General features: G+C 31.2%; 65 protein-coding genes (2 of these 65 running past the window's edge). 33 read left to right on the top strand and 32 right to left on the bottom strand.

The annotated features are described in order from the left end of the window. Window positions 1–621: the end of a RelA/SpoT family protein gene (locus tag EU91_RS06705; protein ID WP_032523963.1), read on the top strand. 1689 nt of this gene lie to the left of the window's left edge; 621 of the gene's 2310 nt are visible here — the last part of the coding sequence; its start codon lies off the left edge, out of view; its stop codon occupies window positions 619–621. A gap of 18 nt (window positions 622–639) precedes the next feature. Here EU91_RS06705 and EU91_RS06710 read toward each other — a convergent pair whose 3' ends face one another. Then, window positions 640–1083: a DUF2062 domain-containing protein gene (locus tag EU91_RS06710; RefSeq protein ID WP_032523962.1), complete on the bottom strand. Its 444-nt coding sequence runs from the start codon at window positions 1081–1083 to the stop codon at window positions 640–642. A gap of 66 nt (window positions 1084–1149) precedes the next feature. Between EU91_RS06710 and mnmE the strand changes: the two genes are divergently transcribed. The 4 genes from mnmE (at window position 1150) to EU91_RS06730 (ending at window position 6433) form a co-directional block, all read left to right on the top strand. Further along, complete coding sequence (gene mnmE, locus EU91_RS06715) at window positions 1150–2532, top strand: tRNA uridine-5-carboxymethylaminomethyl(34) synthesis GTPase MnmE (protein WP_032523961.1); 1383 nt, start codon at window positions 1150–1152, stop codon at window positions 2530–2532. 83 nt (window positions 2533–2615) lie between these two features. Next, the gene (nadC, locus tag EU91_RS06720; protein ID WP_032523960.1) at window positions 2616–3494 is read left to right on the top strand and encodes a carboxylating nicotinate-nucleotide diphosphorylase; all 879 of its coding nucleotides are present in this window, start codon (window positions 2616–2618) and stop codon (window positions 3492–3494) included. A 15-nt stretch (window positions 3495–3509) separates the two neighbouring features. Beyond that, on the top strand, window positions 3510–5324 hold the full coding sequence (gene argS / locus EU91_RS06725) for an arginine--tRNA ligase (protein WP_032523959.1): 1815 nt from the start codon (window positions 3510–3512) through the stop codon (window positions 5322–5324). Further along, window positions 5324–6433 (top strand): pyridoxal phosphate-dependent aminotransferase, encoded by a 1110-nt coding sequence (locus EU91_RS06730; RefSeq protein ID WP_032523958.1) that lies wholly within the window; start codon window positions 5324–5326, stop codon window positions 6431–6433. Before argS ends, EU91_RS06730 begins: the two co-directional genes overlap by 1 nt. Here EU91_RS06730 and EU91_RS06735 read toward each other — a convergent pair. The 6 genes from EU91_RS06735 to prfB form a co-directional block, all read right to left on the bottom strand. Next, window positions 6430–7155 carry an MBL fold metallo-hydrolase gene (locus EU91_RS06735; RefSeq protein WP_032523957.1) on the bottom strand — a complete coding sequence of 242 codons (726 nt, stop codon included), beginning with the start codon at window positions 7153–7155 and terminating at the stop codon, window positions 6430–6432. The two genes, EU91_RS06730 and EU91_RS06735, sit on opposite strands and share 4 nt — an antisense overlap. 20 nt (window positions 7156–7175) lie before the next feature. Next, a complete protein-coding gene (locus EU91_RS06740) occupies window positions 7176–7772 on the bottom strand; it encodes an anthranilate synthase component II (protein ID WP_032523956.1) in 597 nt (198 codons plus the stop codon). 2 nt (window positions 7773–7774) lie between these two features. Beyond that, window positions 7775–8194 carry a diacylglycerol kinase family protein gene (locus tag EU91_RS06745; protein WP_032523955.1) on the bottom strand — a complete coding sequence of 140 codons (420 nt, stop codon included), beginning with the start codon at window positions 8192–8194 and terminating at the stop codon, window positions 7775–7777. Window positions 8195–8200: 6 nt separating this feature from the next. Further along, a complete protein-coding gene (gene ybeY, locus EU91_RS06750) occupies window positions 8201–8740 on the bottom strand; it encodes an rRNA maturation RNase YbeY (RefSeq protein WP_032523954.1) in 540 nt (179 codons plus the stop codon). A 6-nt stretch (window positions 8741–8746) separates the two neighbouring features. Beyond that, complete coding sequence (locus tag EU91_RS06755) at window positions 8747–8929, bottom strand: DUF3285 domain-containing protein (protein WP_032523953.1); 183 nt, start codon at window positions 8927–8929, stop codon at window positions 8747–8749. Between the two features lie 3 nt (window positions 8930–8932). Beyond that, window positions 8933–10055, bottom strand: a protein-coding gene (gene prfB, locus EU91_RS06760) for a peptide chain release factor 2 (protein WP_152556165.1) whose coding sequence is annotated in 2 segments (ribosomal slippage) — window positions 8933–9979 and window positions 9981–10055 — 1122 coding nt in all. Because the reading frame shifts where the segments join, the coding sequence is not laid out codon by codon here. 76 nt (window positions 10056–10131) lie between these two features. On the opposite strand from prfB, the gene grxC reads away from it, so the two are divergent. Beyond that, window positions 10132–10386, top strand: a complete 255-nt coding sequence (grxC, locus tag EU91_RS0108415) for a glutaredoxin 3 (RefSeq protein ID WP_032523951.1) — start codon at window positions 10132–10134, stop codon at window positions 10384–10386. A gap of 5 nt (window positions 10387–10391) precedes the next feature. Next, window positions 10392–11315, top strand: coding sequence for a glutathione synthase (gene gshB / locus EU91_RS06765; protein WP_032523950.1), 924 nt, complete (start codon window positions 10392–10394; stop codon window positions 11313–11315). Here gshB and EU91_RS06770 read toward each other — a convergent pair. Continuing rightward, a complete protein-coding gene (locus tag EU91_RS06770; protein ID WP_032523949.1) occupies window positions 11308–12720 on the bottom strand; it encodes a chorismate-binding protein in 1413 nt (470 codons plus the stop codon). The two genes, gshB and EU91_RS06770, sit on opposite strands and share 8 nt — an antisense overlap. A 101-nt stretch (window positions 12721–12821) precedes the next feature. Between EU91_RS06770 and menA the strand changes: the two genes are divergently transcribed. The 3 genes from menA to EU91_RS06785 are packed head-to-tail and all read left to right on the top strand — an operon-like array spanning window position 12822 to window position 15900. Then, window positions 12822–13739: a 2-carboxy-1,4-naphthoquinone phytyltransferase gene (menA, locus tag EU91_RS06775; protein WP_032523948.1), complete on the top strand. Its 918-nt coding sequence runs from the start codon at window positions 12822–12824 to the stop codon at window positions 13737–13739. Next, window positions 13736–14701 (top strand): o-succinylbenzoate synthase, encoded by a 966-nt coding sequence (locus EU91_RS06780; RefSeq protein ID WP_032523947.1) that lies wholly within the window; start codon window positions 13736–13738, stop codon window positions 14699–14701. Before menA ends, EU91_RS06780 begins: the two co-directional genes overlap by 4 nt. Further along, complete coding sequence (locus EU91_RS06785) at window positions 14698–15900, top strand: AMP-binding protein (RefSeq protein ID WP_032524191.1); 1203 nt, start codon at window positions 14698–14700, stop codon at window positions 15898–15900. Before EU91_RS06780 ends, EU91_RS06785 begins: the two co-directional genes overlap by 4 nt. A gap of 3 nt (window positions 15901–15903) precedes the next feature. On the opposite strand, the gene EU91_RS06790 is transcribed toward EU91_RS06785, so the two are convergent. Then, entirely contained in the window at window positions 15904–16356 is a 453-nt protein-coding gene (locus EU91_RS06790; RefSeq protein ID WP_032523946.1) for an acyl-CoA thioesterase, read from the bottom strand. A 9-nt stretch (window positions 16357–16365) separates the two neighbouring features. Further along, window positions 16366–17553 carry an NAD(P)H-quinone oxidoreductase subunit H gene (locus tag EU91_RS06795; RefSeq protein WP_032523945.1) on the bottom strand — a complete coding sequence of 396 codons (1188 nt, stop codon included), beginning with the start codon at window positions 17551–17553 and terminating at the stop codon, window positions 16366–16368. Between the two features lie 38 nt (window positions 17554–17591). Here EU91_RS06795 and rsmH point away from each other — a divergent pair, with 38 nt between their 5' ends. After that, window positions 17592–18500 (top strand): 16S rRNA (cytosine(1402)-N(4))-methyltransferase RsmH, encoded by a 909-nt coding sequence (gene rsmH, locus EU91_RS06800; protein WP_032523944.1) that lies wholly within the window; start codon window positions 17592–17594, stop codon window positions 18498–18500. A 3-nt stretch (window positions 18501–18503) separates the two neighbouring features. Here rsmH and EU91_RS06805 read toward each other — a convergent pair whose 3' ends face one another. After that, a complete protein-coding gene (locus tag EU91_RS06805) occupies window positions 18504–19649 on the bottom strand; it encodes a cysteine desulfurase family protein (RefSeq protein ID WP_032523943.1) in 1146 nt (381 codons plus the stop codon). A gap of 59 nt (window positions 19650–19708) precedes the next feature. Here EU91_RS06805 and EU91_RS06810 point away from each other — a divergent pair, with 59 nt between their 5' ends. Further along, window positions 19709–20437, top strand: coding sequence for a response regulator transcription factor (locus tag EU91_RS06810; RefSeq protein ID WP_032523942.1), 729 nt, complete (start codon window positions 19709–19711; stop codon window positions 20435–20437). A 1-nt stretch (window position 20438) separates the two neighbouring features. Here the strand turns inward: EU91_RS06810 and bchM are convergent, their stop codons facing one another. After that, window positions 20439–21140, bottom strand: coding sequence for a magnesium protoporphyrin IX methyltransferase (gene bchM, locus EU91_RS06815; protein ID WP_032523941.1), 702 nt, complete (start codon window positions 21138–21140; stop codon window positions 20439–20441). Window positions 21141–21228: 88 nt separating this feature from the next. On the opposite strand from bchM, the gene purE reads away from it, so the two are divergent. Beyond that, window positions 21229–21765: a 5-(carboxyamino)imidazole ribonucleotide mutase gene (gene purE / locus EU91_RS06820; RefSeq protein WP_032523940.1), complete on the top strand. Its 537-nt coding sequence runs from the start codon at window positions 21229–21231 to the stop codon at window positions 21763–21765. A gap of 17 nt (window positions 21766–21782) precedes the next feature. Here purE and cysC read toward each other — a convergent pair whose 3' ends face one another. Together cysC and EU91_RS06830 are read right to left on the bottom strand one after the other, a co-directional pair. Next, window positions 21783–22406: an adenylyl-sulfate kinase gene (gene cysC, locus EU91_RS06825; RefSeq protein WP_032523939.1), complete on the bottom strand. Its 624-nt coding sequence runs from the start codon at window positions 22404–22406 to the stop codon at window positions 21783–21785. 42 nt (window positions 22407–22448) lie between these two features. After that, window positions 22449–22760: a translation initiation factor SUI1 gene (locus EU91_RS06830; protein ID WP_032523938.1), complete on the bottom strand. Its 312-nt coding sequence runs from the start codon at window positions 22758–22760 to the stop codon at window positions 22449–22451. A 48-nt stretch (window positions 22761–22808) separates the two neighbouring features. Here EU91_RS06830 and trpB point away from each other — a divergent pair, with 48 nt between their 5' ends. Continuing rightward, window positions 22809–24053: a tryptophan synthase subunit beta gene (gene trpB, locus EU91_RS06835; RefSeq protein ID WP_032523937.1), complete on the top strand. Its 1245-nt coding sequence runs from the start codon at window positions 22809–22811 to the stop codon at window positions 24051–24053. On the opposite strand, the gene EU91_RS06840 is transcribed toward trpB, so the two are convergent. Further along, window positions 24054–24404 (bottom strand): rhodanese-like domain-containing protein, encoded by a 351-nt coding sequence (locus tag EU91_RS06840; protein ID WP_032523936.1) that lies wholly within the window; start codon window positions 24402–24404, stop codon window positions 24054–24056. 89 nt (window positions 24405–24493) lie between these two features. On the opposite strand from EU91_RS06840, the gene EU91_RS06845 reads away from it, so the two are divergent. The 9 genes from EU91_RS06845 to EU91_RS08985 all read left to right on the top strand — a co-directional run bounded on the left by EU91_RS06845 (window position 24494) and on the right by EU91_RS08985 (window position 31729). After that, window positions 24494–25945 carry a hypothetical protein gene (locus EU91_RS06845; RefSeq protein WP_032523935.1) on the top strand — a complete coding sequence of 484 codons (1452 nt, stop codon included), beginning with the start codon at window positions 24494–24496 and terminating at the stop codon, window positions 25943–25945. A gap of 126 nt (window positions 25946–26071) precedes the next feature. Next, on the top strand, window positions 26072–27217 hold the full coding sequence (locus EU91_RS06850) for a citrate synthase (RefSeq protein WP_025922078.1): 1146 nt from the start codon (window positions 26072–26074) through the stop codon (window positions 27215–27217). Window positions 27218–27292: 75 nt separating this feature from the next. Further along, on the top strand, window positions 27293–28411 hold the full coding sequence (gene nuoH / locus EU91_RS06855; protein WP_032523934.1) for an NADH-quinone oxidoreductase subunit NuoH: 1119 nt from the start codon (window positions 27293–27295) through the stop codon (window positions 28409–28411). Window positions 28412–28479: 68 nt separating this feature from the next. After that, window positions 28480–29106 carry an NAD(P)H-quinone oxidoreductase subunit I gene (gene ndhI / locus EU91_RS06860; protein WP_032523933.1) on the top strand — a complete coding sequence of 209 codons (627 nt, stop codon included), beginning with the start codon at window positions 28480–28482 and terminating at the stop codon, window positions 29104–29106. 13 nt (window positions 29107–29119) lie between these two features. Then, window positions 29120–29719 (top strand): NADH-quinone oxidoreductase subunit J, encoded by a 600-nt coding sequence (locus EU91_RS06865; RefSeq protein WP_032523932.1) that lies wholly within the window; start codon window positions 29120–29122, stop codon window positions 29717–29719. An 18-nt stretch (window positions 29720–29737) separates the two neighbouring features. Continuing rightward, on the top strand, window positions 29738–30058 hold the full coding sequence (gene nuoK, locus EU91_RS06870) for an NADH-quinone oxidoreductase subunit NuoK (protein WP_032523931.1): 321 nt from the start codon (window positions 29738–29740) through the stop codon (window positions 30056–30058). 9 nt (window positions 30059–30067) lie between these two features. After that, complete coding sequence (locus EU91_RS06875; RefSeq protein WP_032523930.1) at window positions 30068–30979, top strand: NAD(+) kinase; 912 nt, start codon at window positions 30068–30070, stop codon at window positions 30977–30979. Next, entirely contained in the window at window positions 30980–31447 is a 468-nt protein-coding gene (locus EU91_RS06880; protein WP_032523929.1) for a CYTH domain-containing protein, read from the top strand. It abuts the gene before it with no gap. Window positions 31448–31543: 96 nt separating this feature from the next. After that, window positions 31544–31729: a hypothetical protein gene (locus EU91_RS08985; protein WP_072012884.1), complete on the top strand. Its 186-nt coding sequence runs from the start codon at window positions 31544–31546 to the stop codon at window positions 31727–31729. Here the strand turns inward: EU91_RS08985 and EU91_RS06885 are convergent. Further along, a complete protein-coding gene (locus EU91_RS06885; protein WP_032523928.1) occupies window positions 31692–31970 on the bottom strand; it encodes a helix-turn-helix domain-containing protein in 279 nt (92 codons plus the stop codon). The two genes, EU91_RS08985 and EU91_RS06885, sit on opposite strands and share 38 nt — an antisense overlap. A 77-nt stretch (window positions 31971–32047) precedes the next feature. On the opposite strand from EU91_RS06885, the gene EU91_RS06890 reads away from it, so the two are divergent. Further along, window positions 32048–32938, top strand: a complete 891-nt coding sequence (locus EU91_RS06890) for a methylenetetrahydrofolate reductase (protein ID WP_032523927.1) — start codon at window positions 32048–32050, stop codon at window positions 32936–32938. On the opposite strand, the gene EU91_RS06895 is transcribed toward EU91_RS06890, so the two are convergent. The 5 genes from EU91_RS06895 to EU91_RS06910 all read right to left on the bottom strand — a co-directional run bounded on the left by EU91_RS06895 (window position 32922) and on the right by EU91_RS06910 (window position 39602). Beyond that, window positions 32922–34100: a nucleotidyltransferase family protein gene (locus tag EU91_RS06895; protein WP_032523926.1), complete on the bottom strand. Its 1179-nt coding sequence runs from the start codon at window positions 34098–34100 to the stop codon at window positions 32922–32924. The two genes, EU91_RS06890 and EU91_RS06895, sit on opposite strands and share 17 nt — an antisense overlap. A gap of 48 nt (window positions 34101–34148) precedes the next feature. Continuing rightward, window positions 34149–34997, bottom strand: a complete 849-nt coding sequence (locus tag EU91_RS0108410; RefSeq protein ID WP_032523925.1) for a segregation/condensation protein A — start codon at window positions 34995–34997, stop codon at window positions 34149–34151. Between the two features lie 95 nt (window positions 34998–35092). Then, window positions 35093–36697 carry an NAD(P)H-quinone oxidoreductase subunit 4 gene (locus EU91_RS06900; protein WP_052041265.1) on the bottom strand — a complete coding sequence of 535 codons (1605 nt, stop codon included), beginning with the start codon at window positions 36695–36697 and terminating at the stop codon, window positions 35093–35095. 121 nt (window positions 36698–36818) lie between these two features. Next, window positions 36819–38840 carry an NAD(P)H-quinone oxidoreductase subunit 5 gene (locus EU91_RS06905; RefSeq protein WP_032523923.1) on the bottom strand — a complete coding sequence of 674 codons (2022 nt, stop codon included), beginning with the start codon at window positions 38838–38840 and terminating at the stop codon, window positions 36819–36821. 33 nt (window positions 38841–38873) lie between these two features. Then, entirely contained in the window at window positions 38874–39602 is a 729-nt protein-coding gene (locus EU91_RS06910) for an NnrU family protein (protein WP_032523922.1), read from the bottom strand. A gap of 82 nt (window positions 39603–39684) precedes the next feature. Between EU91_RS06910 and EU91_RS06915 the strand changes: the two genes are divergently transcribed. Next, a complete protein-coding gene (locus EU91_RS06915; protein WP_032523921.1) occupies window positions 39685–40629 on the top strand; it encodes a LysR family transcriptional regulator in 945 nt (314 codons plus the stop codon). Between the two features lie 7 nt (window positions 40630–40636). Here EU91_RS06915 and EU91_RS06920 read toward each other — a convergent pair whose 3' ends face one another. Beyond that, the gene (locus tag EU91_RS06920; RefSeq protein ID WP_032523920.1) at window positions 40637–41263 is read right to left on the bottom strand and encodes a DUF3172 domain-containing protein; all 627 of its coding nucleotides are present in this window, start codon (window positions 41261–41263) and stop codon (window positions 40637–40639) included. Further along, window positions 41260–41607 carry an NAD(P)H-quinone oxidoreductase subunit M gene (ndhM, locus tag EU91_RS06925; RefSeq protein ID WP_032523919.1) on the bottom strand — a complete coding sequence of 116 codons (348 nt, stop codon included), beginning with the start codon at window positions 41605–41607 and terminating at the stop codon, window positions 41260–41262. Before ndhM ends, EU91_RS06920 begins: the two co-directional genes overlap by 4 nt. Window positions 41608–41697: 90 nt before the next feature. Between ndhM and pds the strand changes: the two genes are divergently transcribed. After that, window positions 41698–43083, top strand: a complete 1386-nt coding sequence (gene pds / locus EU91_RS0108405) for a 15-cis-phytoene desaturase (protein ID WP_032523918.1) — start codon at window positions 41698–41700, stop codon at window positions 43081–43083. A 48-nt stretch (window positions 43084–43131) separates the two neighbouring features. After that, entirely contained in the window at window positions 43132–44040 is a 909-nt protein-coding gene (locus tag EU91_RS06930; RefSeq protein ID WP_032523917.1) for a phytoene synthase, read from the top strand. Here EU91_RS06930 and EU91_RS06935 read toward each other — a convergent pair whose 3' ends face one another. Continuing rightward, window positions 44041–44460, bottom strand: coding sequence for an RNA recognition motif domain-containing protein (locus EU91_RS06935; RefSeq protein ID WP_032523916.1), 420 nt, complete (start codon window positions 44458–44460; stop codon window positions 44041–44043). A 58-nt stretch (window positions 44461–44518) separates the two neighbouring features. Further along, window positions 44519–45736 carry a CCA tRNA nucleotidyltransferase gene (locus EU91_RS06940; RefSeq protein ID WP_193741584.1) on the bottom strand — a complete coding sequence of 406 codons (1218 nt, stop codon included), beginning with the start codon at window positions 45734–45736 and terminating at the stop codon, window positions 44519–44521. 14 nt (window positions 45737–45750) lie between these two features. Here EU91_RS06940 and EU91_RS06945 point away from each other — a divergent pair, with 14 nt between their 5' ends. Further along, window positions 45751–46002 (top strand): Ycf34 family protein, encoded by a 252-nt coding sequence (locus EU91_RS06945; RefSeq protein WP_032523915.1) that lies wholly within the window; start codon window positions 45751–45753, stop codon window positions 46000–46002. Between the two features lie 9 nt (window positions 46003–46011). Next, entirely contained in the window at window positions 46012–46665 is a 654-nt protein-coding gene (locus tag EU91_RS09260; protein WP_032523914.1) for a molecular chaperone, read from the top strand. A 4-nt stretch (window positions 46666–46669) separates the two neighbouring features. Here the strand turns inward: EU91_RS09260 and EU91_RS06955 are convergent, their stop codons facing one another. Genes EU91_RS06955 through rpaB form a run of 5 tightly spaced genes read right to left on the bottom strand, consistent with a single transcriptional unit; the run spans window position 46670 to window position 51437 of the window. After that, window positions 46670–47290 carry a lysophospholipid acyltransferase family protein gene (locus tag EU91_RS06955; RefSeq protein ID WP_032523913.1) on the bottom strand — a complete coding sequence of 207 codons (621 nt, stop codon included), beginning with the start codon at window positions 47288–47290 and terminating at the stop codon, window positions 46670–46672. A gap of 5 nt (window positions 47291–47295) precedes the next feature. After that, window positions 47296–48192 (bottom strand): ACP S-malonyltransferase, encoded by an 897-nt coding sequence (gene fabD, locus EU91_RS06960; protein ID WP_032523912.1) that lies wholly within the window; start codon window positions 48190–48192, stop codon window positions 47296–47298. 18 nt (window positions 48193–48210) lie between these two features. Beyond that, entirely contained in the window at window positions 48211–49218 is a 1008-nt protein-coding gene (locus EU91_RS06965) for a beta-ketoacyl-ACP synthase III (protein ID WP_032524189.1), read from the bottom strand. A gap of 53 nt (window positions 49219–49271) precedes the next feature. Continuing rightward, window positions 49272–50690, bottom strand: coding sequence for a phosphate acyltransferase PlsX (gene plsX / locus EU91_RS06970; RefSeq protein ID WP_032523911.1), 1419 nt, complete (start codon window positions 50688–50690; stop codon window positions 49272–49274). After that, window positions 50691–51437, bottom strand: coding sequence for a response regulator transcription factor RpaB (gene rpaB, locus EU91_RS06975; protein WP_032523910.1), 747 nt, complete (start codon window positions 51435–51437; stop codon window positions 50691–50693). It abuts the gene before it with no gap. Window positions 51438–51544: 107 nt separating this feature from the next. Between rpaB and radA the strand changes: the two genes are divergently transcribed. Further along, complete coding sequence (radA, locus tag EU91_RS06980; RefSeq protein WP_032523909.1) at window positions 51545–52897, top strand: DNA repair protein RadA; 1353 nt, start codon at window positions 51545–51547, stop codon at window positions 52895–52897. Window positions 52898–52904: 7 nt separating this feature from the next. Here the strand turns inward: radA and EU91_RS06985 are convergent, their stop codons facing one another. Beyond that, window positions 52905–53426 carry a photosystem I assembly protein Ycf3 gene (locus tag EU91_RS06985; RefSeq protein WP_032523908.1) on the bottom strand — a complete coding sequence of 174 codons (522 nt, stop codon included), beginning with the start codon at window positions 53424–53426 and terminating at the stop codon, window positions 52905–52907. 120 nt (window positions 53427–53546) lie between these two features. Between EU91_RS06985 and EU91_RS06990 the strand changes: the two genes are divergently transcribed. From EU91_RS06990 to EU91_RS07000, 3 genes are read left to right on the top strand one after another with little or no spacing between them, the layout of a single operon-like run. After that, the gene (locus EU91_RS06990; protein WP_032523907.1) at window positions 53547–55844 is read left to right on the top strand and encodes a heavy metal translocating P-type ATPase; all 2298 of its coding nucleotides are present in this window, start codon (window positions 53547–53549) and stop codon (window positions 55842–55844) included. After that, the gene (gene tmk / locus EU91_RS06995) at window positions 55845–56483 is read left to right on the top strand and encodes a dTMP kinase (protein ID WP_032523906.1); all 639 of its coding nucleotides are present in this window, start codon (window positions 55845–55847) and stop codon (window positions 56481–56483) included. It abuts the gene before it with no gap. Next, window positions 56480–57439 carry a DNA polymerase III subunit delta' gene (locus tag EU91_RS07000; RefSeq protein WP_032523905.1) on the top strand — a complete coding sequence of 320 codons (960 nt, stop codon included), beginning with the start codon at window positions 56480–56482 and terminating at the stop codon, window positions 57437–57439. Before tmk ends, EU91_RS07000 begins: the two co-directional genes overlap by 4 nt. Window positions 57440–57441: 2 nt before the next feature. Here the strand turns inward: EU91_RS07000 and EU91_RS07005 are convergent, their stop codons facing one another. Then, window positions 57442–57671, bottom strand: the 3' portion of a protein-coding gene (locus EU91_RS07005) for a response regulator transcription factor (RefSeq protein ID WP_032523904.1). The gene runs 553 nt beyond the window's last position; the window shows 230 of its 783 coding nt (coding positions 554–783); its start codon lies off the right edge, out of view — the gene reads right to left on this strand; its stop codon occupies window positions 57442–57444.

The raw sequence follows: 57671 nt of genomic DNA, 5'->3' as shown, positions 1-57671 counted from the left end.
CTTCTTGCATCTCTTGGTTTTGGTGGTTTAACTTTGCATCAAGTATTAAATAGACTAAGAGAAGAAATAAAATTACAAACAGAAGATGTAAAAAATGTTTCTGACTCTGAAATAGCAAAATCTATTAAAAGTAATAGTAATTTATCCACTAATAAATCTAATGCGGCAGCTAAATCACCAATTTCCGGGATAGAAGGTCTTGATTACAGAATAGGTAAATGTTGTACACCACTTCCAGGCGAGGATATTATCGGAACTGTATCGCTTGGCAACCATGGGATAACCATACATAGGGAAGATTGTGAAAATGTAATACCAATTCCAATAGAGAGGAGATTACCTGTTGGTTGGAATCAAGATAATAAAACTGGCGATAATAAGTTTCCAATTCAGCTACGAATAGAAGTAATAGATAGAGTTGGAGTCCTTAAAGATATTCTTATGCGGTTATCTGATAAAGGTATAAACGTTAGCGATGCAAATGTTAAAACTGCTTATGGTAAACCAGCTATTATAAATCTTTGTGTAGGTCTTGAAAGTTATAATCAACTTCACAAAACAATTGAACAAATTAAATCAATGGCAGATGTTTTAGACATTGCCAGAGTTGGACAAAGTTAATTACAAACTCAGATCAATCTATCTTTTACTTTTTATCTTGTAGATAAAGAAAGCAATACTTCCGCAAATCAAAGCTAATAAAATACCTACAAATGAAGAACCTAAAAGTAATTTTAGGGAAAAAATTCTTCCTTGGTTCCATAAGTCATCAATAACTAAATTCTTTTCAAGAATTTTATTAGAAGAATTATTAAAAAAAATCGAACCAACTTTATAGTTAAAATAATAAAGTGGAATATAAGTAAAAGGATTGCTGATCCAAGTACCAATTGCAGCTAGAACAATATTTCCCTTTGCTATTTTCGCTAAAAATACCCCTATTAAAGTCTGAAACCCAAAAAAAGGAAAGCAGCCACTAAATACCCCTATAGCTAAACCTGTAGCATTAAAGAAAGGACTTCCATTCTGATTCCTAAATAATGATAGAATTTTCTTATAGGTAATATCTCTTTTAAATCTCATTCAGAAAGAAAATTTCAAAATTAAATTCTTGATAATTTTACTTAATTATCCATAACAAAGCGAGAGATGGATTCGATAGTTACTACAGAAGATACCATAGCCGCAATTGCTTCAGCTATAAGTATAGGGAAAGGAGGAGTTGCGATAATAAGAGTATCAGGGAAAGACTCAATAAATTCTTGCAAAAAGATTGTTCAAACTAAATCCAAATATGCATGGGAATCACATAGAGTTTTTTATGGTTTTATTAAGGAAAATAAACAAAATAAATTTATAGATGAGGTTTTAATTTTAGTAATGAAATCACCAAATAGCTTCACAGGAGAGGATGTAGTGGAACTTCATTGCCATGGAGGAATTATCATAGTAAATAAAGTTCTAAAAAGATTATTATCTTGTAATTCTAGAGTTAGACTCGCAAATCCAGGAGAATTTAGTCAAAGAGCTTTTCTTAATGGAAAAATAGACCTTACTCAAGCCGAGTCGATTAATCAATTAATTAATGCAAGTAATACAAGATCAGCAGAGTTGGCTTTTAGTGGGATTCAAGGAGAAATAAAGAAAAAAATTAATGATATTAAAAATGACCTTATAAATCAACTTTGCGAAATAGAAGCGAGAGTTGATTTTGAAGAAGACTTCACAGATTTTGATTACACAAAATATCTAAAAAAAATTAAAAAAGTAAAAGAAAAAATAGAATTACTAATAGAAAATGCAAAAAGAAATTCATATATTCACAATGGAATATCCATTGCGCTTATAGGTAAAACAAATGTTGGTAAAAGCTCTTTACTAAATTTGCTTGCAAAAAAAGAAAAAGCAATCGTAACTAATATTCCTGGAACAACTAGAGATGTTATTGAAGTTAATTTAACTATTAATGATATTCCAATGAAAATAATTGATACTGCTGGCATAAGAGAAACTCATGAACAAATTGAAAGTATTGGAATTAAAAAAAGTTTTGGGAAAATTAAAGAGTCAGATTTTATAATTTATATTTATAGTCTTGAGGAAGGATTTAATGAAGAAGACAAAAAAATAATAGAAGAAATCCCCAAAGACAAATTAATTACTATTTTGGGCAATAAAAAAGATTTAATTGATCGCAAAAATATTAATTCAAATGAGTTAAAAAACACAATTCTGATGAGCATTAAGCATAATGATGGTGAAAGATTATTAATCGACACAATCATAAAAAAATGTGGATTAAAACAAGTAGAAAATATCAATATATTTTTAAACGAAAGACATCTAACAAATTTGTCTGCTTGCCTATCTAATTTAAATGATACTGATGAAATCATTAAAAATAAATTGCCATTTGATTTGTTATCGATAGAACTGAGAGATGGAATTCAAAACTTATCTAAAATAACTGGTCAAGAATTAACGGAGGAACTTCTAGATAATATTTTTTCTAAGTTTTGTATTGGTAAATAAATTTGAGTTAAATTAGATAGTGATATATAGTTGATTCTCTAACTTTAGATGAATTTTCATTAATTAATTATTTTTTTAGTTTAGTGGATTTAAATACTCCAATAATTAGTAAGATCATTGATAATTGGATCGATGAAGATATAGGGAGGGGAGATCTTACAAGTCCTTCTATTACAGAAGAGAATGGTAATGCATATTGGATTGCAAAAGAAGGTGGTATATTTTGTGGTGTAGAGATAATAAAAGAAATTTTTAAAAAAATTGATTTAAAAATCAGTTCAAAATTTAATATCTCTGATGGAGATCAATTTGTTAAAGATCAAAAACTCTTAGAAATATATGGACCTTCAAAAAGTTTGCTAGCTAGTGAAAGAATAGGCTTAAATATAGCAATGCATTTATCTGGAATATCAACATACACAAAGAATCTTGTAAATAAGTTAGAAGGTACAAATATAAAATTAGCAGATACTAGGAAAACTACTCCTGGCTTAAGAATATTTGAAAAATATGCATTCAAATGCGGAGGTGGAGTGAATCATAGAATGGGATTATACGACTCAGCTATGATAAAAGAAAATCACATTGCATGGACAGATAATCTTAATAATGCAGTAAAAAAAATTCGACTAAATTCACCTTTTACAACTCATATCATAATTGAAGCTGAGAATATCGAACAGGCAAAAGAAGCAGTATTAGCAGGAGCAGATAGTGTCTTATTAGATGAACTGAGTCCTGAAACAATCAAAAAAAACGTTCAAGAATTAAGAGATTTATCAATGAATAGCTTAAAAAAAGAAGTTAATAAAAATTTGATAATAGAAGTTTCTGGAATTAACCCTGAAGAAATTAGTAAATATCTAATAAAAGGTATTGATTTGATTTCAACAAGTTCTTCAATCACCAAAAGTAATTGGATTGATTTGAGTATGCGTTATATTAAAAAATCATATAGATAAATAATTGAATAATTAATGCTAATCATTTTTAAAGAATTAACAAAACAATTTGAAAAATCTCTTTTAGATAGTCTTGAAAAAAATGATAAAAAAGGAGAATTTGAAATTCTTCGAAAAAATTTAATTACACAATCATCAAAAGAGGAATTTGGTGATTATCAATGTAATGTTTGTTTAAGTTTATCTAAAATATATAAGAAGAATCCAAGAGATATTTCTACTGATTTAATTAACCTTTTAAATAAAAATAAAAGCATAACAAAATTATGTAAGAGTCTAGAAATAGCTGGACCTGGATTTATCAATATAAAATTAAAAGATGAAGTTCTCATAAATGAAATTAAATCAAATATTCAATGCCAAAGGGCTGGCGTACCTCAAATTAAAAAAGATTTAGATAGTGGTTTATCAAATAAAGTCATCGTAGATTTTTCTAGTCCTAATATTGCTAAAGAAATGCATGTAGGGCATTTAAGATCAACAATAATAGGCGATTCAATATCAAGAATTTTCGAGTTAAGAGGTTATCAAGTATTAAGGCTGAATCATGTTGGCGATTGGGGAACGCAATTTGGAATGCTTATTACTCAGCTCAAAGATTTATATTCAAATAATTTAGAAGAGATAGGGAATATTAAAATAAGTGATTTAGTTGAATTTTATAAAGAATCAAAAAAAAGATTTGATAATGAATCTGAATTCCAAAAAAGATCTAGAGAAGAAGTAGTTAAGTTACAAAGTGGAGATATTAAATCGATTAAAGCTTGGAAATTATTATGTGATCAATCTAGAAAAGAATTTGATGAAATCTATAGAAATTTAAAAATAAAAATAGAAGAAAGAGGTGAATCTTTTTATAATCCCTTCTTAAAATCAGTTATTGAGGATTTGAATTTTAAAAAAATATTAATAGAAGATCAAGGGGCAAAATGTGTATTTTTAGATGGGATGACTAATAAAGAAGGCAAACCTTTACCGCTAATTATTCAAAAAAAAGATGGAGGTTTTAACTACGCTACTACCGATCTTGCTGCTATAAGATACAGATTCAATAAACCACCTGATGGAGATGATGCTTCTAGAATTATTTATGTAACTGATCATGGACAAGCAAATCATTTTGCTGGAGTTTTTCAAGTTGCAAAAAAAGCAAAATGGATCCCAGACAATTGTCAAGTAGACCATGTCCCTTTTGGTTTAGTTCAAGGAATTGATGGCAAAAAACTAAAGACAAGGGAAGGTGAAACAATACGTTTAAAAGATTTATTAAAAGAAGCAGTTAGAAGAGCAAAAGAAGATTTATTGAAAAGATTAGAAGATGAAAATCGTTATGAGACAGAAGATTTTATTACAAATACTTCAAGAATCATTGGATTAGGTGCTGTTAAGTATGCAGATTTAAGCCAAAATAGAATTACTAATTATCAATTTAGTTTTGATAAAATGCTTTCCCTGAATGGTAATACGGCTCCCTATTTGTTATATACACTGGTAAGAATTGCAGGAATTAATAGAAAAAATGATTTTTTTTATGACTCTAAAGATTGTCAATATATAAATTATGAACATAAATCTGAATGGAAACTTATTCGAAAATTACTTAAGTTCGATGAAGTCATAATATCTATTGAAAAAGACTTAATGCCAAATAGATTATGCAATTATCTTTTTGAGCTATGTCAGACTTTTAATAGATTCTATGATCAAGTTCCAATACTCAAAGAAGAAAAATATAAAAAAATTTCTAGACTGAATTTATGTGATCTAACTGCAAAAACACTAAAATTAAGCTTAGAGCTTCTAGGAATTGAAACTTTAGAAAGAATGTAATGAATGATTTTAATCCAGTAGATAATCTTTTCCCAAATCCAAGAGAAGAAATAATAAATATGCAGTCTTACTCTGCACCTTTAGAAAATAGAAGAAATTTACTCCGCTTAGATTTTAATGAAAATACTTTAGGTCCAAGTCCTAAGGTAATAGAGGCATTACAAGCGATAAAATTAGATGAGATTTCAATTTATCCAGAATATAATTTTTTAAAAAAATTTTTATGTGAAAAATATCTTGATTCAAGGAAATTTGATAATGATGAAATCGGAATTTTCAATGGAGCAGATGCAGCAATAAATGCAATTTTCCATTGCTTTGGAGAAAAAGATCAAATATTTCTAACCACAAATCCAACTTTTGGTTATTATTCTCCTTGCGCAGAAATGCGAGGAATGAAGAAAATCAGTTGTTCATACATTGGAGAAAATTTTATATTCCCCATGGAAGAATTTGGTGAAAAAATAATAAAGCATAATCCCAAGTTAATATTTATTTGCAACCCTAATAATCCAACAGGAACGGTTTTAAGCTCTCAAGAAATAATTAACTTAGCTAATCTCAAAAAAGATTCATTGATAATTGTTGATGAACTATATGAAAAATTTGACGGAGATAGTCTTCTTAGATCAATAGATTTTGAAAAGAATAAAAACATACTAATAATACAATCTCTCTCAAAAACTGCAGGTTTAGCTGGTTTAAGAATAGGCTTTACTTTTGGCAATAAAATTTTAATTAAATACATCAATAAAGTTACAGGACCATATGATGTTAATAGCTTTGCTATAACAGCAGCATTAGCAGCACTTAATGACAAATCATATGTAGAAAATTATGTTTTAGAAGTAAAAAAGGCAAGAGAATGGATTTTAAATAAATTTAAATCAACAAAAATCAGAACTCACTTCAGTGGAGGTAATTATTTCTTAATTTGGCCTAAAAAAGATCCTAAAATATTAATAGAACAGATGAGAGAAAAAGGTATTCTTATTAGAAGTATGGAAAACAAAAAAGATATTGGTCAGTCAATAAGGGTTAGTATTGGAACAAAAGAACAGATGAGTTTTTTCTGGGATAATTACAAGGATTTAGATTTAATAAATTAATCACTGAAAATATAAATTGTATTTTCATCTATTCTTTTAGGTTTTATTTTAAAATTTTTTCCTACATATTTTACTTTGAAATCTTTCATATTTTCGATAAACAAATCAGCATTTGAGAAATCACATTCTTTATTAATTTTTTTCCCGCGAACAAAATGAACAGGAATAACTACATTAGGTTTTAAAATATTAATGATTCTTGAGGCTTCTTTCCCATCATAAGATTTTTTTCCCCCTCCAATTGAAATAAATAAGATATCTGGGCGAGACAAAATAATTTGACTATTGATATCAATATCACCAGCAGCACCTCCCATATGAACAATTTTAAGATCATTCTGCTCCCAACTCCAAACAGTTGCCATCCCAAATCTTCTTCCATCTACTCTGTCATGTGGGACGGAAATTCCATTTAATAAAATATCCTCAAATTGGTAGATTCCTGGCTCTACAAACATTAATTGATTATTAGGATTATATCCTTCATCTGGAAGCCTAGAACTAGCCAATATAAAATCCACGTTGACTTCTTTTGGCTCTTTTAAATTGCTTGCACAACCTATTGCTTTAAAGGGATTTATAAGAATCGATTTTTCAGCACTATTAATTAAGAAACTACTATGTCCTAGACTTTTTATTACTAAATTTCTTGCCAATAATGAGGTCGGCAAAAAAGAGCTGAATAGTATAAAAAAGAAAATGTTTTTAATTTGAGAAATCATATTATAAATTTTTTTATATTTTACTTTTGTTCAGCCATTTTTAGAAAATTACTAATTAATTTATGACCAAATTGTGTCAATACACTTTCAGGATGAAACTGTACTCCATGTAAATGCTTATATTCTTTGTGAGAAATAGCCATAATAGTTGAGTCTTCTAAAGTCGCAGTTATATCGAAACAAGTTGGTAATGAACTTGAATCAACTATAAGACTATGATATCTAGTTGCCACAAATGGAGTCTCGATATCTTTAAACAAACCTTTTTGATTATGAAATATTTTGGATGTCTTACCATGCATAAGTTCTCTCCCAACTATAACCTTACCTCCAAAAGCTTGGGCCAAAGCTTGATGCCCTAAACAAACTCCTAATGTCGGAATATTTTTAGATAATTTTTTTAGTATTGGCAGACAAATTCCAGATTGATCTGGATTACCAGGACCTGGAGATAATAGGATTCCACTAGGATTTAGTTTGATAATTTCATCTAGAGTAATTTCATCATTTCTTTTAACTATTAATTCTTTAGTAATTTCATGATCAACAGAAAGTTCTCCTAAATATTGAACAAGGTTATATGTAAAACTATCGTAATTATCAATAACAAGAAACATATTTATATAAATTCAAATAACACCTTAATTTTAGGAACAAAAATATATACCGCAATAATAACAGAATTAATGGAAGCTAATAACACTGCTCCTGCAGAAGTATCTTTTGAAATTTTAGCCAAACTACTAAATTCTTTTTTCACTACTAAATCAACTATTGATTCAAGAGATGTGTTTAATACTTCTAATATTAAAACAGACATAATTGCGGCAATCAAAATTACATAATTAATTTGACTAATTTTCAGTAAAAAACCAATCATTAAACTTGTAACTGCAAAAATTAATTGAATTTTAAAATTTCTTGAAGTTTTTAATACGTAACTAATTCCACTAAAAGCATACTTAAAACTTATTAATACATTACTGGAAGTTTTATATGATTCTCTTCTATTTTTTAGAGAGTTTATTTTTTTGTCCATAGATTTTTAATCTAATTTTTTAATTAAATATTCCTGAAAATTTAACATATTTTCTAAATCAAGATCATTATTATGTTCCCATCCCAAAAGATGTAAAAATCCATGACTAGCCAACCAGAGCATTTCTTTATAGATTGAATGTTTATATTCATAAGATTGCTCAAGTGCGATCTCTAATGATATAAATATATCTCCCAACTCTATATGATCTAAATTATTTAGAGATTCATCTGAAATGATTGGGAAAGATAAAACATCAGTTGGTCCATTTTTTTGCATCCACTTCTGGTTCATAAAAGAAATTTCTTGATTAGATATTATCTGTAAACCTAATGAAAAAGACTTTTTTTCAAAAATGCAATTTGGCAATTTATAATCGTCTTTTTTTAATATTATTTTTATCCAAGATAAAAAAACTTTCTCCCAAAAACTAGATTCAAAAATAAGCTTATTTTTAGAATCTTTTAACTTATTTGAAAATTGGGGAAATTCATTACATTTAAAAACCAAATCTAAATTTATTTCAGAAATAATTTTTTCTTCCATACATTCTTATAGAGGAATATTAGGCTTACCTATTGTGGCTATAAGTATTAATATCCCTATTAAAACTAGAAAGGTTATTGAAAAATGAGAAATACTTTTTGAACCCTTCCTTACCATATTTCGCATAGCAAGCTTTATAAAGCTTGGGGGAGCAACTTTTTTTTCTATATTTTCGTCTTTATTTTTCATTAGTTATTCAATAGATTCGTTAGAAGAAATATTCATGCGTAATAATTCATAAATAAATGGTTCAAGTTCACCATCTAAAACACTATCTAAGTCGTTAGTCTCCTGCATAGTTCTTAGATCTTTTACCATTTGATAGGGATGGAAAACATAATTTCTTATTTGATTGCCCCATGCAGCTTCCACAATTTCACCTTTAATATCAGCGACTTCTGCAGCTCGTTGTTCTTTAGCAATCACGAGTAGTTTAGACTTAAGAAGTAACATAGCTTTTTCTTTATTTTGTAATTGAGATCTTTCTTGGGTACATCTTACTGAAATCCCTGAAGGCAAATGAACAATTCTCACCGCTGTTTCTACTTTGTTAACATTTTGTCCTCCAGCCCCACCAGATCTACTTGTTGTAATTTCCAAATCTTTTTCAGGTATATGAAGTGAAATATTTTCATCTAATTTTGGCATGACCTCCACCCCAGCAAAGCTGGTTTGTCTTTTACCATTAGCATTGAAAGGTGAAATTCTTACTAATCTATGAGTTCCTTTTTCATGTTGTAAATATCCGTAAGCATATTTCCCATCAATTTCAAAAGTTACACTTTTGATACCTGCTTCTTCTCCTTGAGATAATTCATTAATAATTAAACTCATTTGATTATTATCGGCCCATCTTGTATACATTCTCAATAAGATCTCTACCCAATCCTGAGCATCTGTTCCACCAGCACCTGCGTTAATAGAAACTACTGCGCCTTCCTTATCATATTCACCACATAACAATCTTTCAAATTCCCATTTATCTAAATTCTCTCTTAATTTATTTAAACCCTGCTGGGATTCCAAAATCATTTCCTCTTCTGGTTCTAAAGAATAAAGCTCTAGAGAGGCATTAGCATCAGAAATAAAAGTTTTCCATTTATCCAACAATTCAAGTTGAGCCTTAACATCGTCAAGGATTAACATTTGTTTTTTCGCTTCTTCTTGATTCTCCCAAAATTCAGGTTGAGCAGAAATTTGCTCTAACTCTCTACTTTTCGCTTTTAATCTTGGAACGTCAAAGACAATCCTGAGCATTAGCCAGGCGCTCTGTTAGTTCCGAAAGATCTTTTTTGAAATCTGTAATATCTATCAAAATAGAATTTAATCGTTATTTATAATCTAACAAGGAGTTTTATTTAATAGTATAAACTAAGTATTATTTTAAAAAAATGTCCAAAGTTGAAATTTATACTTGGCAATATTGCCCATTCTGTATTCGAGCGAAATCACTACTCAAGAAAAAAAATATAAATTTTACAGAATATAAAATAGATGGCGACGAAGATGCCAGAGCATTGATGATTGAAAGAGCTGATGGTAGAAGAACATTGCCACAAATATTTATAGATAATGAGGGTATCGGGGGCTGCGATGATCTCTACACATTAGAAAAAGAAAGTAAATTAGACGCATTATTAAATTAGATCTTATGAAATTTCTATTCGTGATAGATCCAATAAAAAATATTAATCCCTTAAAAGATTCAACTGCTGCTTTAATGCAAGCATCATCAAAAAAAAATATTGAAATCTGGAGTTGTACTCCTCAGGACCTTGAAGCTAGAGGTGATGAAGTATGGGCATCTTCCCTAAAAGTTGAAGTAAATCCGTGGATTTCTTTCAAAGATAATGATTGCATACCTCTCGCCGAATTTAATTGCATTTGGATGAGAAAAGATCCTCCTGTAAATGAGGCTTATTTATATGCAACTCATCTTTTAGAAGTTGCCGAAAGAAAAGGCGTAAAAGTAATCAACAAACCCTCATCGTTAAGAGCATGGAATGAAAAGCTAGGCGCTTTGAGATACAGCCACTTAATGGCTCCTACAATAGTTGCGAGTAAGGTAAAAGATCTTATTAATTTTGCAAACATAAATAATGAAGTAGTCATAAAACCTCTTGGAGGAAAAGGTGGTCAAGGTGTTATAAGGATAAATAAAAATTCTCCAGGTATAAAATCAATAATTGAATTAATCACTTCTCAAGAAGAATTACCCGTTATGATGCAAAAATTTATTCCTGAAGTCATAGAGGGTGATAAAAGAATAATTATCGTAAACGGTGAAGCAATTGGATCAATAAATAGGATTCCTCAAGGAGGCGATTTTAGGAGTAATTTAGCGATGGGAGGAAAAGCTGAACCAACATTATTAACAGAAAAAGAAAAAAGTATCTGCGCAGAATTATCTCAACACTTCAAAGATGAAGGTTTATTTTTTGTAGGTATCGATGTAATAAATGGAATGCTTAGCGAGATTAATGTAACCAGTCCAACAGGTTTAAGAGAAATAGAAAATTTATCCAACAAGAGTGTTTCAGAGGAAGTTATTGAAAAATTAATGGAAATTATTTAGGTTTTTTAGCGAAAAATATTTGTTTTACTATAGATTCAAATTTTAATTTAATCTCATCTATTTCTTTCTCTAAAACGGAACCTGAAACTATACCTGAACCGGCAGTAAATTCAATATTTTCTTCAAGATACCTAGCTCCTCTTATTGCTAAAAGAAATGAAGCATTTCCTGATGAATCAACCCAACCCATTGGAGAAGCATAATTTCCTCTAGGAAAAGACTCAAGAGTGTTTATCCAATCCAATGCTGCATTTTTTGGGTAACCACAAACAGCCGGAGATGGATGTAAGTTTTTAAGCAATTCAAAAGGACATATATTTTCAACTTTAGAGAAAATGAGTGTTTGCAAATGAGAAATATCTCCAAATGAATTTACCTTAATATCACTTTTTTCAAAGTTTTTTATTTTTGAAACTTCTAAACATTTAATCAAATATTGTGTTACGTAATTATGTTCCTTTACGTCTTTAGTACTTTTTAGAAGTTTTTTGTAATTTGAATTAGTAGAGATAGTTCCAGCAAGAGCCTCCAAAGTTAAATTAGGTTTAGTAAAAGAAAATAATTTTTCTGGAGATGCTCCAAACAAAATATCCTTACTATTTCTTTTCCAAACATATCTGCATGTATTTGGATGATTCTTTTTTAATCTTTTTAAAATTTCTACTAAATCGAATTTATTTCTAAATTTTATTTTAATCCTGTTCGCTAAAACTATCTTTTCGAGAATACCTTTTTCTACTAATTGAATTCCTCTGTTTAATACTTTTTTCAAACTTGCATTAGAAGTTTCTAAGGAGTGCAAGAAATCATCAATAATAGGTAAATCAAAACTAGTATTTAAACCAGATGATTTTATTAATTTTGAGCCAGAGGTAATAACTTGATTTCTAATTGTCCATATTTCTTCAATTAATGTTCTTAATGATGATTTACCTTCAACATAACCATTGATTCTTAACCAGCAATTCTTATTACTTTTAATAATTAATATTTTTGGTAAGATAGCTTCCAAACTAGGGACATCAGAAGATAAATTCTTATTATTCAAGTTTTCAGAAAAAGAAAATAAATAAATTATTTTTGAAAGTGCCCAATTATTTGATTCATTAGTCAAGTTAATTAAATTTTTAAAATTCTCAGAATTAAACTCTTTTGCCACCTCAAATCTTTTTGGACCATCCAAAGTAACATATTTACATTTCTCAAAAGCAATATATGAAATACCATTAGATTCCTCCCAAAATGAAGAAAATGGATATTTATTTATAAACAATTTATATACTTGTAATAAATCAATACGAGGAATCTCAATACAAATACTTACTAATCCAGAATTCTCCACTTTCTTATCGAAAGAGGAAAATACATCTTTTAAAAAATCTGTTAAGTTTAAATCATTTTTCATTACTTATTGAAAATAACTAAAAATCATGCAATAAAGTAAAAAATGTAACTCAATTTATAAACTACATTTAATAATGATCGAATTTTGTGAGTTAAATAAAAATGGACGAAGATAAAAAAAAATTATGGAAACAAGCGATAAAATGGCCTCTTTATTCTGTTGCCATACTTCCGGTTTTAATAACAGGTGCTTATATACTCAATCAATATGAAAAGGTAAAAATTTATAATTTGATTGCATTTACTTTAGCTGCAATTTTTATATTACTTTGGGAAAACCTAACTAATGATTTATTCGATGCAGAAACAGGAATCGATGAATTTAAATTCCATTCAATTGTAAATCTTATAAAAAATAAAAAAATAATTTCATTTATTGCTTATACATCTTTAGTTATTGGTTTATTAATAATTTCAATTATTTCACTATCAACAAGTATTAACATTTTGATTTTGGTTGCATGTTGCTGCTTCTTAGGATATTTATATCAAGGACCTCCTTTTAGATTTGGCTATCAAGGCTTAGGAGAACCATTATGCTGGCTTGCATTTGGACCTTTTGCCTACTCTGCAGTCTTAATTGCGTTAAATCCTTCTAATATTTACTTCGAAGTTATTCCCTGGAAAGTTTCTTTATTGCTTGGTTCAGGACCTTCGTTAGCAACAACTCTTGTATTATTTTGTTCACATTTTCATCAAATTTCTGAAGATAAAAAGCATGGGAAAAATTCACCTTTGGTTCGACTAGGAGCAAAAAAAGGTTCTCAATTTGTGCCTTGGATAATTTTTACAATATATATTTTTCAACTTTTAACTATAGTTACTGGATTTATTCCAGTGTTTTGTATCCTTTATTTGATTAGTTCTCCTCAAGCAATAAGACTTATAAATTTATTAAAATATTCTTATAACAAACCTTCTGCAATAAAAAATTCTAAATTCATCGCAATAAAATTTCAAACTCTTAATGGAGTTGGCTTAATTACAGGATTAATATTTAATTACTTGGTTAATAAATGAACTTAATTTTTAAAAAAAAATCTTATAGATTTAAGTTATCCACAAAAGTAGAAAATTCTAAAACCACTTATGTTACAAAACTGGGTTGGATAATTAAATTAACAAGTAATGAAAAAAAAATTGGATTTGGAGAAGTTTCACCACTTCTAGAAGAAGACTTAAAAAAATGTGCAAAACAACTAAATATGATCCCTGAGTATGTAGAACTATTTAATTTATCTGAGCACATAAATATTTTTCACCCATGCATTCAATCTGCAATAAATTCTGCATTAGCTGAGATAAATGGAAAAATAATTTTTAAAGAAAACTACGCCTTTGATGAAATTGATAAAACAGCCATACTGTTGAATTCTGAAAATGTAATTTCAGAGCTAAATGAAATTAAAAAAAGACAATCTAATATCGGAAAATCATTAACCATAAAATGGAAAGTAGCATTAAAAGAAAACCATGAGGAAGAAAAAAATTTAGAAGAAATTTTAAGCCGAATAGGAAATAATATTAAGTTAAGAATAGATGCTAATGGTTCTTGGGGTAGAAAGATAGCTAAAAGATGGGTTGATATTTTGAAAGATAACAAAAATATAGATTGGTTAGAGCAACCTCTCTGTGTTGATGATATTGAAGGAATGAAAGAACTCAACAAAAAAATCCCTATAGCCTTAGACGAATCACTTTTAAAATTTCCAACTTTGATTGATGAGTGGAAGGGTTGGCAAATTCGAAGGCCTTCTCAAGAAAATAATCCAGTTAAACTATTAAGAGAATTAGAAAATAAAAAAGCTTTAATATCTATAAGTACTTCATTTGAAACTGGAATAGGGAAGAGATGGCTTTATCATTTATCGTCTCTACAATTACAAGGACCAACTCCAAAAGTTCCTGGTTTAGCAATGAATAAATTCCCTAATTCGTTTCTATTTTTAAATGAAGCAAAAAAGATATGGGATCAACTATGAAAAATAAAATTCATACTATTGAAGTTGAAAATAATGAAACTCAATCTGTAGAGAAAATTGTTGAAAAAATTAGAGAGAATAAAATTATTTATGTAAAAAACAAATTTTATGAAGATGAAGATGTATTAGATTCAATTACTGAAAATGGGCCAGCAATTATCTTAAACAGTAGTGGTAGTTCTGGAAATCCAAGAAAATGTTTTCACCATCTAGATAATCTTAAATTATCTGCCTTTACATCAGGACAATGGCTAATAGAACAAGGATTTGAATTGCAAAACTGCTTAATTTTAAATACTTTACCCCTGAACCATATAAGTGGCTTAATGCCAATTTTTAGAAGTCAAACTTGGGGATGTGATTGTATTAATATTTCTCCAAATTTAATAAAAAAAACTCGAGAACTTTTAATTTTTACAAAAAAATCTAAAAAAAATAAAAAACATCTGATTACATCATTAGTACCGACCCAATTACAAAGACTTTTAGCTCAAAAAGATGGTATTAGTTGGCTTAAAATTTTTGATCTAATTTGGGTAGGTGGAGCTTCTATTTCAGGCGAAACTGCAGAACAATGTATAGAAGAAAAAATAAAATTAGCACCTTGTTACGGATCAACTGAAACAGCAGCAATGGTTACGAGTTTAAAACCAAAAGAATTCTTAATGGGTTTTAAAAATGTTGGAGAAATACTACCTGATACGCAAATAAGAATTAACACACAAGGGTTAATCGAGATTAAATCAGCCAGAATTGGAAACGAAATAATAGACTCTTCAAAAACTAAAAATTTCAAAAATAAAAATGGGTGGTGGCAAACCGGTGATTTAGGTGAAATTAATCAAATCAATAATTCTTTATATTTAAACTTTCTTGGAAGAAGTGATAAAGCTTTTAATTCAGGAGGAGAAATCGTTTTTCCAAAAGTAATTGAAACTCGATTAAATGATTTCATTATCAAAGAAAATATCCCAATTAATAAATTCAATATTTCAAAAGTATCAGACAAATTATGGGGAAATAAAATTAAAATAATTGTTGAATTTAGAGAACTTACAAACCATAAAAAGATTGAAAATTCTTTAAATTTATTAAAAAATTTTTCTCAAAATTGGCCTAAACATGAAAAACCTGAAAAGTGGATTGTTAAAAATAAAAATGCCAGTAAAGAAAAAATAAACTATAAATTTAAAAAATAATAATTAGCACTCTTTTAAATTTGCACTTACATTTGAAGCCTCTATCCATCTTACTAACTGATCGGGAAGTTCTATTTTATTTCTTGAATCAATATCTAAAGAACAATGTATTATTTTTCCTTCTGCTACTTTATTTTCATTTTTTATAAAAAAGCTATTTACTTGGAACAAATGTGTATTAATTTTATGAGGGGAAATTTTTATTTTTAAGAAATCTCCAATTTTTATAGGCGCAAGAAAGTTAGCTTCGCAATTTACTATGGGAAAAATAATTTGAGATTTACGTATAGAAAAATCCGGAAAAATATCTTGATAAGGAATCCCATAAATTTCAATACTCTCTTCCCAGGCTTCGTGAGACCATTTTAATAAGTTATGAAAATGAATTACACCTGCAGAATCACAATCACCAAATCTTACTTTCTTCTGCAATATTAACCAATCAGCGGGTTTCATTTAAAGAACTTATCTATCAACAGATCCCATAATGACATCTATTGAGCCAAGGATTGCCATAATATCGGCGATTTTGGCACCTTTTAGTATATGTGGCAATATTTGTAGATTATTTAAATCAGCCGCTCTAATTTTAAATCTCCATGGGGTAACTTCATTATTTCCTTGAATAAATACACCTATTTCTCCTTTACCTGACTCTAATCTTGTATACAATTCTCCATTAGGTATTTTAAAAGTTGGAGCAACCTTCTTAGCTACATATTGATAGTCAATACCAAATATTTCACTCTTCTTATCCTCAGTAGCCATTCTTTTAGCTTCCAAATTTTCTGTTGGACCACCTGGAATCATTTTGCAAGCTTGACGAATAATACTAAGTGATTGTCTCATCTCTTCAACTCTGACTCGATATCTCGCATAACAATCTCCTTCTTTTTCTGAAGCAATCTGCCAATCAAAATCGTCATAACATTCATAACTATCAACTTTCCTTAAATCCCAAGAAACTCCAGAAGCTCTTAGCATTGGGCCAGACAAAGACCAATTAATTGCCTGATCTCTTTGGATTGTTCCAAGACCTTCAATTCTTTTTCTAAAAATAGGATTATTTGTAATTAATTTTTCGTATTCATCTATCTTTGGACCGAACCAATCGCAAAAGTCTATACATTTTTCTAACCATCCGTATGGAAGATCACATGCGACACCACCTATCCTAAAGAAATTATTATTTATTAGTCTTTGTCCTGTAGCAGCTTCCCAAAGATCATAAATCATTTCTCTTTCTCTAAAAATATAGAAAAATGGAGTTTGAGCTCCAACATCTGCCAAAAAGGGGCCAAGCCATAAAAGATGATTAGCAATACGATTAAGTTCCAGCATTAAAACTCTGATGTAACTAGCTCTTCTAGGAACTGGAATATTAGCTAATCTTTCAGGAGCATTTACTACAATAGCTTCATAAAACATTCCTGCTGCATAATCCATTCTGCTTACATAAGGGACATACATTACATTTGTCCTATTTTCAGCTATCTTTTCCATTCCTCTATGTAAATATCCAATTACAGGCTCACAATCAATGACATTCTCACCATCAAGCGTTACAACTAACCTTAAAACCCCATGCATTGAGGGGTGGTGAGGGCCAAAATTGACCACCATTGGTTCTGTTCTAGTCTCTAGCTGAGCCATTCAAAATTTAACTTCTAAACAAATCTTAGTCGAAAGTTATGCAAACTGACCTATCTGATTCATCTTTTTTCAATCATAAATCAGTTATGACAGATGAGATTATGGCCTCATTAGAGCATTTCCCATTAATACATAACAACCAACTCAAGGGAATAGACGCAACTTTAGGCGGAGGAGGGCACTCTTATCATTTATTGAAAAAATATTCGGATTTAAATATAATTGGAATTGATCAAGATCCATTCGCGAGAATATCAGCATCCAAAAAACTTGATGAATTTAAAAATAGAATTGATATAAAGGCTTCTAATTTTGCTGATTTTATACCAAAAGAAAAAGTTTCTTTTGTAATTGCAGATCTTGGCATAAATAGTAACCAAATTGATGACCCTAAAAGAGGATTTAGTTTCCAAAAAGACGGTCCACTTGATATGCGCATGAATCCTCTTCTTGAGGATGATGCAGAGAAATTAATTGAGGCTTTAAATGAAAAGGATCTAGCTAACTTAATTTATAAATATGGAGATGAGAGATTATCAAGAAAGATTGCTAGGAAAATAAAAATGGATTTGAAGGAAAATGGGAAATATTCTGGGACCAAAGAGTTAGCTTATTCTATTGCAGGCTGCTTCCCACCAAAACAAAGATATAAAAAAATTCACCCCGCAACAAAAACATTTCAAGCACTAAGAATTGCTGTTAATAAAGAGATTGAAGTATTAGAAAGATTTTTAGAAGTTGTTCCTGAATGGCTTTTACCAGGGGGTATTATTTCTATTATTAGTTTTCATTCCCTTGAAGATAGGTTAGTTAAAAGTTGTTTTAAGAATGATCAAAGACTAAAAAACCTGACAAAAAAACCAATTACTCCTTCAGAACAAGAAGTCAAACTAAATAGAAGAGCTAGAAGTGGAAAATTAAGAATTGCTCAATTAAGAAGCCAATAATTTCTAACGTAATGATTTGATCGTATTTGTAAGAATATTAATTGCTTCTTTTATCTCTTTTGAATTAGTGCTTAGTCCAATACTTAACCTTATTGAAGATTCTGCTTCTTTAAAAGATCTACCTAAGGCTAATAAAACATGAGATGGTTCACCATTACTGCATGCAGATCCACTAGAACAAATTATCTTGGATTTTAAAACTTTATGAAACTTTGCTCCGTTTAAATCCAATACAGTCAAATTTAAATTTTGAGGCAATCTTTTTTCTATGGAGCCATTAATTAATAAACCAGAATTATTTTCTAATAAACCCTTCAAAAGATTATTTCTATAAATAAGTAATTTCTCAGAATTACTTTTTTGATTAAAAACTGCTATCTCTATTGCTTTAGCAAAGCCAACTACTAAAGGAAGAGGTAATGTTCCAGACCTAAGACCATATTCCTGCCCTCCTCCAACAATTAAAGGCTCGAGATTAATTTCTTCATCAATAACCAGGAGTCCTATCCCTTTAGGACCATATATTTTGTGAGAACTCATCGTTATCATATTTACATCTGATAAAAGATTGTCTAACTCGATATAACCTAAACATTGTGCAAAATCAGAGTGAAAAGTAATTCCTCTCGATTTACATATCATTGAAATATTTTCTACAGGCTGAATAACTCCTATTTCGTTATTTGCCAACATAACACTAACCATAAATGTATCTTCTCTTATATTCTTTATGAATTTTTCTTCTGAAATTAATCCATCTTTCTCTGGATTAATTTCTGTAACTTTAAATCCTTCTTTTTTTAATTGGTTTAGTGGTTCAAGTACTGCTTTGTGCTCTGTTTTTAAGGTAATAATATGTCCATAATTTCCTGTTTTTTTAAAATAATTTCTCGCAAAACCTAATAAGGCTAAGTTATTAGATTCTGTTGCGCCACTTGTAAAAATAACTTTTTTATTTTTGAGAGATAAATTTTGTTCTATTTTTTCTCTTGAAGCCTCCAATATAGCGCTTGCGTTAATACCTGCCAAATTAGATTTGCTTGCAGGGTTAAAAAATATCTCACTCCAAAAAGGTTTCATAGAATCAACAACATCTTTAGAGCAAGGAGTCGAGGATTGATAGTCTAGTAGTATGGGAGTTGATAGCATTGTATTTATTATATAAAATTCTCTTTATTACTAGAAAATCAAATTAAAGAATTTAAAAAATGAATGAAATTAATCAAATAAATAGTGAACCGGTTAGAAAATCAAGAATTTTATTAGTTGATGATGAGCCTGGTTTAAGAACAGCTGTTAAAACATTTCTAGAAGATGAGGGCTTTGAAATATTTATTGCAGTTGACGGAGAGGATGGCTGGGAAAAAGCTCAAACAGTTTTTCCCGATTTGATAATAAGCGATATTATGATGCCCCGAGCTAACGGTTATGCTTTATTAGAAAAAATTAGAGAAGATGAAAAATTAGGAGGAACTCCAGTTATTTTTCTAACTGCAAAAGGAATGACCCTAGACAGAACAGAAGGTTATCTTGCAGGCGTTGATGATTATATTTCCAAACCTTTCGACCCTGATGAATTAGCTGCTCGAGTTAAAAATGTAATCAAAAGACAAGAACGTTTACTGAAAGAAGCAGCACGATTCGCAGATATTGATGTCAGTAAAATGGCGAAGCAAATTACTGAAATAAAATCTATGCTCACAGATCAAAATCCGACTAATTTAGAAAATAAAAAAAATCTTCCTAGTTTTACTCCAAGAGAAGCGAGTGTACTTCAACTAGTAGCAGAGGGGCTGATGAACAAGGAAATTGCAAGACAGCTTGAAACATCTATTAGAAATGTTGAAAAATATGTAAGTAGACTTTTTATCAAAACAGGTACATCTAGCCGAACCGAATTGGTCCGTTATGCACTTGAAAATCATTTAGTGAAATAAATTATTTAATTTTTTCGAATTCAATTAGTTTTGAAAAATAAAAAGGAGCTTGATTTAATTTCTTTTTAACTACCTTAAATCCTCTTTCTTTAGCAGCATTAATAATACCCTTTTCTTTCAATGTATAGGCTCTTGTAGTTTTACTTGGCCCAGGAAATAATTTCCCAATATTTTTTAAAACAGCAAGAACTGGAGTATATGGTGCAAAGCTTACGATAAGTTTTTCTTTGCTTAAATCACAAAGATGTTGGACCATTTCTTCTGCAACTGGTTGAGGATAATGAATAAACACATCCAAACAAACTACAACATCAAATAATCCTTTTAATTTTTCCAAATCACAGACTTCATATTTGATTTTATCTTGTTTAAAACCTAATTCATTAATACGTTTCTTTGTTTCTTTAATCATTTCAGAAGAGATATCGCTCACCTGTAAATCTTTTATACCTAGCTTTAGTAATGGTATGGATAGACTTCCTACACCGCATCCTGCATCACAAAAACTTTTTTTTGCTACTTCAGGATAATTTTTGATGTATGAGACTACATCATCTACAGTTTTTTGATGCCCTTTCCTAATATTTTTCTGAACTGTATTAATTTCATCAGATTTGCTATAAATTTTATTCCATCTTTCAAAGCCAGTCCCATTAAAATACTCCCTAACTTCACTTTTTTCGATAATCTTATTAGACGTCATAGTTTTCTATGAAATTTATTCTTTTTATATTAACTAACTGGCGCCAAATTAATTGCACGCCATTATAGGAAAGAATTGATTTGTTATTTTGTCAGAATTAAATTCAAAAGATATATATAAAATCGCTGTCGTAATGGGTAGTGATTCAGATCTAAAAATACTGAAACCTGCTATTGATATTTTGAGAGAATTTAAAATAAAAACTGAAGTTTGTATACTTTCTGCTCATCGAACACCTATTGAAATGATGGAATATGCAAAAAATGCAGAATCAGAAAACATAAAAGTAATAATTGCCGGTGCTGGTGGTGCTGCTCATCTTCCAGGAATGCTGGCATCCATAACTTGTATTCCTATAATTGGAGTACCAGTAGAGATTAAGACACTTAAGGGGATTGATTCTCTTTTATCAATCGTTCAAATGCCCGCTGGGATTCCAGTTGCAACAGTTGCAATTAATGGAGCTCAGAATGCTGGATTATTGGCAATAGAGATGATCAGTTTATTTGATGAATCCATAAAGAAAACTTTAAAAGAATTCAGAGAAAATCTACATACACAGGTAAGAACTAAAAATAGTAAGTTATCAACTATTGGACCTGACAATTATCTTCAAAATCTATGAAACTATATTTTTTTCTATTAGTCCTTTTTAAGAAAGTTTTCTTTTTTAAGATAGGTAATAACCTTTTCAACGGAATCATTTAAATCTAACGAACCTGTATCAACAACAATTTCGGGGTTATGAGGAGCTTCATATGGACTAGAAATCCCTGTAAATTCCTTAATTTCACCCAAACGCGCTTTCTTATAAAGACCTTTAGTATCCCTATTTTCGCAAACTGTGATATCAGCAGCACAATAAACTTCAATAAAATCCTTAGATCCAATAATTTTTCTTACCTTATCTCTATCGCTAATAAATGGTGAAACGAATGCTGTAATAGTTATTATCCCAGCATTCATAAATAAATTCGCAACTTCTCCAATTCTTCTTATATTTTCTTCTCTATCTTCATCCGAAAAACCAAGATCTTTACATAAACCGTGTCTAATATTATCTCCATCCAACACATAAGTCGAAAAACCATCTAAGTGTAAAAATTCATTTAAAGCGTTAGCTAAAGTACTTTTACCAGAGCCAGATAAACCTGTAAACCAGATAACCATTCCTTTATGACCTCTCATTTTCTCTAACTTTTCTCTATCAATTGTTAAATTGTGCCACTTTATATTGGTTGACTTTGTTTGATCTTGTTCTTTCATTGTTTGGATCACCAAAATTAAAAACCTATCCTAACCCTTGCTTTATAAATTACGAAATCCCTCTTTACGAAGAAACTCAATTGATTTCGATACCATATCACCCTGTAACTGGATATTATTATCAATTAATGTTCCTCCAGTACCACAAAAAACTTTAATTTTTTTTAGTAATTCTTTTAATAATATTTCATCCTCAGTTCCTAACCCTCTAATTAAAGTTACTGTCTTACCCTTTTTACCTTTTTTTTGTTTTGAAATATTTATTTTTGATCTTTTATTAAAACTATCTACCTTAGCGACTGCTCCATATTTTTTTTCTTGATTATCAAATTCGATCCAATTCTTTTTTCCCATTATTTTAAATATAATCTATAGTTAGTTAATACTTATTCTATAGAAAAAGTGGTAAGCACATTTTCTCGCCAAGATCAAAATTATAAAAAAGACGATTTAAATCAACCCTCCAAAGAGGGAAGATTTGGAAAATATGGCGGTCAATATGTTCCTGAAACGCTAATGCCAGCTCTTTTTGAGCTTGAAACAGCTGCGTCTGATGCATGGAAAGATAAACTTTTTGTAAAAGAATTAAATCATCTTCTAAAGACTTATGTAGGCAGAGAAACACCACTTTATGAAGCCAAAAGACTTACTGAACATTACAAAACTAAACAAGCAACTCCAACAATATGGCTTAAAAGAGAAGATTTAAATCATACTGGTGCTCACAAAATTAATAATGCCCTTGGACAAGCTTTATTAGCAATAAGGATGGGCAAAAAAAGAATAATTGCAGAAACTGGAGCAGGTCAGCATGGAGTTGCTACGGCTACTGTTTGTGCGAGATTTGGCTTGAAATGTATTATTTATATGGGTGCTGAAGACATAAAAAGACAATCCCTTAACGTCTTCAGAATGAAACTTCTAGGAGCTGAAGTTAAAGTTGTAAATTCAGGAACTGCAACACTTAAGGATGCTACTAGTGAAGCCATTAGAGATTGGGTTTCTAATGTCGAAACCACGCACTACATTTTAGGATCTGTTGCAGGTCCACACCCTTTCCCAAAGATTGTGCGGGATTTTCATGCAGTTATAGGAGAAGAAACTAAAAAACAATGTCTGGAATCGTTTGGATCTTTACCCGATATTTTACTTGCTTGTGTAGGTGGGGGATCAAATGCAATGGGTCTTTTCCATCCTTTCGTTAAAGAAACTTCTGTACGACTTATTGGCGTTGAAGCCGCAGGAAGCGGAGTTGACACTGACAAACATGCTGCAACTATCACTAAAGGGTCGGTTGGAATTTTGCATGGATCAATGAGTCTTCTATTACAAGACGATAATGGTCAAGTACAAGAAGCTCACTCAATAAGTGCGGGTTTAGATTACCCTGGAGTTGGGCCGGAACATAGCCATTTAAAAGATATAGGTAGAGCAGAATATGGATCAGTAACAGATCAAGAAGCTTTAGATGCTTTGAAACTTGTCAGTGAACTTGAAGGAATTATACCAGCGCTCGAAACTTCCCATGCCTTTGCTTGGTTAGATAAATTATGCCCTACTCTTGAAAAAGATACTCATATAGTTATTAATTGCTCTGGTAGAGGTGACAAAGATGTTAATACTGTTGCATCTTCATTCGACATTTAATCAATACCTTGGAATTGATGGGTCAATATATCTACTCCATCCATCAATACCCTCCTCCAAATTCCATATTTCGCTAACAATATTATTATCTAAACACCATTGTGAAAAGTTATAACTTCTTATTCCTGCATGACAGGTAACTACAATTTTTCTGTCTAATAACCCAGAAAATATTTCTTCAACATATTCAAATGTGACTTTACTAATTGGTATATGTAGGAATTCTTTTGAGAAACGAGCAAGTTCAAGCTCTGACTGTTCTCTTACATCAATCAAGACTGGATCATCTTTCTCAGAATTAAACCAATCATTGAGACTAGAAGCATTTATAGATTTTGGATAAATTCCCAATTGATAGGATAAATTACTTGTTATTTACAATTTAATAAATTAAGTTGCAGTAGGAAGTTTATTGTTAAAAATAAAAATAAACATCCATAATGAAACTTAGGGTAGTAGCAATAATACTATTATTATCTTTATTACTTTTTTTTGGTTTTAAAAAAGTTCCTGCTAATAAAAATAAGGAGCAAAGTACAAATATTGAACAACTAAATATCTTAAAATATATACCTGAAAACAATAAATTATTATTTATTTCAAATTTAGATAGTTTTAATATTGTCAATAATAATTTAAAAGATAAAACTCAAGACAACTTTTTTTTAATAGAAGAATCTATATTAGATTACTTAGGTATAGATCTAGGAAACAATAAAATAGAAGATATCTATGATAACGAACTTATAATCTCAACTTTTGAAAATAATAAAAAGCTTAAGGATGATATTTTGATAGTTTTTAAAATTAAGCCAGAAAAAACAATAGAAGATTTATTGAATTTGCCTAATAAAATTGATCAGAATGATGAAATAATTTTAATTAATAGAGAAAACAAAATAAATTTCCTTAACTTTATATACCGAACCGAGGATAATTATATAATTGCCTCATCAGATAAAAAATTAATCAAAAATAGTATTAACTCCAGCATTAATTTTAAAGAAAAAAAATTTCAATATGAGGGAGAACTTTTTGGATTAAAAAACGAAAAAAATGTATTGTTCACAAAGAAATTTTTGGGAAGTATATTTTTTGATAAAGAAAATTTTACTAATCAAAATAAGGATATCATAGCTACAACATTTGACTTTAAAAATAAACATTTAATTTTAAAATCTTATTTACTAAATAATAAAAAAAATATTGATATTCTTACTTACGATCAGTTAAAAAATCAAGAGAATACTAATGAAGATAATCCTGAAATTTCAATTTTTAGTGATATAAAAAATTTTGACAAATATCTAAAACCTTTAATAAATGATTTTGAACTCAATTTTTTTGAAGAGTTTAATCAAAATGATAATCAAAACATTTTAATTATCAATGCAAATAAAGATTGGATTATTACATTTGAAAAAAATAATGAAGATCAATTTGATTTAAGTGCTTTGAAAAAACTAAAGGATTTCAACAAATATACTTTGAAACAAAATAAAGATATTTATTCGATATATTCCAAAGATATTCTTGAAGAAAAAGACGATGTTATAAAACAATTAACTTATGAAAATATCTATTCAATAGAATCGGAAGATTTACAAATCATAAGTAATCATTTAATTGATGGTAAAAAACTAGATAAAATATCAAAAAAATTTTTTAACCTAAAAAGTAATAAAGATAAATCTGCTTTTCTTTATTCAAAAGTTAATATCAAAAATGGTAATTCTAATAAAATTGAATATTTTACTAATTTCCAGGATCTTAATTTTCTCATTAGAAATATCCTAAAAATATCAAATGAAGAATCGCTAGAAATCATAAGTCAATCTATTCCTGAAAAAAATCCAATTCTTTATAAAGAAACAATATTAAAAATTCTTTAAATTAAATTTATTAAAACAAGCTTCAAACACAATCATTTTAATTTTTTGTGAAGTTAATATCTTGTGGTTAATTAAAAATTATTTGACTATCTTTAATCTATAAGTATTTGAAATTGAATTAAGCAATTGGATAGCAACAAACTAATTTTAAAACCAGGATTAGAGGGTGTTCCAGTTACTAATTCATCAATCTGTGATATTGACGGCAACAAAGGGAAATTATTGTACAGAGGCTATTCAATTGAGGAACTATCCCAAAAAAGCAGTTTCTTAGAAACTGCTTACCTATTGATTTGGGGTGAATTGCCCACAGCTATTCAACTAAGAGATTTCGAACAAGAAGTTCAGATGCATAGAAGGTTAAGTTTTAGAGTCAGAGATATGATGAAATGTTTCCCCGCAACCGGTCATCCTATGGATGCTCTTCAATCTAGTGCAGCTTCTTTGGGACTCTTCTATTCACGTAGAGCAATAGATGATCCTAATTACATCTACAACGCAGTTATAAGACTAATAGCAAAGATACCCACAATGATTGCTGCGTTTCAACTAATTAGAAAAGGACAAGACCCAATTCAACCTAGAGATGATTTAACTTACTCATCAAATTTTCTTTACATGCTGACTGAAAAAGAACAAGATCCTATAGCTGCAAAAGTTTTTGATAGGTGTTTAATTCTACATGCCGAACATAGTTTAAACGCAAGTACATTTAGCGCTAGAGTTACAGCAAGTACTCTTACAGACCCATATGCTGTCATTGCCTCTGCAGTAGGAACCCTTGCTGGCCCGCTGCATGGAGGAGCAAATGAAGATGTAATTGCAATGTTAGAAGAGATTAAAACTCCAGAAAATGCTGGGTCTTTTTTAGATAATGCAATTAAAAATAAAAGTAAGATAATGGGGTTCGGCCACAGAGAATATAAAGTTAAAGATCCAAGAGCAATAATTCTTCAAAAACTGGCAGAAGAGCTTTTTATTAGATTTGGAGCAGATGAAATGTATGAAGTTGCTAAATCACTTGAGGCAGAAGCAATACCAAGACTTGGACCTAAGGGTATATTCCCTAACGTGGATTTTTATTCTGGTCTTGTTTATAGAAAACTTGGTATTCCTCGTGATTTATTTACTCCAATTTTTGCCATATCTAGAGTGGCTGGTTGGTTAGCTCATTGGAGAGAGCAACTTGGAGCAAATAGAATTTTCAGACCATCCCAAATCTATACAGGTTCAGCACCAAGAGATTGGATCAGCCTAGAAAGTAGAGAATAATATTTGCAGCTTTTCATAAAAAACACACATATTGTTTGTGAAGAGTTAATCTATTAAGTAAATAACATAAAAATTTTGGAATACGGATTAGATCTCGAATATAGTTTTAATGAATTCTTAAAGGGTTTTGGCCTTTCCAGCGAAATCGCTCACATAATTTGGCTCCCTCTCCCTATGCTTTTGGTTTTGGTAGCGGCAGTTGTTGGCGTTTTAGTAACAGTTTGGCTTGAAAGAAAAATATCTGCTGCTGCTCAACAAAGAATAGGCCCCGAATATGCAGGAGCGCTTGGTGTTCTCCAACCAATTGCAGATGGTCTTAAGTTACTTGTCAAAGAAGATATTATTCCTGCTAAAGCGGATGGAATTCTCTTCACTGCAGGACCTATTTTAGTTCTTGTCCCTGTGATTCTGTCATGGTTAATTGTCCCTTTTGGACAAAACCTTTTGATAAGTAACGTTGGAATTGGAATTTTCCTATGGATCGCTTTAAGCAGTATCCAGCCAATTGGACTTCTCATGAGCGGGTATGCATCCAATAATAAATATTCATTGTTAGGAGGTTTAAGAGCAGCAGCTCAATCAATAAGTTATGAAATCCCTTTGGCTTTATCTGTACTGGCTATCGTATTAATGACTAATTCTCTAAGTACTGTTGACATTGTCAACCAACAAAGTGGGGCTGGAATCCTAAGTTGGAATATATGGAGACAACCAGTAGGTTTTATAGTCTTTTGGATCTGTGCTCTTGCAGAATGTGAGAGACTTCCATTTGACTTACCCGAAGCGGAAGAAGAATTAGTTGCAGGATATCAAACTGAATATGCAGGAATGAAATTCGCATTGTTCTACCTTGGTAGTTACATTAATTTAATCCTTTCAGCTTTATTGGTATCAATACTTTATTTAGGAGGATGGGGTTTTCCTATTCCAGTTGAATTAATAGCTAAGTTTCTAAATTTGCCAATTAATTCACCCTTCATACAAGTTTTCACTGCATCAATAGGAATTGTAATGACTGTATTAAAAGCATATCTTTTAGTTTTCATTGCAATATTATTGCGTTGGACAACTCCTAGAGTAAGAATAGATCAACTATTAGATCTTGGATGGAAGTTTCTTCTTCCAATTTCTCTTGCTAATCTTTTGATAACTGCAGGATTAAAACTTGCTTTTCCGCAATTCTTTGGTGGTTAAATTTAAGTAAAAATACTTAAATTAAAAATTAATCCACTAAAATAAAATAACTAAGTAAATTCTTCAAAATGAAAAATTTCCTTCAACAAATAAATAGCTATATCAAAGAAGCATTTAATGCTGGGAAATACTTATACAATGGTATAACAGTAACTTTTGACCATCTTCGAAGAAGACCTGTTACTGTCCAATATCCATATGAAAAATTAATACCCTCTGAAAGATATAGAGGAAGAATACATTATGAATTCGATAAATGTATTGCCTGCGAAGTTTGTGTGAGAGTATGTCCCATTAATCTCCCAGTAGTTGATTGGGTAATGAATAAAGAAACCAAAAAAAAGGAACTTCGAAATTATTCAATAGATTTCGGAGTTTGTATATTTTGTGGAAATTGTGTTGAATATTGTCCAACTAATTGTCTATCAATGACCGAAGAATATGAATTAGCTACTTTTGACAGACACAATCTAAATTTCGATAATGTAGCACTTGGTAGACTACCTACAAACGTCACAACAGATCCCTCAGTTAAACCTCTAAGAGAACTTGCCTATCTTCCTAAAGGTGTTATGGACCCTCATGAAATCCCAGCTTCAGATACTAGAGTTGGTAAATTACCTGAAGAAGTCTATGATTGGATGAAGCCTGAATCAAATGAAAATAAAGATAAAGTTTCTAGTCCAACTAATTAATTTCTATTAATTTATGTCCATCGCAATAACAACACAATTTATTTCTTTTATAGTTCTATCTTTAGTTGTCATTATTGGAGCCCTTGGGGTTGTATTGCTAGAAAGTATTGTTTATTCAGCTTTTCTTCTGGGGGGAGTTTTTATGAGTGTGGCAGGATTATATCTTCTTTTAAATGCAAGTTTTGTTGCTGCGGCACAAGTTTTAGTGTATGTGGGTGCAGTGAATGTATTAATTATTTTTGCTATTATGCTCGTCAATAAAAAAGAAGATTTAAAGCCTATCAATGACATTAAATCGAGAAGAATAATATCAACATCGATATGTTTAACCCTACTAAGTCTCTTAATAAGAGTTGACTTGACTAATATATGGAGCCTCTCAAGTCCTCAAAACTCTATTAGAGAAGAATCAACTATCAGAATTGGTGAACATCTATTCAGTGATTATTTACTCCCATTTGAAGTAGCTTCAGTTTTGCTTTTAATGGCAATGATTGGGGCTATTATTTTAGCTAGAAGAGATGTAATGACCAAAGATATTTCGACAGGACTACCTGTAGATCAAGAATTAATTGAAAAATCATCAGAACCATTACTTACAAATAAAAATTAACCTTTCGTCTTACCTATTATGAATTTAGAATCAATTCCTATTCAAGCTTTTTTGATAGTATCTTCAGCACTATTTTGCATTGGTATTTGGGGATTATTAAATAGCAGAAATGCAGTCAGAGTTCTTATGAGCATCGAATTAATGCTGAATGCAGTAAATATAAACTTGATGACGTTTTCTTCCTATATCGATAATAATTTAATTCAAGGACAAGTTTTTACAATTTTTGTGATTACTGTTGCAGCTGCAGAAGCTGCCGTTGGATTAGCTATTCTGTTATCTCTTTACAGAAATAGGGTAACTGTAGATATGGAAAGTTTTAATTTATTAAAATGGTAAAAGCATTAAATGAAACTTTCATTAGTGCTAATCATATATCGTTCAAACAGTACTTCAGCATTAGAAGCTTCTAAGTTCTGCGAAGAAGTCCTTAAAACCAAAAATATTAAATCAATAAGAATTGAAAGCGATTTTCATAAAGATCAAATTGAACAATATCTATGTAATTTAAAATTTCTACCAAATATTGGAATCGTTCTTGGGGGTGATGGAACCTTCCTAAAATGTGCAAATGCATTAACTGCTTATGATATACCTTTACTGAGCATTAATATTGGTGGCAATTTGGGTTTTCTTACTCAAGAAAAAGATTTTTTATTTGACAAATCTTTTATTGAAATTCTTGAAAACGAAGAATATATTATTGATTTTCGGAATAGATTAAATTGTGATATTTGTATTAGTGGAACCATTACAGGGGAAAAAACTATAAAAAGCTATGACGCATTAAATGATTTTTATTTTAAATCGGTTGAAGAGAGTATTTCTCCCACCAACCAAATACAAATTGAAATCGATAATGAGAAGGTAAATGAATATAAAGGTGATGGATTGATTATATCCACATCTACTGGTTCGACTGCATACTCAATGGCTGCTGGTGGACCTATAGTACATCCTAGTTTAGATGCAATGATAATTAACCCTATATGCCCAATGAGCTTAGCAAGTAGACCTATAGTTATACCCAATACAAGCAAGGTAATTATTAAACCAGTCAAAAAAAGTAAAGGAGAAATAAAATTATGGAGAGACGGTTCAAAATGTATGACTATTAAGGAAAGCTATTATTGTGAGATCAAAAAAGGGAGATCACCTTGCAAAATAATTAGGTTTAAAGAGAGCACTAGCTATTACAATACTTTAATAAAAAAACTAGATTGGAAAGGAGATTTATCTCTAAAAAATCCAAAAATTTAAATGGCCCTTGAAATAGAAAGACGTTTTCTCATAAAAAATGATAATTGGAAAGAATATATCAATAAGTCAATTTTTATTGAACAGGGATATCTATCAAAAAGTTTAGATGATTGGATTATTAGGATAAGATTTACTGGTGAGGACTTTAAAATTGCACTAAAAAAACATATCGAAAACTTTACCAACTTTGAATTTGAATATTCCATTCCACAAAAAGATGGTGAAAAAATAATGTCCACTCTTACAAATACAATAAAAAAAGAAAGATTCTTTTTAGAAGTTGAAAAAAAATCTTGGATTATAGATTGCTTTAAAGAAAATAATTTTCCACTTGAAATTGCAGAAATTGAACTTTCTAATGAAGAGGAAGATTTAAGTCTTCCATCTTTCTTATCAAAAGAAATTACTGGGCTGAAAAATTACTCGAATTTCAGTCTTGCAAACATACCTTTTTCAGAATGGAAGTAGAAGTATTTGACAACTCTCAAAAATAACTAGTCAAAGGAACCACCTATCCTTTATATTTTCTTTATATTTTGGAAATAACTTTTATTCTCTTTAAAAATGTATGGTCTTTATGACAAAGAAGGAATATTGAGGTTTGTTGACACAGACAAAGAAGCCTGTATAGCATATGCAGAACTCTTCGAATTAGGTTCTACAAATTATTGTTTAATGGATTTAGCTAACGATACAAAAAAAGTAAAAGGCACTACTCTTGATCAGAGTCTGGAAGCGAACAACAATTAAATCCGTCTCTGCAAATCTTTCCATTATCCATTGCCCAATTCAAAAGTGCTACTCTATTTTTTGAACCTGTTTTTGTAAACATATTACTTACATGATTATCAACAGTTCTTTTACTAATTGTTAGTTTTACTGCAATTTCTTGATTTGTAAGCCCATCAGCTACGAGATCAATGATTTCCATCTCTCTTGTTGAGAGACCCATCATGTCAATGTTGTTTACTTCTTCGTCAACCATTTGCATTTAAACAGTTCCTTTTTTATATTAATTAAGTTTAGCAATCTCACTACACTTGTTAACCAATTAGGAAACAAAAGCAATTGAAATCAAAACTTCAGCAGACTTTAGAGAAAAAATCCAAGGTGATAACAGCAGAGTTAATGCCGCCTAGAGGTGGAGACCCCATAAGATCTCTTAAGATAGCACAACTTTTGAAAGATAAGGTACATGCTGTTAACATAACCGACGGAAGTAGGGCTGTAATGAGAATGTGTAGCCTGGCAATGTCCAAACTATTACTGGAAAATGGGATAGAACCAATAATGCAAATATCTTGTAGAGATCGTAATAAAATTGCTTTACAATCAGACATTCTTGGAGCAAATGCTTTAGGAATTAAAAACATCTTATGCATTACCGGTGATCCCGTAAAAGCCGGGGATCAACAAGATGCTAAAGCAGTACATCAGTTTGAGTCAGTAAAATTACTAAAGCAAATACAGGACTTCAATAAAGGAATTGATCCTACTTTCGAGGAGCTTCCAGATAAAAAAACATTTATATATGCAGGAGCTGCAGCAGATCCAAGTTGCAGAAATCAAAAAAGTTTAGAAAATAGAATAAGAAAGAAAAAAGAAGCTGGAGCTCAATTCATTCAAACTCAAATGGTTATGAAAAAAGAAGATTTAATAGAATTTTGCGAAAAAATAGCCAAACCCCTTGATATTCCTGTAATTGCAGGTGTATTCCTTTTGAAATCTTACAAAAATGCTCTCTTTATAAACAAATACGTCCCCGGTGCAAACATCCCTGAAAATATATTAAATCGTCTTAAAGAAGCCAAAAACCCCTTAGAAGAAGGTATTCTAATTGCAGCTGAACAAGCTCAAGACTTTTTTTGTATTGCGAGTGGAATACATCTAATGGCAGTTAAATCGGAACATTTAATTCCTGAGATTCTTAAAAAAGCTGATCTTAGTCTGGAATATTAATCAAATCAGTACCTAACAATTCTGCCATTGCCTTCTGTTGAGGGGATGGCTCAATCATGTCAGATCTTCTAGAATCTGTTATCAACCAATCCAAAGATGCATCTTGCAAATCAAAGTGATCTCCATTTTTGCCCACACAGTATCGGCCAAATACTAATTTATCTACTAGTCGAACACCCTTACCGATTTTTGAATAATCAAAAATAATTGAATTATCAATTGTGGCACCTTCGCAAATACAACAACTCGGGCCAATCATTGCAGGTCCAATAATTGTTGCGCCATCCTCTATTCTCGTCATTCCACCTATATATACAGGCCCAGTAATATCAACTGTGTCCCAATTAGCAGCAACATTTAAACCGGTAAAAACTCCAGGTTTAATTTCTTTGCCAGGTATCTCAACTTGTCTTACTTTTCCTTGTAACACATTACGAATAGCACTCCAATAATCAGGAACTTTTCCAATATCTACCCATTCGAAATCCATTGGAAGTGCAAAAAATGGTAAATCCATTTCAACGAGTTTAGGGAAAAGATCAGCACCAATATCAAATTTTTCACCTGATGGTATGTAATTAAAAATTTCAGGTTCAAAAAGGTAAATACCTGTATTTATAGAATCGCTTAAAGCATCATCTACAGTTGGCTTTTCTTGAAAAGCTTTTATTCGACCATTACTATCTGAAACTACTACGCCATAACTTGATACTTGATCTCTAGTAACTTTTTTAGTAATTAAACTTGCAATTGCTCCTTTTTCCTTATGTTTCTTAACTGCTTCAGTCAAATCTAAGTCCACTAAAGCATCCCCGCATAGAACAACAAAAGTTTCATCAAAAAATTTTTGAAAATCTTGAATTTTTTTTAGTCCTCCTGCTGAACCTAAAGCATCTCCGATTAGTTCCCCATCTTCAATTCTCCCTTCGAAACTATATGCAATCTCCACACCGAATCTTTGACCATCCCGAAAGTAATTTTCAATTTCTTCAGCGAGGTGAGAAACGTTAACCATTATTTCTTTAAAGCCATGTTCTTTGAGGAGTTCTAAAAGAAACTCCATTACAGGTTTTTGTAGAATCGGTATCATTGGTTTTGGAATGATATGAGTTATGGGTTGAACACGTGTGCCTTTACCTGCTGCAAGTATCATTGCCTTCATGAATTGAAAACCTCTTTTTAAAGATTATACGTTATTACTATTAAGCTTCTAAACAGCAGAAGGATAGGTATTGGTTACCTCAAGATTTTCTATTGGCAATTGAGCTAAGCCTCCATCAGGAATTATTCTTTTAATTTGTAATGGACCATATAAAGAATTAATTTGTTTAATTTCAATTTTGTTTTCAGAGGATAAAAATAACAAGGCCCAAAAGACCCCAAGACGATCTTTATCTAAATCATTTTTTACAACTGATTGCCATTTCTCAACTAAATATTCAAAATCTGTCCACTGTAATGCTTTTTCCCACCCATCAATAAATTCGCCTAATGCCTTTGTGGTTTCTGGCAGTTTCTCGCGGTGCGCTAATGATTTAACTTGAGAAATTAAAGCCTTATCAGAATATTTTTTATTTCTTTTTCTCTTCATTAAAAGAAGATCTTGGGTTTCCATAACTTCAGCGATAGATTCTAACTGACTTACCAGTTCTCCTAGGGTTGTCGTTCGTTGGAGAATTGGTTGTGCTATTGATCTTCTCCTTAAATATTTTTCAGGGTATTTTGGTATATCAAATTCTTGATCAATCCAATCTTGATCATCCAGATCAAAATCATCCTCAAAATCTGAAGAATTTTCTTTGAAAACTTCAGATTCCAAAACTTGAGCTTTTAAATTAACTAATACGGAAGCAGCAAAAAAAGCCTCACTCGTCTCAGACAAATCCTTTTGGTAAGTATTTGAACCATTTGCTTTTCTTCCAAAATTTTGGGAGTATTGTTCTAAAAAGCTATCTATTACACTTATTACATCAATATCCCATGGATCAAGATCACCTTTACCAGCAGCATCTTGAAGGAACTTAATTAATAATCTAGGCCCTAATTGTTGCCTATCAATAGAATTAAAATAAGGTATCTTAAATTTGGGAATATCTAGACATAAGATAACTTTTTAATTATTTAATGCCATACAATATTGCATTAATTTAAAAATTATATTGTTGGGGCTTTAAGGATGTCATTTTTTTGTGTTCCTGAAAAAATATTTGTTTTCACAGCACTTTTAACAGCAGTTAAATCTCTATCAACTAAATTGTTAATTGATGCGATATAACTCTCAGTCACTAACCTTGGATATAATCCTATTCCAATTATTGGAAACAGTAAACAAGCAATAATATAAACCTCTCTAGGCTCAGCATCAATAAGTTTCCGTTCTTCGATTAATTTAGGATTTTCTTTACCAAAGAAAATTTCCCTTAACATTGAAAGCAGATAAATTGGGGTAAGTATCACTCCTATAGCAGCTAAAGAGGCCATAACTACCCTAAATGGCAATGTATAAACTTCATCCGTAACAAACCCTGTAAATACCATTAATTCTGAAACAAATCCACTCATACCTGGTAAAGCAAGTGAAGCAAGGGAGCAAGCAGTCCAAAGGGCAAACATTATTCTCATTTTTTGACCTACACCACTCATTTCATCAAGTTTAAGAGTCTTGGTTCTGTCATAAGTAGCTCCAACAAGAAAAAATAAACTAGCCCCAATTAACCCATGACTAACCATTTGCAGCATTGCTCCGCTTGTTCCAAGGCTACTAAAACTACCTATTCCAATCAGGACAAAACCCATATGACTTATAGAACTATATGCAATCTTTCTTTTGAGATTTCTTTGCGCAAAAGAAGTTAATGCAGCATAAATTATATTAACTACTCCAAGAACTATTAGTAATGGGGCAAATTGAGCATGAGCAACGGGTAATAATTGTGCATTAAATCTCAAAAGAGCATATCCTCCCATCTTCAATAAAATTCCAGCTAAAAGCATATGAACAGGGGCTGTAGCCTCTCCATGAGCGTCTGGGAGCCAAGTATGCAGAGGAACTATTGGGAGTTTTACTCCAAATGCAATTAAGAGCCCCACATAACAGAGTATTTGAAATTTTTGACTAAAATCTTGAGATGCCAAGTGAGAAAACTCAAAGTTAGGAATTTCTGTACCGTAGAAACCCATAGCTAATGCAGCTATTAGGATAAATATTGAACTACCAGCTGTATAGATAATGAACTTTGTTGCTGCATATTGTCGATTTTTACCACCCCAAATAGCTAATAACAAATATACGGGAATTAACTCAAGTTCCCAAGTGAGAAAAAATAAAAGCATATCTTGAACTGCAAATACAGCAATTTGCCCACCATCCATAACCAATATTAAAAAGAAAAATAACTTTGGCTTAAACTTGACTGGCCATGCAGCTAAAACTGCTAAAGCAGTTATAAAACTTGTTAACAAGATTAAAGGCATTGAAATACCATCAGCACCAACTGACCATGTAAGACCTAAATTCGGAAGCCAACTAATATTTTCTTTCAGTTGCAGATTTTCATTATTAATATCAAATCCATTTATATAAGAACCTACAGTTATTAAAAAAGTTATTAATGCAATTGACAGAGCAAACCATCTAACCTCTTTACCATCACCTTTGTCTGGGAAAAAAGGTATCACAAACGCGCTAGCAATTGGGAACAAAATTGAAGCAGATAACCAAGGTAAAGTAGACAATCCAGCTCCTAAAGTCCCTAACATTTGTGGCGCAAAATGTGTAAAAAAATAAGTACTCAATTTAGTAGGAAATTTATCTTAAATAAATTCTAGAAATTATCTGTATTTTTTCACCCCAATGAACAGTGAAGACACACAATTGAAATTAAGTTACTTGAGGAGATTGAAAGCCGAATATAGCAACTAATAAAATTACTCCGCCAAAAACAATAAGAGCGTAAAATTGGGCTCTACCGGTCTCAAAATATTTTAAACCTTCTCCACTTCCTAAAGTTACAAGTCCAGTAAGATTAACGACTCCATCAACAACCTTAGAATCAACTTCCAATACTTCTTTAGCTAGTTTTCTACTACCCTTAACAAAAAGTTTTTCATTGATATCATCTAAGTACCATTTATTTGATAAAAATTGATTAATAGACGGAAACCTTTGTGCGAATAATATTGACAAATTAATTTTTTTCACAAAATATGCCTGATAAGCAATGATGATTCCTGATGATGCAATAAAAACAGACGCTATTGCCAAAGGCAAAAATTCTTTTAACTCGAAGGCTTTTGCTGCAGCCTGTGCTTCTTCAGGATCTAGTAAATTTGCAATTTTGCTATCCCATGGAAGTCCCATAAAACCGATAATTACAGACGGTACAGCGAGAAAAACCAAGGGAAATGTCATTGACCAAGGCGACTCATGAATAGATCCATGTTCTTCATGCTCTTCCTCATTTTCTTCATCAAGATTTAATTTTGATGCAATTAAAAGTTGTTTCTGTAAATCTTTGTTGTCCCCTCTGAATTCTCCTTCAAATGTTAAGAAATAAAGTCTAAACATATAAAAAGCAGTCAAGCCAGCTGTTAAAAATCCTACAAACCAAAAAGCTGGAAATGATATGAATGCATTTCCTAGTATCTCGTCTTTACTCCAAAAGCCTGCCAATGGAGGAATACCACTAATTGCTATACAGCCTATTAAAAATGTTGCTGATGTATAAGGCATTTTTTTTCTTAAACCGCCCATCAATCTCATATCTTGAGCCAATATAGGCTGATGACCAACTACTTCTTCCATAGCATGAATCACTGAACCGGATCCCAAAAATAACATTGCTTTGAAGCAAGCATGAGTAACCAAATGGAAAATTCCTGCTATTGGGGCTCCACAACCCATAGCAAGCATCATATAACCAAGTTGGGAGACAGTACTATATGCTAATCCTTTTTTTAAATCCATTTGGGTCAAAGCTATTGAAGCACCTAGAAAACAGGTAATGGTACCAACCAAAGCAATAATGAATTGAATAGAGGGGAATATAGAATACAAAGGTTGAAGCCTTGCTACAAGGAATATTCCTGCGGCAACCATAGTTGCAGCATGAATAAGTGCAGAAATAGGTGTAGGGCCTTCCATCGCATCAGGCAACCATACATGAAGAGGAAACTGAGCAGATTTTGCCATTGGTCCTAAAAAGACTAAAAAACAAAGTAGTAGAGCAGCCCAAATGGGTATTGAGTTATCAGATATTGATTGAGAAATTCCAGTAGCTATTTCATTAAAATCAAAACTATTTGTTGCCCAAAATAGACCAAGTATTCCTAGTAATAATCCGAAGTCTCCCACTCTATTCACAACAAATGCTTTTTGTGCGGCGTGCGCTGCGCCATCTCTGTCGTACCAAAAACCAACCAATAAGTATGAACACATTCCAACTAATTCCCAAAAAACGTAAATTTCTAATAAATTTGGACTGACTATCAATCCCATCATCGAACTACTAAATAATGCTAAATATGTAAAAAATCTGACATAACCCTTATCATGTGCCATATAACCATGAGAGTAAATCATTACAAGCAAAGTAATAGTAGTTACTAAAGCAAGCATTACACTCCCCAAAGGATCGAGGACAAAGCCCATTGGGATTGTGAAATCCCCAGCGTTGGCCCATACAAATAATTTTTCAACTGATTGATAACCATTAACTTGTTCAATCAGAGCTTTATAGCTAATTACCGCAGAAATCCCAACAAAAGAAATTAGACCTACAGAAACAATTTCTCTTGAATTATTAATTTTCTTGTTGATACTTATTAATCCTAAGCCAGAAAGCACTGCTCCAATTAGTGGAAAAACAGGAATTAACCAGGCAATTTCAGAAGCTTGAGGCATGTTTTAAAAAACTTATAGTTTGATTTTAAACCGTCAATTGAAAAATTTAGACAAAAATGATGAATTAAATGTTTTAACAGCAATATTAATATACTGATGAGACCACCAAAGTACCCCTATTGCAATCAAAATACCTAGTTGAGATAACCTTAAAAATTCTTTAATTTTAAATTCTTGCCTACCTTCAATTATTGCTACAAATGGGACTATAGAAGTATTTTGTTTAAACTTTTCAAACTCTTCTCCAAATCTTTTGGCTAATCTTTTATCGCCATGCCAAATAGCGAAAAGGTGATGCAAAATTAATCCAATAGAAGTTATCAATGTGAATGATGTACCTATCCATAAAGTATGTGCAAAACACCATATTATTTGACCAAAGGCTTGAGGATGTCTAGTGATTCGCATGATCCCAGTTCCATAAATTCGCACTTTAGGTTTTAAGACAGAAGGAATTTCCAATAAGTTGTAAGTAGCAGGATATAAAAATAAAAAACTTATTGCAGTTAAAAACCAAACTACAAAGAAAACTAAATTATTACCCTGGAAATTCCACAACCTAATGCCGTCATATCTATGCGCCAAAAAATAACTAATTAAGACAATTGCAGATGGCAAACTAAAAAAAACAAAGCATAAACGCCATAATCTTGGTCCAATAATAGATTCTGCTTTAATTCTCAAGGCAGCTCCACCACTATGAATTACTGCAAAAATAAAAATTAACAACAATATGATTAGAGAAGTTTTATGTGTCTCCATAAATTTTGATTATCCAAAAAATTTTATTCTTAACAAGAATACTTTTAAGCATTAGAATTATAGATAATTGTAGGGACAATGGATGCCCGAATTACCCTTTACTCTTGACCAATTAAGAATATTAAAAGCTATTGCAGCTCAAGGAAGTTTTAAAAAAGCTGCAGATTTATTGTACGTAACTCAACCTGCTGTCAGTTTACAAATACAAAATCTAGAAAAACAACTTGAAATTACAATATTCGATAGAGGTGGCAGAAAAGCTCTTTTAACTGAGGCAGGAAGGCTACTTCTTGATTATTGTGAACGAATTTTGAATCAGTGCGATGAAGCCTGTAAAGCGATCGAAGATCTAAATAGCTTAAAAGGTGGAACACTTGTAATTGGAGCTAGCCAAACTACGGGAACCTATTTAATGCCAAGAATGATTGGGTTATTCAGACAAAACTATCCTGATGTATCTGTTCAACTGCAAGTTCATAGTACTAGAAGAACTGGCTGGAGTGTTGCCAATGGACAAATTGATTTAGCTATCATTGGAGGACAATTACCTGGCGATTTAGAAAATTTGCTGCAAGTTATTCCATATGCAACTGATGAATTAGCACTAGTTTTGCCCTCAAAGCATCCACTTTCAATCAAAAAAGAACTTTTAAAAGAGGACTTATACAAATTAAATTTCGTAACGTTGGATTCTCAATCTACAACCAGAAAAGTTGTTGATAAACTTCTGCAAGATTCTGGACTTGAAATTCAAAGGTTGAAAATTGAGATGGAACTTAACTCACTTGAAGCAATCAAGAATGCGGTTCAATCAGGTTTAGGAGCTTCGTTTTTACCTGTTGTTTCAATTGAAAGAGAATTAGCGGCTGGAACAATCCACAAAGCATTTGTTGCCGACTTAGAGGTTAAAAGAGAACTAAAATTAATTACTAATCCCTCAAGATATACTTCAAGAGCATCAGAAGTATTTAAGAAAAATATTTTGCCCCAATTTGCTAGTTTAGAAAGCCCACTAAGGCAAATATAAATTTTAATCAGAACTGAATAGCTTCTTTATTAATGCCTACTCCTCCATCTTCGGCTTGTCCATCGCCCTTGATTATGAATTTATTTTCATTTACATCTGTTTGATAAACGCACTTAACTATTGGTTTATCTCTTATAGATCCAATGTAAGCAAAAGTATTCATTCGTTGCTTACATTCTCTTACATCTTCATTACTGATTGCACCTTGTTTTTGCAAAACTGTCCAGTTTTCTCTTCTAATTACACATCCAGGCTGTAGGGCAGGTTGCGTCACGAAACTCGTAGATGGATTTAGAGTTGTATACATCTCAACATCAATTACAAATGCACTTGCGCCCCATTGTCTACAAAACTCAGGATCTGGAACAGCCATATCTAATTGTTGTTGACTAGCTATATTTCCCTGTCCACCATCAGTGGTACTGGTGATCGCGCTCCCAATTCCAACTCCAAGAATTAATACTCCTGCAAGCACAGCTATTGTTCCTGTATTGAAGTTGATCTTTTGTTCAGAAGAAGCAGCAGGCAATCTAATATTTCTTTGACCATAAGAATCAACATCTCTTGGATTTGAAGAGTAATAGTTTCTGTTTGTACCTCTTCTAGGTCTCCTATTTGATGGTGGTCTGTTCACAGTACTTCATTTGTTTTTGGTAAACCCATTGAGTAGTTCATAACTCTACAATCAGGGTTATAACTTAATTGCCCATTTTGAAGCAAAAATTTAATTAAACCTTCGATTTCTGAACCAATTTTCCGAAGTTCATAATCATCTAAATCCTTTCCCGCTCTCTCTTTTATTAATTCATTAAATTTTTCATTAATTTTGGTTAAAGAATCCTCCTTCCAAATAAATTCGTTATCAGGATCTAAATCAAGAGTCAGTTTACTGGGATGAAACTTTAATTCTTTATCAACTACTTCAGCTGTAAAAATTCTTACATGTCGAGTTGTTGATTTTAAAAGCATTTTTTCCATAATTTTGCGAAATAATCAACGAAAAAAACTATTATGTTCTAACTTTAATGTAGCTTATTAGTAAGTGTTAATTTATTTCTTGATTTAATAATGCGTGTTGTAATTGCTGGTGCAGGTTTAGCGGGTTTATCTTGTGCTAAATATCTTGTGGATAATGGTCACATTCCAATATTACTTGAAGCTAGGGATGTTCTAGGAGGAAAAGTTGCGGCATGGAAAGATGAGGATGGAGACTGGTATGAAACTGGATTACACATATTTTTTGGAGCATATCCTAATATGTTGCAACTTTTCAAAGAATTAGATATTGAAGATAGACTCCAATGGAAAAGTCATTCAATGATTTTTAATCAGCCATCTGAACCAGGAACTTACAGTAGATTTGACTTCCCCGATATACCAGCTCCCGTAAATGGAGTTTCAGCCATACTTAGCAATAATGATATGCTTTCATGGAATGAAAAAATCCTATTTGGAATAGGTTTAGTTCCTGCAATGTTAAGGGGCCAAAAGTATCTTGATAAATGTGATACTAAATCATGGACAGATTGGCTCAAAGAACACAATATACCAGAAAGAGTTAATGATGAAGTTTTTATAGCCATGAGTAAAGCTCTAAATTTTATTGGACCGGATGAAATCTCATCTACAGTTTTATTAACAGCATTAAACAGATTCTTACAAGAAAAAAATGGTTCAAAAATGGCGTTCTTAGATGGAGCTCCTCCGGAAAGACTTTGCCAACCAATGGTTGATTACATTACTGCTCGTGGTGGAGAAGTTCATATGAATAGCCCATTAAGGCAAATTAACCTTAATGAGGACAGCACTGTTAAAAGCTTTACTATCGCTTCTTTAAATGAAAACGAAAAGCAAGAGATAACTGCCGATGCTTTTGTTAGTGCAATGCCTGTAGATCTTTTTAAATTAATGATACCCAAGCAATGGAAAGGTCTTGATGCTTTTTCAAAATTAGATGGTTTAAATGGTGTACCAGTTATTAATATTCACTTATGGTTTGACAAGAAATTAACAGATATTGACCATCTACTTTTTAGTAGATCACCACTTCTTAGCGTTTATGCAGATATGAGTATCACATGTAAAGAATATGAAGATCCAAATAGATCAATGCTTGAATTAGTTTTCGCACCAGCAAAAGATTGGATTAATAGGAGTGATCAAGACATCGTTGATGCAACTATGGAAGAACTGAAAAAATTATTCCCAACACATTTTGTCGGTGACGATAAGACAAAATTAAGAAAATATAAAGTAGTTAAAACTCCAAGATCTGTATACAAGGCAGTTCCTGGATGCCAAGAGTTCAGACCTAGTCAAAAATCTCCAATAAAAAACTTCTTCTTAGCTGGCGATTATACTATGCAAAAATATTTAGCATCTATGGAGGGAGCTGTTTTAAGTGGTAAATTATGCGCGGAAGCAATAAATAAAGAGTATTCCAAAATCCCTTAAAATGTTTCTTAATAAAATTAAAAAAATTCTTAAATTTATAAAAGCTTTTTGAAAAAATCAATTTCTCAACTAGATCAAGCATATGAAATATGCCGTAAAGAAACCCAACATTGGGCTAAAACTTTTTACTTGGGAACTCTTCTTTTACCCACAGAAAAGAGAAAAGCTATTTGGGCTATTTATGTATGGTGTAGAAGAACAGATGAAATCATGGATAGCGAAGAAGCTTCAACTAAATCGCAAGATGAGCTTTCAGATAATTTAGATGCATGGGAAGAAAATACAAAGAATGTATTTAAAGGAATAGTTAAATCTGAATTAGATTCAGTTTTGTTAGATACTCTAGAAAAATATCCACAAAGTATTAAGCCATATTTAGATATGATCGATGGTCAAAGAATGGATCTCAATAAATTTAGATACAAAGATTTTGATGAATTAAAACTCTATTGTTATAGAGTCGCAGGTACTGTTGGTTTAATGACTCAGAATGTTATGGGGTTAGATAGCGCTTATACATCAGCACCATGGAGTTCTAAACCTGACCCCTCTGAAGCAGCTATAGCTTTAGGAATTGCAAATCAACTAACCAATATATTGAGAGATGTCGGAGAAGATAGGCACAGAGGGAGAATTTATCTCCCACAAGAGGATATTGAAAATTTTAATTATTCTGAAGAAAAACTATTAAAAGGCGAAATTAACAATCAGTGGAGAGCTCTGATGAACTTTCAATTAACAAGAGCCCGCGATTGGTTCCACAAGTCAGAAGATGGAATTAAGTGGTTATCTTCTGACGCAAGGTGGCCAGTTTGGGCATCTTTGCGTCTATATAGAGGGATTTTAGATTCTATTGAAAGGCTAGATTATGATGTTTTTAATAAAAGAGCTTTTGTTAAGAATTCAGTAAAAGCTTTTGAGATCCCAATATCTTTTTTAATTTCTAGAATCAAATAATTAAGCAGGAGTCTTCTGATTCGCTAATAAATCTTTTAATTTGGATAGTTCTCCTGCCCATCTTGGATCAGGTGCTTCAAGATTAGGGGCGTCACTATGAACAATTTTCTTGAAATCTTTCTTCTTCTTGTTCTTATTTATATTTCCACTATTTCTTTTATTCGAAGCAGGATCCTTCTTTTCTGATAATTCTACTCTTAATTTAGATCCATTAAATTCAAAACCATTTAACTTTTGAATTAATAAATTAGCATTCTCTTCATTGTTTGTTGTGGCGAAACCAAACCCTCTGCATTCCTTAGTTTCCTTATCTAAAACTGCTTTAAATCTAATCGAATCAGAAACGGATTTTAAAAGTGTATCAAATTCTTTTGGATTAAATCCTTGTGGTAAGTTGCCAATGTAAATACGAATACTCATAAATTTTTAAAAATGATTTTAAAGTCTGAACTTTTAAACAAAACTAAGCTATGTGTATTTAATCACATTTTGGCGCATTTTGTTCAATCCATTGCTTTGCTTTATAAATAGCTTCATCAAAATTATTCAATCTTTTAAATGCAAGCTCCTTTGAGAGATACTGTAAAAGATCACCTAAGATAGGTCCATCCTTTATTTTCAAATTGTTTTTGATTACATCACCATTAATTAGATTTGAGGGATGAAATAATTTATCTTCCTTATCACGCCACCTCTTTAGCCAATTAAAGCGCAAATTTTGAGGTAAATAAAAAATAAAAGAAGGAAGAAACATCTCTAATTCTTGATGTAATTTAAATCTATCTAATTCATTTAGCTGAGCGATATTTTTATCCTTTAAAAAAACATGCCATTTTCGCAGTAACTTAATTTTTGTAATTTCAGCTTTACTAAATTTAAATTTTTTAAGAGATGTTTCATCTAAAATTTGAGCAATAAAAAATAATGGTAAAAATTGCTCTTTTTCTGCCAGATTAAGTTCTGAATAATTAATTTTTTCTAAATCCAAAAAAAAAGAATCTTCATATAAATTATCAGTGCCAAATATATTAATTTTTTTTATCAACATAACTGCATCAAGAGCATGAAACCCATTTACTATTTTCTGTATTTCATAATTAATCCTCTCTTCGGCAACAAGATATAATTTCCCTTTATTTTTTTTAATAAAAGTAATTAAATTAAGGTCAATTTTAAAATTCAATTCTGAAACAAATCGAAAACATCTTAATATTCGTAAAGGATCATTTAGTAAATTTATTCCAGAATGAGTTCTAAGTATAGAAAGCTTTAGATCTACAAGACCATTCAAAGGATCAAACAAACACTTCTTATCAAATAAAAAAGCAATTGAATTAATCGAAAAATCCCTAGAACTCAAATCTCCTTCGATCGTTGATGAAACCTGATTAGCAATATCAATGCAAATATGATCAAGAATAATTCTTATTACTTCTCTTTTTTTATCTAAAATAATAAATTTTGATCCAATACTATCTGTAATCTTTTTCCCAATTTCAATTGCATTAGTCGGCACTACAATATCAATGTCTATATCTTCAGTTTCTCTGCCCAAAATAATATCCCTTATGTAACCGCCAACCAAATATGATCCTTCAGGTAAAAAAGCTAAGACAGAATCCCAATGATGAAATTTTATACTTTTTTCTAATTCATCTATTATTAGTGTATGATCTGTGAGAATAGGTCTTTTCATTTTATTTATTAATTATGTGCATTTGCATCAACTGTAAATGGGTTGATAGATGTATCACATATCATGATGTTGAGATTAATCATGATGTTGATCATATTTGTGATGTACCAGATTTTAAAGCAAAAAAACCATTCATTCATGTCAATATTCTTAAAGAAAAGAATGGCGATTATAAAACTGAATGGGATGTTCAATCTTGTGAAAGCTTTGTAAATGAATTTGGTAAATGGTCTAAGTGTAATCCTGGTATGGAATTACCTGTTTAAAGGTAATAAATGACAAATAAACTCAAACCAATAGAAAATTACCCTATATTAGTGATTCATAGCACAGAAAATTCTTTTGGCTTTGGATATAGAAAAAAAAATAACCTTGAATCAGATGAATTATTTATCAAAAAATTTAATAATGACCTTTGTAACAACTTAGTAAATGATCTTAACAAATTCATTTCAAAAGAAAATTTACAAAAAGTCAAAAAGATATCTGTAAGCATTGGGCCAGCAAATTTTAATGCTTCACGACTTATTGTAGTTTTTGCAAGAACTATCTCCCAACAAATAAATTGTCCTCTAGACGGTTTTAGTTCATTTGAAATAATGGCAAAAAGAATTGCAGTTAAAAACAATATTTTTACCAATAATCAATCATTCTGGATTTACAAAAAATTAAAAAGAAAGGGATTTATTGCAGGTAAATATGAAATTTGTCATAACGAAAAAACCTCTTCGGATTTAGTGATTCGCGAAACCGTTTTACCAAAAGTTATTAAAGAATTTGAGAGTAAAGAACTTTTTTTAGAGGCTAATTATGATGATAAAGAAGATTTAAAGGAACTATTAGATTTATCAAATAAAAAGATAATGCAAACGACTTTAAAATCGTGGCAAAAAGTTTTACCACTTTACCCTATTTCACCGATTAACTAAGTATTCAACCAATCAAATTATTAATACTATCTTGAAGTTTTGTAGTTACAGAATAAAGTTCATCTCTTGATGAGCTTTTTGGAGGCTGCACAGGTTTTCCAACTTTAATAACTATTTTTGAAAAGAAAGGAATACAGAATTTAAATCTTAATAGTTTATGTGAATTAACTATCGCGACAGGCAATAATAATGTTTGATTTTTAAAGGCTAATAATGCTGCTCCTTGTTTTGGTTTATTAACTCGCCCATTTTTTTGACGAGTACCATCAATAAAAATTCCAATGCAATTATTATTTGATAATTTTTTACATGCTGTTTTAATGGTATTTTTATCAGCAATTCCTCTCTTTACTGGATATGCGCCACAAGACTTGATAACAAATCCTAATAAAGGGATTTTAAAAAGCTCTGCCTTCGCCATAAAGGATACATTACGTCCAAGAGCATGCCCTAATAAAGGAGGATCTAATAAAGAACCATGGTTAGAAACCATTATAAAGCAATCTTTTTGCGGAATATTTTCTTTACCTTTTAAATTACCTTGAAATACAAATTTATAAATAGGAAATACAAAAAGTTTGCTGACTAATTGATAGATTAATTTTTGAAAAATATCATTTTTCATAAAAGTTAATAAGTGATTTGATCAGAAGATGAAACTTGAGAAATCTTTACGTCCTTAAAATGTCTTTTTCCTAAACCGCTAAGTACATTTGAAGGACCAATTTCAACAAAATGTAGATCACTATCTTTCGCCATTAAATCCATAGTTTCTCGCCATCTCACCCCATTACACATTTGATTTTCTAATCTCGTTTTAAGCTCATTTGGATCGCTACAAACTGTAGGATTATAATTACTTATAACTGGAAAAGAAGGATTATTAAATTCAATCAATTTCAAATACTCGGAAAATTTTACTGAAGGCTCTTTCATAAATGGTGAATGAAATGCACCTGAAACATTTAATTTTAGAAATCTTTTACAAGAAATTTCTCTCGATAAATTATCTAAAGCCTCATCAGATCCTGATAAAACAACTTGGGACTCGCTATTATCATTAGCAATTACTACATCATCAATTTTTTTTACTAGTAAGTCAAGTTGATTTCTATCAAAACCAATTAATGCTGCCATCGATCCTTTTCCTGCATTTGCCATTAATTGAGATCTTACTTTGATAAGCGAAACACAATCTTCGAATGAAAAAACATCTGCACAATATAGTGCAGTTATTTCTCCCAAACTATGCCCAGCAACATAAGTTGGTTTGAAATCATTATCCTTTAATGCATCTAATAAAATCGATTCAACTAAAAAAAGACAAATTTGCGTATTTATCGTGTTATTTAAATCATTTAGAGGATTACATAGTTCAGAATTTAATCCACTAATTTCAAATAAATTTCTCTCAAATATCTCAGAAGCATAACTAAACCTCTCCTTTGTATTAGGCAGATTTTCAACTTGTTTTGCCATTCCTTTTTTTTGCGAACCCTGTCCAGGGAATACCCATGCAACTGTCATAATGCTCCTATCTTGTTTTTAACCCCATTTAATGAGGGCTGCACCCCAACTTAACCCAGCCCCAAATCCACTTGTGGCAATAATATCATTTTGTTTAATTCTATTATTTCTAATAGCTTCATCCATCATTAGAGGGATTGTGGCTGCTGAAGTGTTGCCATATTTTTCTAAATTGCTAAGAATTTTTTCTCTAGGAATTTTTAACCTGTCTCCAACTGAATCCAATATTCTTTGATTAGCTTGATGCAATAAAAGCCAATCAACTTCCTGAGAACTAAAGTTAGTCCTTTTAAACAACTTATCAAGAATTATCGGAACCTCTCTTACTGCAAATTTATAGACTTCTTGACCATTCATCTGAATTGGAGAAAAGCCTCCATTTAAAAAATCAATATCATCAAATATTAAATCCTTATTATTTTTTGATGGAAGATTAAGAAAAGAACCCCTTTCTCCATCAGTTTTCATATCAAAACCAATTAAATTATCAAATTCATTGGAGGCTTCAATTGCTAATGCACCTGCACCATCTCCAAATAGAATACAACTTCTTCTATCATTCCAATCAACAAAGCTTGATAATTGATCTGCGCCGACAACTATAGCCCTTTTAAAACTACCCCCTTTTAAAAATTGTGAGGCTGTTATTAAGGCGAATAAAAAACCACTACATGCAGCAGTTAAATCAAAAGCTACGGCATTATATGCCCCTAATTTATCTTGAATAGATGGCGCCGAACCAAATAAGTCATGAGGAGTAGAAGTAGCTAATATAATCAAATCAACAGTTTTTATATCCCAATTTGCCATCGCAACAGCATCAAGTGCCGCCTTACAGCCCATCTCAGTAACATTATCTCCTAAGCTAGAAATTCTTCTCTCAGAGATACCGGTTCTAGATTTTATCCATTCATCACTTGTATTTACCTTTTGACTAATTTTTTGATTGGTTAATATTTGATCGGGTACACAACTCCCACTTCCTTTGAAGGATACTCCAATCTGATTAAACTTTATTCCTTCCAAAAGTATTTTTTTGTAACTTATATAAGTCAAACATATATCAGACGCAATATGTTTTAAGAATTTAAAACTTGAAGCTTTTGAAGTTGACTTAAATTATCCATAACGTTATGGTTTACTGCGGAGTGAGCTAAGCGAAGAGCGCTAACGACTGATAAAGACTTACTACTACCATGCCCAATCACGCAAATACCGTTTACTCCAAGTAATAAGGCTCCACCATGTTCAGCGTGATCTAATCTTTTCTTTATTCTGAGGAGATTACTTTTCAAAAAGGCTGAACCAACTTTTCCCCGCCTACCTCTTGGAAGCTCGGATCTTAGGATATCTAATAAAACACCTCCCACAGACTCAAGAAATTTTAATAATATATTACCGGTAAACCCATCACAGACCACTACATCAAAATTACCTGACAATACATCCCTACCTTCACAATTACCTCCAAAATCAAAACTTTTTTCAGCAGATAATAATTCATATGTTTTTAAAGATAAATCATTACCTTTGCATTCTTCTTCCCCAATATTTAAAAGGCCAATTCTTGGCTTTTTAACTTGCAAAACATCTTGAGCATAGATATTACCTAATAGTGCAAACTGATGCAGATAAGAAGGTTTACAGTCAGTATTTGCACCAACATCTAAAACTAATACAGGGCGAGTTTGATCCCTTGTTGGAAATAATGCGCCTATAGCGGGTCTATCAATCCCCTTCAATCTACCAATTCTAAATATGGCAGAAGCCATCATTGCGCCTGAATTGCCAGCTGAATAAATAGCTTGTGCTTTATTTTGTCTAACTAAATCCATTGCAACATTTATACTTGCATTTTTTCTTTTTCTGACTGCTGTAGCTTCTTCATTCATTCCGATAGGATCTCCACTATCAATTAATTCAAGACGATTATTTTCTATTTCTTTTTCAAGTATTTCTAAAAGACCATTTTTTTCTGCTGCATTTTTAACTTTTTCAGTATTGCCAACAAACTTTATATTTATAGGAAATCTGCTTATCGCTTCGAGACAACCCTCCAGAATTGGCCCAGGCGCATAATCTCCACCCATACCATCAACTGCTATCCAAATTCTATTAGATTGCGAGTCTCCCACCTTATCCAAAATATTATCGCTATTTTGCAATCTTTTTAATGGATCAAAAACAAATGGCTGCAATGTATTCTTAGCTAACGAACTGGCATTTGAAACCACACTGGAAGCAGTATTTACAACAGATTCAGCACTTGAAAATACATTTCCTGCAACATTACCTGCAACATTACTAGCTACATTACCAGCTGTACTTACGACGGATCCAGCACCGGAAACTACGTTACCAGCAACATTGCTAGCCGTTGCTGCAGAACTAGCAGCAGTATCTACTATTGAAGTTACTGCCGAGTTTCTTTTATACCAAATTACTAATCTTCTGATAGCTCTAGGCTTATTAATCTTATGTAAAGTTTCTTTCCCCATTTATTTACCGTCAAAAGGAGCAATATCAACAATCCTTTGAAAAAGATATCCTGTTCCTCTTGCTGTTAATATCAATTCAGGATTTGCTGGATCAGCCTCTAATTTTGATCTTAATCTTGATATGTGAACATCAACTACTCTTGTATCTACATGTCTCTCTGGTGTATATCCCCAAACCTCTTTCAAAATCTCTCCTCTACTAAATGGCTCACCTGACCTACTTACCAAAAGCTCTAAGAGACTAAATTCCATACCAGTTAATCTAATTCTCTCATCGCTCTTAAAAACTTGTCTTCGGTTTGTATCAATTTTAATATCAGTAACCAAAATTAATCCTGAATTAGGCATTCCAGGAAGTTGTTCTTTGTCAATTCTTCTTAAAACGCACCTAATTCTAGCTTCTAATTCTTTAGGACTGAATGGTTTTACTACATAATCATCAGCTCCTAATTCTAAGCCTGTTATCCTATCAGCAACATCTCCTAATGCAGTTAACATAACAATTGGGACATCAGAATCTTTCCTTAATTCTTGACAAACTCCATAGCCATCTAACTTTGGCATCATTACGTCAAGTACAACTAAATCAGGCTCATAATCTTTAAATAACTTTAGTGCTTCTTTACCATCACTTGCAGTTACAACTTTGTAGCCAATCATAGAGAGGCGAGTCTCCAGAATTCTTCTAATACTTGCCTCGTCATCTGCGACAAGAATTGTTTCTTTAGTTTGACTAGATAGAGCCATTTGTTTCTATTAGCTAATCAGTAAGAGAATTAATTATTAACCTAATCTAACTTGTAGAGGGGCAATATCCCAAACATTCTAGTTCTATTTACTTATTCAAAAACTAAATGTCTAACAAATTGTCGACTTTTATTTGTCAAAATTGTGGAACTGAAAGCTCTCAATACTTTGGGAAATGCCTTAATTGCAACTCATGGAATTCCATAGTTGAAGAAATTAAAAGCAAGAGATCTAAATATCAAGATATAAAAAATATTAAGAAGGCTATCCCATTTAATGAGATTTCATCTAAAAAAATATCAAGATTTACGAGTGGTTTTAAAGAATTTGATCGAGTTCTTGGAGGTGGGGTAGTTCCTGGATCCATTGTTTTACTTGGAGGGGAGCCTGGTATAGGTAAAAGCACAATAGTTCTTCAAGCAGCAGGAAGAATTTCACTCAATGAGAAAGTTTTATATGTAACTGCGGAAGAATCTTTAGAGCAAGTAAAAATAAGATGGGAAAGATTAAATCAAAAAAGTATTGATTTAAAAATTTTTGCTGAAACCAATTTATCCTTAATTATTAAAGAGATCAAAAGATTAAATCCTAGTTTCGCAATAATTGACAGTATTCAAGCCATTCATAATCATGAGATGGAAAGTTCGCCAGGATCGGTTTCTCAAGTTAGAGCTTGTTCATCAGAATTGCAAAATCTTGCCAAAGAAAATAATATTGCGCTCCTAATAATTGGTCATGTTACCAAAGATGGAGCTTTGGCAGGTCCCAAAACTCTAGAGCATTTAGTTGATGTAGTAATAAACTTTGAAGGAGATAATATTTCCTCACATAGATTACTGAGAAGTATAAAAAATCGATTTGGATCGACTTTTGAAATTGGAATTTTTGAAATGCTTGAAGAGGGCTTAAAAGAGATTAAAAACCCAAGTTCAATATTTACCAATAAAGAAAATATTTCAGGAGTAACAACCACGATAACTAATGAAGGAACCAGACCATTTGCAGTTGATATACAAGCACTGGTAAATAAAACTTTCTACAGTAACCCAAGACGAACTACAACTGGAATTAGCATTAACAGATTACATCAGATTTTAGCTGTTATTGAAAAACACGTAGGTATTAAATTATCTGAATTTGATTGCTATGTAGCTACCGGAGGTGGTTTTGAGATTCATGACCCCTCCTCTGACTTAGGTGTAGCAATATCAATTTTATCAAGTTTGAAGAATATTCCTCCTCTAGCCAATAGTACATTTATTGGGGAATTGGGTTTGAGTGGTCAAGTTAGAAAATCAAATAACCTTAGGACAAAGATAGAAGAGGCTGCAAGATTAGGGATTAAAAATATCGTAGTACCAAAGATAGAGAAAGATCAAAATAATATTTTTGAAAATATAATGAATATCAAAGAGATCTCCAATATCAAAGAGGCAGTTGAATATTGTTTTTCGGAGTAAAGGAATATTAGAGGTACATGTCAATTGAACTTCTTCCAGAGTTTTTCAACCAATTCTCAATATCAAGATAACCTCCTGGATATAACCTCACTGCTTTAGACCAAACTTCAGCAGCTTTATCAAACCAAATATCTCTTTGATCTAATTCACCATTTTGTTCAGCGTATCTTCCCCTTTTTTCATAAATTAAACCTATATTTTTGAGACATGATGGCTGTTTAGGATTTTCAACTAATGCTTTTTCATAAGTTTCAATAGACAAATCTTCTTCACCGTTACTCATATATATTATTGCCATATTTTTAAGAGTCTCTCCTCTATCAATTTTATTTTCTTCAAGCAGTAAACTTTCTTTGTAATACTCTAATGCTTCCGAATAATCCCCATTATTTTGAGCTGCTAGTCCATCTCTATAATAGATATAAGCCTTTTTTTCCTTATCAGCGATAGGCATTATTTTTACTATAGATTCAGCAATTACAGTAAAGGCTTTATCAATAAAATTGTCTCTGTTTTGATTACTAGGCACTGCTTTGAATTTAATAAAATTAATATAGTAATTTAAAAAATAACTATTTAAAAAGTCTATTACAATTATTATTATAGTTAAAAATAAAGTTAAACATTAATTTGCTTCTATCGTGAAAATATGGAGAGCATTCAATTAAGCATTAAAGGAATGAAGTGCGGAGGTTGCGTTAGTACTGTTGAAAAAATATTGAATAATTCTGATGGTATCAAAAATGTTTCTGTGAACTTACTCACAGAAAGTGCATATTTTGAAATTAGCCAAAAGCATGTAGAAATAGAGACAATTCTGGAAAACCTCAATGAAAATGGATTCCCATCAAAAATTTACATAAATGATTTTTCAAAAAAAATTAATAAAGCAGAATTAGAAAAAAAAAAGAAATGGAATAATCAATGGCAAAAACTAACCTTTGCACTACTACTTTTAATTTTTTCAGGTTTAGGTCATCTGGCAGAGGGAAGATATATCAATTTTCCAGTATTAGGTAATATATTTTTTCACGCTTCTTTAGCAACATTAGCTTTATTATTGCCTGGAAGAAAAATAATTATAAATGGATTTAAATCATTTATTAAGAACCATCCAGATATGGATTCTTTAGTAGCTCTTGGAGTAACTAGCGCATATACAACTAGTCTTCTATCCTTGATATTTCCTTCCATAGGTTTTCCTTGTTTTTTTAATGAACCAGTTATGTTATTAGGATTTATATTGATTGGGCGTTTTTTAGAAGAAAGAGCTAGGTATCAAACTAATTCATCCATTGGCGAGTTATTAGATCTTCAACCTGAAATGGCAAATATCTATACAGAAAATAATCAAATAAAGTCAATAAGAATAAACACTTTAAAAGCCGGTCAAGAGATTCAAGTTTTAGCAGGAGACAGAGTACCTGCTGATTGCATTGTTACTCAAGGTAACTCATATATTGATGTCTCTCATATTACTGGAGAATCCAAACCTGTTGAAGTAAAAGAAGGTCAAAATTTATCCTGTGGATCTTTAAACCTAAATTCAACTCTTAGACTAAAAGTGTTAAAGGTGGGAGGAGATTCTTCTTTAGCTAAACTAGTAAGTCTTATTGAGTCCGTTAACTCTAATAAACCTTCCATTCAGAGAATTGCTGACAAAATTGCAGGCAAATTTACTTACTTTGTACTAATATTCGCCACTTTAAGTTTCTTTTTTTGGTGGAAGGGAGCGAAACAAATTTGGCCTGATTTACTAAATCATAGTCATAATCAATTTTTAACAAATTCAGGGCATACACTTCATAGTTCTCTTGGTAGTAATGCTGAAAATTTCCTAAGTTTAGCAATTCAGTTGTCAATTGCTGTTTTAGTAATAGCTTGTCCTTGCGCGTTGGGTTTAGCTACACCAACAGTAATTACTGTCGCATCAGGCAAAGCAGCAAAAAAAGGTGTCTTATTTAAAGGGGGTGACAAAATAGAGATGGCTTCAAAAATTAATCATATTATTTTTGATAAAACAGGTACTCTTACAAAAGGGAAACCTTTCATTGTTGATTATCAAAATAATAATGATCATTCACTTTTATTAAAAATAGCTGCCAGTCTAGAACAAGAAAGCAGACATCCAATTGCGAATGCCTTAATTCAAGAGGCAGAAAAACAGAACTTAAATTTATTCCCAATAAAAAAAATTGTCACCCATACGGGTAGAGGTATTTCAGGAGAACTTGATTCAATTGATGGACTTATCAATATAGGAAACATTGAATGGCTACTAAGCAATGGAATAAATATTGATAGCAATGCAAAAAAAGTCATTCAAAATGAAGATACAGAGGCGAACACTATCATTGGAGTGAGTATTAAAGATAAGTTATTAGGCTTTATCTTGTTAGGAGATTTACTCAGAGAGGACTCAATTAAAACAGTTCAAAATTTGAGAGAAAACAAATTTAAAATCAGTATTTTAAGTGGAGATAGAAAACAAACAGTTTTGGCCTTAGCAAAAAAAATTGGTTGTAAAGAAACGGAAGTAAAATGGGATCTTCTCCCTGAAATGAAACTTAAGACTATACAAAATTTAAAAATCAAAAATAAAGTAGCGATGATTGGAGATGGAATTAATGATGTACCAGCCTTAGCTGCCTCAGACTTAGGGATTGCAGTAGGATCAGGTACTCAAATAGCAAAGGCCAACGCAGATGTAGTATTGATGGGAGATCAACTAGATGGATTACCATATGCTTTAAATCTTGCAAAAAAAACTATAAGAAAAATAAAGCAGAATCTTATATGGGCATTTGGTTACAACTTAATGGCCATACCAATCGCAGCTGGCATTTTGTTCCCTAAATTCGGCATTCTTCTTTCTCCCTCAATAGCAGCATTATTAATGGCTACTAGCTCTATTACAGTTGTAATAAATGCTTTATCTTTGGATTAAATGAAAGGAAAATTTATTGTAATTGAAGGTATTGATGGATGTGGTAAAACCACCCAAATAGATGAACTAACTAAATGGCTTCCTAGTAGTGGTCTGATGAAGAAAGAGTCTAAGTTAATTACCACAAGGGAACCAGGAGGCAGTCTACTAGGCAAAAAACTTAGAGGACTGATTCTTGATACCAATAAAAATAATCAACCTTCATCACTTGCAGAATTATTGCTTTATTCAGCTGATAGAGCTGAACATGTTTCAAAAATTATTTCACCTGCTTTAAATAAAAATAATTGGGTGATTAGTGATAGATTTTCTGATTCCACCCTGGCTTATCAAGGTTATGGAAGAAACATAAATTTAGAAATTATTAAAAATATTGAATCTATTGTGTGTCAAGGAGAATATCCTGATCTAACTTTCTTTTTAGAAATTTCTCCAGAAGAAAGTATCTCTCGAAGAAAAAATCAAATTCCAGATAGAATAGAAGCAGAGGGTATTAAATTTTTAGAAAAAGTAAATGAAGGATTCAAAGTAATTGCTAAAGAAAAAAACTGGAAAGTAATATCTGCTTCACAAAATATTGAAACTATTTCTTATCAAATTAAAGAGACTTTATTAAAAAATTTTTCTACAAATAAATGATCGAGGTTAAAAATAATATTTTAATATTTCATGAAGAAGTCGATACATGCCTTAAAAGCATAATAAAAAACAAATCGTATGCTAATGGTTATATATTCTATGGTGCTGAAGGAGTAGGGAAAAAACAAACTGCTCTTCAATTTATAAAAAAGATATTCGAACAATCTTCCCCTACCAGAAATATAGAAGAGAAAATTACCAACAATAATCATCCTGATTTTCTGATTATCGAACCTAGTTCCTCTTTGGGATCTAAAGGATCAAAAAGTTTAGATCTTAAAAAAACAAAAAGTGGGACTGAGATCATTAAGATTGATCAAATACGGAATATCAAAACTTTTCTTGGTCAAAAATCAATAAACTCAGATAAAAAAATAATTTTAATTATTGATGCCCATCTTCTAAATGAAGCAGCCTCAAATTGCCTTTTAAAAACGTTAGAAGAACCTAGTAATGGAATTTTTATTTTATTAACTTCAAAATTAAACCTTCTGTTAGATACAATTATCTCCAGGTGTCAATTAGTAAGGTTTCGATCCTTATCAACTAAAGAAATAAATACTATCCTAAAAGATTATTTAGATCCCTCTAAATTCAATACTAATACAAAATTAAATTTTGAAGATTTAATAAATTCTGCAAATGGCTCTCCAGGCCAATTATTGAAGAATATTGAAATTTGGAATGAGTTATCAGATGAAATTACAAGTACATTAAATTCTCCAATTAAAAATAGTCTAGAAATATTAGAGGTATCTAAATTAATAACTGAAAAATTAGAAATTTATCAGCAGGTTAATTTAGTAAATTTTATTCAAATTATTTGGTGGAGAAAGACAAAAAACATTAATCTAATAAAAAAACTTGAAAATTTAAAATTTCACTTAAGAAAAAATATTCAACCGAAGTTGGCATGGGAAGTTACTTTCTTAAAAATTGCAATGGAAGATATGTGAATCTAGTCTATTGCAGAATTTATTAAATCAGGATTTCTTGCTTGAATAAATTCTTGTTTAGCAGTTGCAACTTGGGAACCAATAGGTAGCTCAAGACAATATCCCGCTCCATATACAGTTTTTATGTATATGGGCTTACGTGGATCAGGTTCAAGCTTAGTACGTAGATGCCTAATATGAACTCTTATTGTCTCAATATCATCGTCAGGTTCATATCCCCATACTTCTTTAA

The sequence above is a fragment of the Prochlorococcus marinus str. GP2 genome (genome assembly GCF_000759885.1).
In the GTDB taxonomy this organism is placed as follows: domain Bacteria; phylum Cyanobacteriota; class Cyanobacteriia; order PCC-6307; family Cyanobiaceae; genus Prochlorococcus_A; species Prochlorococcus_A marinus_J.
The sequence above is the reverse complement of the archived record's forward strand: the minus strand, read 5'-3'. Positions and strand labels throughout refer to the sequence as shown.

What these genes read in the sequence shown, in the direction of transcription:
- EU91_RS06790 (WP_032523946.1), bottom strand. Translation starts at nt 16,356, where the DNA reads ATGAAACCCGCTGATTGGTTAATATTGCAGAAGAAAGTAAGATTTGGT.
- EU91_RS08985 (WP_072012884.1), top strand. Translation starts at nt 31,544, where the DNA reads ATGTATGGTCTTTATGACAAAGAAGGAATATTGAGGTTTGTTGACACA.
- EU91_RS06935 (WP_032523916.1), bottom strand. Translation starts at nt 44,460, where the DNA reads ATGAGTATTCGTATTTACATTGGCAACTTACCACAAGGATTTAATCCA.
- EU91_RS06845 (WP_032523935.1), top strand. Translation starts at nt 24,494, where the DNA reads ATGAAACTTAGGGTAGTAGCAATAATACTATTATTATCTTTATTACTT.
- ndhM (WP_032523919.1), bottom strand. Translation starts at nt 41,607, where the DNA reads ATGGAAAAAATGCTTTTAAAATCAACAACTCGACATGTAAGAATTTTT.
- EU91_RS06945 (WP_032523915.1), top strand. Translation starts at nt 45,751, where the DNA reads ATGTGCATTTGCATCAACTGTAAATGGGTTGATAGATGTATCACATAT.
- rpaB (WP_032523910.1), bottom strand. Translation starts at nt 51,437, where the DNA reads ATGGCTCTATCTAGTCAAACTAAAGAAACAATTCTTGTCGCAGATGAC.
- EU91_RS06730 (WP_032523958.1), top strand. Translation starts at nt 5,324, where the DNA reads ATGAATGATTTTAATCCAGTAGATAATCTTTTCCCAAATCCAAGAGAA.
- bchM (WP_032523941.1), bottom strand. Translation starts at nt 21,140, where the DNA reads ATGACGTCTAATAAGATTATCGAAAAAAGTGAAGTTAGGGAGTATTTT.
- EU91_RS06865 (WP_032523932.1), top strand. Translation starts at nt 29,120, where the DNA reads ATGTCCATCGCAATAACAACACAATTTATTTCTTTTATAGTTCTATCT.
- ybeY (WP_032523954.1), bottom strand. Translation starts at nt 8,740, where the DNA reads ATGGAAGAAAAAATTATTTCTGAAATAAATTTAGATTTGGTTTTTAAA.
- fabD (WP_032523912.1), bottom strand. Translation starts at nt 48,192, where the DNA reads ATGACAGTTGCATGGGTATTCCCTGGACAGGGTTCGCAAAAAAAAGGA.
- EU91_RS06805 (WP_032523943.1), bottom strand. Translation starts at nt 19,649, where the DNA reads ATGCTATCAACTCCCATACTACTAGACTATCAATCCTCGACTCCTTGC.
- EU91_RS06940 (WP_193741584.1), bottom strand. Translation starts at nt 45,736, where the DNA reads ATGAAAAGACCTATTCTCACAGATCATACACTAATAATAGATGAATTA.
- EU91_RS06900 (WP_052041265.1), bottom strand. Translation starts at nt 36,697, where the DNA reads ATGTTAGGGACTTTAGGAGCTGGATTGTCTACTTTACCTTGGTTATCT.
- EU91_RS06740 (WP_032523956.1), bottom strand. Translation starts at nt 7,772, where the DNA reads ATGTTTCTTGTTATTGATAATTACGATAGTTTTACATATAACCTTGTT.
- EU91_RS06770 (WP_032523949.1), bottom strand. Translation starts at nt 12,720, where the DNA reads ATGAAAAATGATTTAAACTTAACAGATTTTTTAAAAGATGTATTTTCC.
- menA (WP_032523948.1), top strand. Translation starts at nt 12,822, where the DNA reads ATGGACGAAGATAAAAAAAAATTATGGAAACAAGCGATAAAATGGCCT.
- EU91_RS06780 (WP_032523947.1), top strand. Translation starts at nt 13,736, where the DNA reads ATGAACTTAATTTTTAAAAAAAAATCTTATAGATTTAAGTTATCCACA.
- EU91_RS06875 (WP_032523930.1), top strand. Translation starts at nt 30,068, where the DNA reads ATGAAACTTTCATTAGTGCTAATCATATATCGTTCAAACAGTACTTCA.
- EU91_RS06755 (WP_032523953.1), bottom strand. Translation starts at nt 8,929, where the DNA reads ATGAAAAATAAAGACGAAAATATAGAAAAAAAAGTTGCTCCCCCAAGC.
- gshB (WP_032523950.1), top strand. Translation starts at nt 10,392, where the DNA reads ATGAAATTTCTATTCGTGATAGATCCAATAAAAAATATTAATCCCTTA.
- EU91_RS06885 (WP_032523928.1), bottom strand. Translation starts at nt 31,970, where the DNA reads ATGCAAATGGTTGACGAAGAAGTAAACAACATTGACATGATGGGTCTC.
- nuoK (WP_032523931.1), top strand. Translation starts at nt 29,738, where the DNA reads ATGAATTTAGAATCAATTCCTATTCAAGCTTTTTTGATAGTATCTTCA.
- EU91_RS06795 (WP_032523945.1), bottom strand. Translation starts at nt 17,553, where the DNA reads ATGGCTCAGCTAGAGACTAGAACAGAACCAATGGTGGTCAATTTTGGC.
- mnmE (WP_032523961.1), top strand. Translation starts at nt 1,150, where the DNA reads ATGGATTCGATAGTTACTACAGAAGATACCATAGCCGCAATTGCTTCA.
- EU91_RS06810 (WP_032523942.1), top strand. Translation starts at nt 19,709, where the DNA reads ATGAATGAAATTAATCAAATAAATAGTGAACCGGTTAGAAAATCAAGA.
- pds (WP_032523918.1), top strand. Translation starts at nt 41,698, where the DNA reads ATGCGTGTTGTAATTGCTGGTGCAGGTTTAGCGGGTTTATCTTGTGCT.
- radA (WP_032523909.1), top strand. Translation starts at nt 51,545, where the DNA reads ATGTCTAACAAATTGTCGACTTTTATTTGTCAAAATTGTGGAACTGAA.
- EU91_RS06905 (WP_032523923.1), bottom strand. Translation starts at nt 38,840, where the DNA reads ATGCCTCAAGCTTCTGAAATTGCCTGGTTAATTCCTGTTTTTCCACTA.
- EU91_RS06830 (WP_032523938.1), bottom strand. Translation starts at nt 22,760, where the DNA reads ATGGGAAAAAAGAATTGGATCGAATTTGATAATCAAGAAAAAAAATAT.
- EU91_RS07000 (WP_032523905.1), top strand. Translation starts at nt 56,480, where the DNA reads ATGATCGAGGTTAAAAATAATATTTTAATATTTCATGAAGAAGTCGAT.
- EU91_RS06880 (WP_032523929.1), top strand. Translation starts at nt 30,980, where the DNA reads ATGGCCCTTGAAATAGAAAGACGTTTTCTCATAAAAAATGATAATTGG.
- ndhI (WP_032523933.1), top strand. Translation starts at nt 28,480, where the DNA reads ATGAAAAATTTCCTTCAACAAATAAATAGCTATATCAAAGAAGCATTT.
- grxC (WP_032523951.1), top strand. Translation starts at nt 10,132, where the DNA reads ATGTCCAAAGTTGAAATTTATACTTGGCAATATTGCCCATTCTGTATT.
- EU91_RS06710 (WP_032523962.1), bottom strand. Translation starts at nt 1,083, where the DNA reads ATGAGATTTAAAAGAGATATTACCTATAAGAAAATTCTATCATTATTT.
- EU91_RS06915 (WP_032523921.1), top strand. Translation starts at nt 39,685, where the DNA reads ATGCCCGAATTACCCTTTACTCTTGACCAATTAAGAATATTAAAAGCT.
- argS (WP_032523959.1), top strand. Translation starts at nt 3,510, where the DNA reads ATGCTAATCATTTTTAAAGAATTAACAAAACAATTTGAAAAATCTCTT.
- tmk (WP_032523906.1), top strand. Translation starts at nt 55,845, where the DNA reads ATGAAAGGAAAATTTATTGTAATTGAAGGTATTGATGGATGTGGTAAA.
- rsmH (WP_032523944.1), top strand. Translation starts at nt 17,592, where the DNA reads ATGCAAACTGACCTATCTGATTCATCTTTTTTCAATCATAAATCAGTT.
- EU91_RS06910 (WP_032523922.1), bottom strand. Translation starts at nt 39,602, where the DNA reads ATGGAGACACATAAAACTTCTCTAATCATATTGTTGTTAATTTTTATT.
- EU91_RS06735 (WP_032523957.1), bottom strand. Translation starts at nt 7,155, where the DNA reads ATGATTTCTCAAATTAAAAACATTTTCTTTTTTATACTATTCAGCTCT.
- EU91_RS09260 (WP_032523914.1), top strand. Translation starts at nt 46,012, where the DNA reads ATGACAAATAAACTCAAACCAATAGAAAATTACCCTATATTAGTGATT.
- EU91_RS06895 (WP_032523926.1), bottom strand. Translation starts at nt 34,100, where the DNA reads ATGAAGGCAATGATACTTGCAGCAGGTAAAGGCACACGTGTTCAACCC.
- plsX (WP_032523911.1), bottom strand. Translation starts at nt 50,690, where the DNA reads ATGGGGAAAGAAACTTTACATAAGATTAATAAGCCTAGAGCTATCAGA.
- EU91_RS06745 (WP_032523955.1), bottom strand. Translation starts at nt 8,194, where the DNA reads ATGGACAAAAAAATAAACTCTCTAAAAAATAGAAGAGAATCATATAAA.
- EU91_RS06785 (WP_032524191.1), top strand. Translation starts at nt 14,698, where the DNA reads ATGAAAAATAAAATTCATACTATTGAAGTTGAAAATAATGAAACTCAA.
- EU91_RS06955 (WP_032523913.1), bottom strand. Translation starts at nt 47,290, where the DNA reads ATGAAAAATGATATTTTTCAAAAATTAATCTATCAATTAGTCAGCAAA.
- EU91_RS06990 (WP_032523907.1), top strand. Translation starts at nt 53,547, where the DNA reads ATGGAGAGCATTCAATTAAGCATTAAAGGAATGAAGTGCGGAGGTTGC.
- cysC (WP_032523939.1), bottom strand. Translation starts at nt 22,406, where the DNA reads ATGAAAGAACAAGATCAAACAAAGTCAACCAATATAAAGTGGCACAAT.